This is a genomic window from Candidatus Hydrogenedentota bacterium, from assembly GCA_035450225.1.
Taxonomy (GTDB): domain Bacteria; phylum Hydrogenedentota; class Hydrogenedentia; order Hydrogenedentales; family SLHB01; genus DSVR01.
In genome coordinates this window covers 57,672-115,342 of sequence record DAOTMJ010000011.1, presented here as the reverse complement: position 1 = coordinate 115,342, position 57,671 = coordinate 57,672, and the positions used below count along the sequence as shown (strand labels likewise).

Sequence of the window (57,671 nt, the reverse complement as noted above, 5' to 3'; positions counted from 1 at the left end):
CCCAGCAGGCCGGTCGAAAAAAACCGCGCGATATTGCTGCGATCGGCCAGAAAACCGTTGAAAAGTTTCCCAAACGCATAGGTCAGCAGGAGCGCCGAACCGATCCGGCCCATTTGATCCGCGTTGAGAATCCCGTCCTCGAGCATGGGTTTCTTGGCCACGGAAAAAGCCTGGCGGCACACGTAAAAGAACCCGTAGCCCAAGGTGATGGACAGAAACACGGACCAGCGGCGCCATTCGTACTCGCGGCGGATGGCCGCCTGATCCGCCATAATCGGCTGATCAGGCCGGGTCCGGTAGAAATCCAGCACCCTCCCAATGACACCCATCACGAAATCCTCCAGAACAGATGCAAACTGGACGCCGGAACCATCCGGGCCAACGCGGGGCCAATCGTACCGAAAATGCGTTGCAAACGGAAGCGGATTCGATCCGGCATTTTGGGATGCTCCATCCAGGGAAACAGTCCAAGACCGGTTTCCGGCGGATGGCCCAACCGGCGAAACTGCGTGAAATCCGCCTTGCGAAACGTCTTGCGCACGCGGCGGCTTGTCGTGAAATGTTCGAGTTGCTGCGGCTGCCAGCGCCGGAACGGCGCCCATGTGTCGGGTTCGTATGATCCGAACCGTTCGCACCACCCTTTGACGATTCCCGCCATGTTCGCATAGTTCGGAACGGACAAAAAGACAAAGCCGCCGGGCCGAAGCACGCGGCGGAATTCGCGCGCCGCGGCCACGGGTTCCGGAAAATGTTCGAAGGCGTCAATGCACAGAACCGCGTCGAATGCCTTGTTCCCGAACGGCAGGTAAACGGCATCGGCAAGCGCCAGCGGAAATCCGCCGCGCCCGGCGACCAGATCCGTGCCCGCGTATTCGCCGCCCAAGTCGCGCACGACGTCCGCCAGAAAACCGCGCCCGCAGCCCACGTCCAACACACGCCGCCCGCGCAGATCAATCCCGAGCGCGCCCCAGACCTGCATGATCAATTTCGCGTTGACGCCGTCCACGCCGCCGAACGGCGAACTCACCATGAGCGGGTTTTCCTCGTAATATCGCCGGACGGCGTTGCGCGTGTCCGCTTTTCGCTCCGGGGCATTGTGTGTTGAACCCGTCATAAGCCCCACCTTTCACGGACGACGGTGCAAGCGGGTTCGGACGGTGGACGACGGCCCCGAACTCGGACACGCATCCCGTCTGTCCCCATCAGTACCATATCGGTTTCCGCGTAAACCGGCTGCCCATATACACCGCCAAGGGCCGCGCCACGGGAAAAAGGAAATCCGCGGTCGTATGGAGGCGTCCGTATCGGACCTCGCGCAGCCACTGGACATATTTGCGCGGACTTGCAAGATCCATGAACAGGTCCCATTCGGAATAGGGGCATCCCATCAGTTTGAGGGAGTAGCCTTCGTTCCGGCAGCGGCGCCACAAGGCGCCGATCGAGTAATTGTGATGATGCAGCACCGGGGCATCGCTCGGAAACGCCATACCAAAGCCCGCCCGGACCAATTTTCGCTGAAATTGGAAATCCTCCCCCGTGGGCTGCTCGTCGAACCGGAGTCTTTCCCAAACACGGCGGGGAACCGCCGAGTTCGCGAAACTCAGCCCGCGCCCGTATCGCGATACGAATGCGCGGATTTCGCGCGTGAAATAGAAATACCCGTTGCGTTCCCACGGGAACTGGGGGAACCCGCGATCGGGATCCGGCACGGACGAACCGCAGGAAACGCCCATGCCGGGATCCTCCAGCGGACGGATCAGGTTGTCGAGCCAGTCCGTGCGCATCGGGATGGCGTCCTGCGAAAGATTCACCATAATCGGCGCGGCGGATTGCCGATAGGCAAAGTCCCGCGTCCGACCCCAATTGAACGTCTCGCGCGGTATTTCAACCAGCCGCACTGGATACCTGCGCAGAACGTCCTGGGATCCGTCGGTCGAACCGGAATCAACGGCCAGAACCTCGAAGCGCCGTGTGGTGTGCTGGGCAAACACCGCATCGAGCAGGCGGGGCAGGAGTCCGCCCGCGTCGCGAATTAGGATCGCGACACACACATCGCACGTTTCGGATGGCGCGTTCATGCCGCACACTATAACCGCCCGGACTTTCGGGAGACAAAATCCCAAGAAACAGTCCGAAGGCTTGGCTTTTTTCGCCGGCTGTAGTATACTCTTGACAAATAAGGGAACTTTTTCGCCCGCAAGGGCATTCGATAAGGAAAGAACAGGATTGTCCCGGAACAAGGACAGCCAGCGCGGTATGGCGGAACGCATGCAGAATGCGGCGGTGAAGCAATCCGAGGCGCGTTTTCGCGTAATCGGCTCGGAAACGCCCCCCTTGCGCGAATTGGGCGATGAAGCCCTCATGGCGCTGCATGCCGACGGTTCGGAAGAGGCTTTCGCCGAATTGGTCCGCCGCCATCAAAAAGGCGTTTTGAATTACATGTACCGCATGTTGCAGAACCGCCATGTGGCGGAAGAACTTACGCAGGAAGTTTTTATGGCGCTGGTCAAGAATGCCCCGAGGTACCAGCCGACCGCGAAATTCACGACCTACCTGTATGCGATTGCGTCGAATATCGTGTCCAAAGAGTGGCAACGGACGAAACGGCGACCGAAACTCTTCAGTTTTTCTTCGTTTTTGGGCAACCATTCGCATGACGAAGACGAGTTCGATCCCTTGGAGCATGTGGGCGACAAACGGACGTCGGTCTTGGAGGATTTTCAGCGCGTCGAGATTTCCGAGGCGGTAAACGCGGCGCTTAAGCATCTACCGGAGCATCAGCGCGAGGCGTTTGTCCTGTTGCGCTTTCATAATTTGCCTTACGAGGAAATCGCGCACATTACGGATACACCGGTGGGCACGGTGAAATCGCGTGTGGTGCGCGCGGAACGCGCGTTGCGTCCGCTGCTGGAAAAGTTCAGGGAATACGTGTAAGGGCGTTGCGGGATGAAATGGCATCCGGGCAAGCATGACCTGATGGCCTATGCGGAAGGCCTTGCGGATCGTCGCGGGATCCTGTCTGCCAAGGTGGGCGGGCATGTGTCCGCCTGCCCGACGTGCATGGCGGAGGTCCAGCGGATGCGGGCTTCCTTCGAGTTGCTTCGCCGTTCCGGCGAAATCGAGCCTTCCGAAGACTTTACCACGCGTGTCCTGCTTGCGGCGCGGGAGCAACGCACCGCGATTGAATCACGGCGGCAGCGCCGTTCCCGCATTCGTCCATTGGCCAAGGGTATGGCCTACGCGGCGGGCGTCCTGTTGGTGGCCATGGCCGTATTCAAGGCGGCCCTGAACGCGGCGCCGAACACGCCGTCCCACTACGCCACGGCATCGGAACCCGTGGAAGAGGCCGTACTTTCCCCCGACGCCGTCCTCCGGGCCAGCGCCGAGGTCCAAGCGCTAGCGGCGGCCGTGCAATCCGTTTCCTCCCGGCGATTCAGTCCGGTCGAAATCGAGCGCCGCCGGACCGTGCAGGCGCTGAATACCGATATCGAGGCGGCCCGAGCCGCGCTTCAGCGCAATCCCGGCTGTCTGCGCGCCAGCCGGGTCATGGACGCCAATCTCCAGCGTCAAGCGCAGGCGTTGCGCGCGCTATATCTTCAAAGCAGCCTGTGATGGTTCGAGAAAGCCGGGGGAGGTCCTTCCGAGGGAAAAGAACAGATGGCGGCGTGTTCATGACGTGTCGAAAAACCGATAGACAAACGGCAGGCCTTTCATGGCGCCTCGTCTGCCTGCTTGTGGTCTCCGGCTTGTCCGTCGCCGGCAACGCCGCGGCGCAGGGCAATCTGATGGACCGCGTGGGATCGGTGTTCGACGGCGTTGCCCGCGGCCTCGATTTTGTCGGGCGGAAAACTCAGGATCTGCTGGGGCCGGGGTTGGGCTTCGGCCATGGCGAAGAGGGCGGCTTCGTCGAATCGCGCGAGTTTGAAGAGCGCTACCCGGTTGCAGGCGGCGTCCATGTGTCGGTGTCGAATGCGTTTGGCGGCATCCGCGTGGCCACATGGGATAATCAGGTGGTCCAGATTGTGGCGCGCATCGCCGTTCGCGCGGAAACCACCGCCCTTGCCCGTGAACTGCTCCAAGGCATTTCAATCAATGTAATCGCGGCCACGAACCGTATCGAAGCCGAAACGGCTTTTCCAAATCCGCGATCGGACATGGGCAAACTGACCTATGAGGTCAACTACGAACTCCTTGTTCCCAAAGACGCCCAGGTGACGGCCCGCAACGATTTTGGCGATACCCATATCGCCGGCGTCGGCGGCGCGATCGTCTTGGACGTCCGTTACGGCGCCGTGGAACTGCGCGACATCATGGGCCGCGCCGAAGTACGCGCGCGCGGTGAATTTCCGGTCGAAGTCCGGAATCTGCACCAAGGCGGCATTTTCGATCTACACGGTGCGCGGGCCGTGTTTCGTAACGTGGCCGGCTCGCTCAAGGCCGCCAATTTCCGGGGCGGCATCGAACTATACGAAGTGCCGGAAGGCGCTGAAGCGGATATCGCCTGCGAAAGCGGATCGATTACGTTCTGGATACCGAAGGACAAATCGCCGCCGTTCAGCGCCACGGCCCTGTTTGGCGACGTGCAGTCCGATATTCCCCTTTCACGGGCCGCGGAGCAGGGATTCGTAAGCGCGCGATCGAACGACGCGGAAGAGCCGGTTCGCATTGCCTTGCGAACGTCGTTTGGGGACATCGCCATCAAAAAAACGGATTCGACATCCGGCACGACTTCCGATGCCGTCGCCGCCACAACCTCCGGACAGCCTTTCAAGGAGGTTCTGACGCTGGCGGAAACCATCCCGGACGACGGAAAAGTGATTGTCGAAAGCATGGCGGGCGATGTCCGCATCGTCGGCGCCGATGCATCCGGATTGCGGGCGACGGCCACCAAATATGTCCGGGTCCAATCGCAGCCCAATGTGCGCGCCGCCCTTCAGGCGCTCGACGTTCGCGCCACGCGCGGGGAAGGCGGCGCCATTTCCATCCGCACCGGCGCAACCGACAACATGGCCGCACTCGGATGCACGGTCTATCGCGTTGACCTCACGATCGAATGCCCGCGAGGCGCTTCCCTGCAAGTCCAGGCCCAAGACGGCCACACCAGCGTCGAAGGGCTGGGCGGTACGGTGTCCGTCGTTCAAAATGCCGGCGCCGTTGCCGTCGAACACGTCAAGGGCGCGATCAGCCTGGCCAACCGAAAAGGCGACATCCGGGTGAGCGCGTGCGCAGGTCCCGTGGAGGCTTCCGCATCCTATGGCGAAATCGCCTTGAAAGACGTGTATGGAAAAACAACGGTCGAGGCGTCGCAAGCCCGAACGACCATCGAATCGCCGCATGGGGAAATCGTAGTGCGCGCGAAAGGCGGAGATGTACGGGTGTTGTCGCTCGATACCGTTCCCGGAAACTACGATATCCGCGCCGAACAGGGCAGCATCGGCATTCTTCTCCCGCCGGGAACCGATGCCGCCATCGCCGCCACGGCCGAAAACGGATCCGTTCATTCGGGCATCCCCCTGACGGGCAGCATCCGCAAGGATTTTCAGGAATTTGTCAAGGTGGGATCGGGACCCTTTCGGATAACGCTCCAAACCAAAAACGGCGATATCGCGATCAATTGAAGGGGCGGTTGCAGGCGGCTCTTTCGCTGAGGACGAAGGGGATACGGGGGATGAAATAGACTGCTGTCCGGTTCCATGTCATCCATCAGGCTTGCCGGTGCGGGCCGGCCGGTTCTTCCCCGGTTTCCGGGCCGTACAACAATTCCGGCAATCGTTCCACGAATGCGCGAATCTCGTCGCGAACCCGGCGGTAATGTTCAAGGGCTTCCTCGTCGCTCGCGGCGTATTGCGCCAGCGCGACAGGATCCTCGAAACGCGCATGCAGCCGACGCGGGCCGCCGGGAAACGTTGGACACCGCTCGTCCGCGTTTTCGCACACGGTAATCACGCAATCAAAACGGGCATGACCCAAATCCTGAATCCGCTTTGAACGGTAGGCTGAAATGTCCACGCCCGCCTCAAGCATCACACGCACGGCCACACGGTTGAGCCCGTATGCCGAAATACCCGCCGAATAAGCCTCGATACAGCGATGTTGCAAGTGGCGCGTCCATCCTTCGGCCATTTGGCTCCGGCAAGAATTGCCGCTGCAGATAAACAGAACCCGTTTCGGAGCCGACATCGTCATGGTTTCCTTTTCATCGTTCCACAATAACAAAATTGCGCCGGATGCACAATGGCAAAGGCATCGCGGAGGCGTCGCAATCACAAGTCCACGGAAGCGGTACAGGCCGCCCAAATTTTTACTTGAAAACTGAATATATATTCAGTATACTTGGGTTGTCTTTGGGAGGGCTGAACCATGAAGACGAACGAGTTGATTCGATATGCGGTGCCGGTCGAAATCCTGGATATCTGGCGGCAAACGGAAAGCGAGGACTTGCTGCCGCTGCAGGAGATGGCTATCAAACAGTACGGGCTGTTCGGGGCGGAAAATCTGCTGATCCAGGCGCCGACGAGTTCGGGCAAGACGTTCGTGGGCGAGATGGCGGCGGTGCAGGCGGCGTTGAGCCGGAAACGGGCGGTATACCTCGTGCCGCTGAAGGCGCTGGCGGAGGAGAAATACCGGGAGTTTCGCGCGAAATACGAGCCGTACGGATTCAAGGTCATCGTTTCGACGCGGGATCGCCGGGAATTCGACACGCAACTCGAGCAGGGCGAATTCCAGATCGCGGTGGTCGTATATGAAAAACTCTCGCAATTGCTTGTGCGGCGTCCGGAGCAGTGCGGCGAATTGGGATTGGTCGTCGCGGACGAACTCGAATTGCTGTCCGATCCGGAACGCGGAGCGCTGGTCGAGATCCTGCTGACGCGGCTGCTCCAGGCCGGCACGCGGATAATCGGGTTGTCCGCGGTCATTGGCCGCGCCGGGGAATTGGCCGAATGGCTGCGCGCGCGGCTGCTGTATTACGAGCGGCGACCGGTTGAGTTGCGCTACGGCGTTCTCCACAAGGGCGTCTTTCAATACCGTACGCACAACGACCGCCAGAACGGCGAGGAGGAACTGGTCAACATCGTCGGACAGGCCACATGGGACGTGCTGGCCGAAAACGTGCGGATGCTGGCCGAACGCGGCGAATCGTGCCTGGTGTTCGTGAAGGCGAAACACGAGTCGCGCCGCGCCGCCGAGGTGCTGTCGCGCCGGCTGTCGCTGCCCGCAGCGCGGGACACGATCGAGGCGCTGCGGGATCTCGAATCCACGCGCTCGCGCAACGGACTGCTCGACACCTGCGCGAACGGCGTCGCTTTCCACAACGCCGACTTGTCCCCCGAAGAGCGCCAGGCGGTCGAAGCAGGATTCCGCGCGGGCGAAATCAAGGTCATCGTCTCGACGGGCACGCTGGCCGCCGGCATGAACCTTCCCGCGCAAAATGTGTTCATCTCCGCGGAAAAATGGCAGTACGACGACCGGATCAACATGCCGTGGAAAACGCCGATCCTGCGGGGCGAATACGAGAACATGGGCGGGCGCGCGGGCCGCTACGGCGCGGGGCACGCCTTCGGGCGATCCATCCTGATTGCTCTGACGCCCTTCGACCGCGAGAGCCTGTGGCGACGCTACGTCGAGGGCGAACGCGAACCGATCGAGCCGCGTCTGGCCAAGGACTCGCTCGAAAACCATATCCTGCGCCTGGTGGCCGCGCGTTTTTGCCGCACCGATTCCGAACTGCGGCAGTTTCTCGAAGGCACGCTCACCGCGCACTGGGTATGGCGCAAGACGCTGTCGCCGGACGAAATCGCATGCCGCATCCGCACCGCCAAGAACCGCGCGGCGGATGCCGGCGCCATCCTGAGCGATCCGGATCGCGGCCGCCTCGAACCCACGCCGTTCGGGCTGGCCGTGGCCTCGACCGGCATCCTGATCGAAACCGGGCGCGACCTCGAACATTGGATTCTCGAATCGCAGCGGCGGGTCTGGAGCGACATTGATCTTCTGCTGGCCGCCGCCATGACGCGCGACGGGCGGAGCCTCGCGATGGCGTTGACGGCCCAGGAATACGAACACGCGGATTACATCGGCCAACTCAAGCATATGACCGAAATGGACGATATCGCCGCCGACGTGCCGATGAATCGGCTGCGCCACGGTTCACCGATGCCGTTTTTCGATGAAATGCGGGCGGTCAAAACGGCGTTGGTCCTGGCGGACTGGATCGATCATGCCGCCGTCGCCGATATCGAGGACCGTTACCGGGTCATGGCGGGCCAGATTCTTGCCGCCGCCGATCAAATCGCGTGGCTGATTGACGCAGCGGCCGCCATCGCCACGGCCATGGGCGCTTCCGAAACCTTCATCGAACGCGTTGCGGCGCTGGCGAAACGGGTTCAGCACGGCCTGCGGGACGAGGCGCTTCCCTTGGCGCAACTCGCCTTCCCCGGGCTGAACCGTTCCGCCCTGATTGCCCTGACCTCGCGCGGCCTCGACACGCCGGAGGCGCTGGCCCGCGTCGCGCCGGAAACGCTGCAAGGCTGGCTGCCCGCGCACACGGCGCGATTACTGAAGGAATGGGCGATCGGGGCGTCCGGCGGAAAATCCGGCCAACCGGCGGCGTCCCGCGAACCCGTGCTTGTCATAGATGATCGCCACCCGGCCGAAATCCTGCTCGACGGCATCCATATCCGCTTGCAGGAAAAACAGTACCGGCTGATCCGCGTCCTTGCGACGGCGCCCGGCGAGTGCATCCCGTACGACACCGTGTACAAAAAAGTTTGGGGCGACACCATCGTCAACGAATCGCAAATGAGTTTTCAGAAGCGGAAACTGCTGTCGCGCATCGCCGAACACCTGCCGGATCGTTCCGAACTCGTGATGACCGTGCCCAAGCGCGGATTCGTCCTCGCATTGCCGCCCGAAGACGTCCTGTTGCGCACCCGCGCGGTCCCTTCAATGATATAGATAGGGAACACCACACGCGCAGGGCGAGCGGCTTTTCCGTCGCGCTGTCAGAAAAGCGATTCCTGATCGGCATCGCGGGGCGTAAGGCCGAAATGCCGGTACGCACGCGGCGTGGCGACCCGGCCCTGCTGCGTGCGCTTGAGGAAGCCGATTTGAATGAGGTACGGCTCGTGGACCTCTTCGAGCGTCTGGGGTTCTTCGCCCACGGAGACCGCCAGCGACGACAATCCGACGGGACCACCGGCGAACTTGTCTATGATCGCATGGAGAATATGGCGATCCATATCGTCGAGGCCGAGGTCGTCAATGCGGAGAAGTTCGAGCGCGCGCCGGGCCATGTCCCGCGTGACGGTGCCATCGCCCTTGACCTGCGCATAGTCGCGAACGCGGCGGAACAGCCGGTTGGCGATGCGCGCCGTGCCGCGCGAACGCGCCGCGATTTCAAGCGCGCCCTCGGACTCGATGGCGGTATTGAAGATGCGCGCCGAACGCATCACGATGCATTCGAGCTCTTCGGGACTGTAGAACTCGAGCCGGCACGTGTCGCCGAATCGCGCGCGCAACGGCGGCGTGAGGAGTCCGGCCCGCGTGGTCGCGCCGATCAGCGTGAAGGGTTTCAGGCCGATCTTGAGAGATCGGGCTGTCGGCCCCTTGCCGAGCATGATGTCCACCTCGAAATCCTCCATCGCCGAGTACAGCGTTTCTTCGACGGCATGGTTGAGCCGGTGGATCTCGTCAATGAACAGGATATCGTGTTCTTCGAGGCTGGTCAGAATGGCCGAAAGGTCGGCCTGCCGCTCGATGACAGGGCCGGAAGACGACTTGATGTCCACGCCCATTTCATTGGCGAGGATGCGCGCAAGCGTCGTCTTGCCCAGGCCCGGCGGTCCGCAGAGCAGCAGATGATCGAGCGGTTCGCCGCGTTGCCTGGACGCCTGAATCGAGATGCGCAGTTTTTCCTTGATGGCCTCCTGCCCGGGGAAATCCTCGAGCCGCTTCGGCCGGATCTGATCGTCGAAGACCTGATCGTCGTCGAACGGCTTCGGGTTGATGATTTCATCAATGGGCATGGCGCGACCTGTGGGATTGGATGGGGGCAGGCATGGGACCGATCAGACCGATCGGACGGGTCGGGCAACGCGCACAAACCGCGTCCCTTTTCCGGACGCCGGGATCCGCGTTTCGCCTTGTAGACCCTGTATGTTCCATACGTCCCATGTGTCCTGTCGCGCCTGGTTATACCCGCGCGAGACTGCGCAGCGCGGCCTTGGCCAGTTCCTCGACGGCCGCGTCCGCGCCGAGTTGTTTACGGGCGGTGGCCGCGGCTTTCCGGGCCTCGCCCAGCGTACAGCCCAGCGCGCACAACGCCGCGATCACGTCGTCCGACTCCGGCTGGCCGCCTTCGGCCTGTTCGCCGAGGATCGCGCTGAGTTCGGCATCTTCGCCCATCCGCGTCTTCAATTCAAGCACGACGCGTTGGGCGGTTTTCTTGCCGACGCCGTTTACCCGGGTAAACGCTTTGACATCGCTTTCAAGCACGGCCCGCCGAAATTCCGCAACACTCATCGCCGAGAGAATCGTGAGCGCCATCCTCGGTCCGACGCCCGTAATGCCCAACAGCGTGCGAAACACCCCGCGTTCGTCCTCGCTCAGAAATCCGAAGATCTGAAACGCGTCCTCGCGGATGTGGCAATGCGTCAGCAGCGTCGCTTCCTGCTGGATCGCCAGCTTGCGCGCGACGCCGTCCGGAACGCTGATTTCATACCCGACGCCGTTGACGTCGAGTTCGATGTGCTCCGCCGTCTTGTGCGCGACCGTGCCCCGCAGAAACGCGAACATGATTCCGTTTATTCCTCTTTGTAGGACAACGTGAAGCCTTTGCCCGTGACGACACATTCGTCCACCACCGGAACCTCGCCCGATTCCGGCAAGACGATCCTCATCGTCGTCGCGGATACTATATCACGATGGATATCCACACCCGGCATCACGCGAACGAGTTCCATGCCGCGTTCGGTCAGGCGAAACACGCCGACCGTTGTCACATAGAACACCTTCTTGCCATGTTTCAAGGCCTGCCGGCCGCTGAATGTGATTTCCGACACCTTTTCGATGAACTTACAGGGACCGGGCTGCCTGATCCGGAGTTTGCCGCCGTCAATCGCGATCTCGGATCGCGTCATCCACGCCGTCACGAAAATGATTGTTCTGGCGCCCGTCGTAATGTCAATGAATCCGCCTGGCCCGACGTAGTTCCTCGGATCGTCGCCGCGCCTGGACACGTTGACGTTGCCCTCGCTGTCCGCCTCGACCACGCCCAACATGGTCACGTCGAGCCTGGATGCAATGATTCTAAAGATTTCCGGCGTCGAAACCATCTGACGCGGGCAGGCGGCCGCTCCAAAAAACACGCCGGGCGCCGGCAAGCCGCCGATGACGCCGCTCTCGGTAAACACGGTTACTTCTTTCAACAATCCCGCCTCGTGGAGCATGCGGCATGCCTCCTCGGGCAAACCGACACCGATGTTCACATACGACCCTTTCTTGACGTTCTCCGCGAACACCGTTGCCGCGAGCCGTGCCAGCACATTGTCAATTTCGCTGCGGACCGGCGTGATTTTCAGGAAGGCGTTGATAAAGCGGAGGCGTTCGATGGCCTCGTCAATCGGCATGTCGCTGTGGGTCGTGAGCATCGGCCAGTACTTGCGGTGCTTGATCGAAACCGCCTGCTCGCAGCGGGGATCCACCACGATGGCGTCCACGTCCCGCGAGGGAATGATCAAATCGCCTTCGGGACCGTCCACGACGCGTCCGACATTCACGATGACCCGGCCGCCGTTGCGGCGCGCCGCGCGGACCACATCGAAACTCTCGCCGATGATCGAGGCGTTGCGCAGATACACGTTTCCCTCGCGGTCCGCGGATGGCGCACCGAACATGGCCACCGTGATTTTCGGCGCCCGGTAGCGCAGCATGTCGCCTTCGACCGAGATCAACTGTTCGGCGTTCGGATCGAAGATGTGCGAGCCGGGGCCGACGCGCGGGTCCAGAAACGTGCCCACGCCGGTCGGCGTCACGATCGAATCCTCGCCACGGCCCTGCGCCTCTATCAGAAACGCCACGACCCCCTGCGGCAGGCATTGAATCTCGCATTTCCCCTTTGCCGCGAGGCGAAGAATCGCCTTGAAGGTTTCCTGATGGCCGGCGATGTGCCGCGTGCAAAGCCCTTCGAGCCCGAGTTCCTCCATGCTGCCGGGCACTTTGCCCCGGCCGCCCTGCCCCCCCGAGCAGAGGAGCGTCAATCCGGCCGGGTGGCCCGTCTGCTCGTAGACTTCGCGGATGGCCCAATAGAGTATCGCCGCGCGCTGGTTGCCCGCGATGCCCGACGTCGCGATGACGTCGCCGTCGCGGATTAGGGCGACCGCGTCGCGGGCGCTCATGAATTTGTTGTTGCCATCGGCGGAATAACGGTAGCGCGTGTCGCGCTTGGCCCAGGTGAGCCTCCATCGAATCAGATGCTGGGCCAAATAGGCTTTCGTGACGATATTCATGCCGCGTACTTCCTCAACGGCCCGCGGCCCACCGGCCCCGGGGTTAGACTCCCTCGTTGTGTAGTGCAAAATTCCGCGGCCCACCGGCCGGGAAGGATTACCGCTGCAAGGCCGTCCCGTACTGGCGCTTGTAATACGCGAGGTACTCGCCGGTCTTGATGGGGCGCCACCACCATTCGTTCTCCCGGTACCAGCGCACCGTGAGCGCGACGCCCTCGTCCCAGTCCATTTTTGGACTCCACCCAAGCGCCTTCAGTTTCGCGGCGTCAATCGAATAGCGCTTGTCGTGGCCGGGACGGTCGGGAACCAGCCGGATCAGGTCTTCGCCGCGCCCCGTCAACTCGAGGATCCGGCGCGTCAGTTCAATGTTTTCGCGTTCGTTGCCCCCGGCGATGTTGTAGATTTCCCCCGGTTTGCCGTGCCGGAGCGCGCAGTCTATCCCGCTGCAATGATCCCGCACATACAGCCAGTCGCGCACGTTGTGTTCGCCGCCCTTGTACAACGGAAGCGGCAGCCCGTCAATCGCGTTGGTGGCGAAAAGCGGCAGGACCTTTTCGGGATACTGATGCGATCCGTAGGTGTTCGACCCGCGCGTAATCACGACCGGCGTGCCGAACGTGTGGAAATACGACCGGCCGATCAGTTCCCCGCCGGCCTTGCTCGCCGCATACGGGTTGCGCGGATTGATTGGATCGCTTTCCTTGAAGGAGCCCTCCGAAATGCTCCCGTACACCTCGTCGGTCGAAACGAGCAGCACCCGCGCCATGCCCAGCGATTTCGCGGCCTCGACGATGTTGTACACGCCCCGGACGTCCGTGTCTATGAATTCCGACGCGCCCGCGATGCTGCGATCCACATGGGTCTCGGCGGCGAAATTGACCACCGCGTCGCAGCCTTCCATGGCCTGCCGGACGGCTGCCGCATCGGCGATGTCGCCCTTTACGAACGAATATCGCGACTCGTCAATCCCCTTGAGGTTTTCAGGGTTGCCTGCATAGGTCAGCTTGTCGAAATTCACGATGCGGACATCGGGATAGGTGTCCAGTTGATATTTGACGAAATGCGAACCGATAAATCCGGCTCCACCCGTGACCATTATCCGCTTCATGCCGTTCGGCGCCTCTTTTCACCAAGGTCGATCGCGGGACAGGCTGGACAGCCTGTCCCACGCTTCAAGTATAGCCAAGCGCCCGGAAATTTGTCTAACCCGCCGGCAGGAATCCTGAATCCATCCGCACATGAAAAAACGCATGACCGGGAAACCCGGCCATGCGTCTATTTGATTATCGGAGTTGGGACTGTGAAATCAGCTGCTTATGACCGCGCCGATCACCGTCGCCATACCCGGATTGAGCGGTTGCGCGCCCGGATACTTGATGAACTCGACATGACCGTCGAGATACAGCACGTTGCAGCCGCCCGGAACGTGGTTGAAGTACTTGATGGCCTTGCCCTGGCCGAACGCATCCAGCATCGTGAAGATGATGCTCTGCGCCTGGGCCGTCGCCGCCGGATTGTTGATGTCGGTGATCGTGAAGCGCTCGATGCCTTCGCGCAGGCGATACATCGTATTGCCGCCGCCGTTGCCTTCGCCCATGAACGGCGCCGTCATCGAACTTTCGAGTTTGAAGTGCAGGTCAACATCGGAAATCTCGATGGCCTTCGCGGAAATCTGTTCCGCCGGAGCCCCTGCCACAGGCAAGGCGGCCTCCACCAGCGCATTGAAGAAACCGGCGAACTGCGCCGGAACATCCACGTCGCCCACGTCGGGCGGGAGTTCGCCGAAGCCGCCCAGATTCACCGCGCTGAGCTGCACGATGCCGTTGTCGGTGGCTTGGTCCGAAAGACGGTCGAAGAGCCAGCCAAAATAGGCGTAGCTCATGGCCGTATCATCCTTGCGGCCCCATGCGTCACGGCTGACTTCGTCATCGCCAAATCCGCCCGTGAAGTTGAACCGTTCTCCAACCGCGCCATGATAGCGAAGGTCGTCCACCTTGGCTTCGGAATCCGAAGGACAACGGTAGATGTTCGGATCCGTCAGGTATTCCGGGAAAATGGCGTCGTTGCGGGGCATCAACGCAAATTTGGTCTTCAAAGATCCATCCAAATACCTTGCGTCGAATTGCAGCGTGGGCCACTTCTGCGACGGGGATTCATTCGAGTACATCTTGAGAATGACGCCCCACTGCTTCAGGTTGTTCTGGCAGCTCGACCGGCGGGCCGATTCGCGGGCACGGGCCAGCGCCGGCAGCAAGATCGCCGCCAGAATGCCGATGATGGCGATTACCACCAACAGCTCGATCAGGGTAAAACCTTTCTTACGCATATGAATTCTCCTTGTGTTGCCCGGCCGTTTGCGTTTCCGGCGCCGCACGCGCCGAAACAACGACCGGTTCCTGTTCCTAGTTTACCATATCCCGGCCCGCTTGATCATCTGTTGCGATGCCGCCATGTAAACCGTTGCCTCTTGCTTGCGCCATACCACATGTCCGTCTTTCCGGCACGTCACCGGTGACAATTGAGTCTATCATTCCCCGGGGCATTTGTCAAGAAGTTTTTTTCATGGCTGTCAATTACCATGAAGAAAAATGGAAATAATCCACAGCCATCCCATAGAGATTTGAAAGAGGGCTGACTCGGGGTCAAGATTCTCCATGTCAGGAACACCGCTGCGGCACGGCCGCGGCGAGGGAGAAGATTGCCATGAAATCAGCCCGGTCAAAGTTTAGCACATTGCAGCAGATATGCACCTACATCCCCGGCCACCTGGTGGCGAAGCAGGCGCGCAAGTACGGAGTGGACGAGCAGGCGCGCACCTTCAGTCCGTGGAGCCATATCGTCGCATTGCTCTACGCACAACTTTCTCACGCGATAGGATTGAATAACGTCTGCGACGGCATGCGCATGCACGTGAGCAAGTTGTTCGCCATCCGAGGCGCAACGCCGCCCGCCCGCAACACGCTGTCGCACGCCAATAAGATTCGATCGGCGCAAATGGCCGAGGACTTGTTCTGGGCCGTGCTTGAACACCTCATGGCAACGATGCCGTCGTTCGGCGGCAAGACGTACCGGGGATTTCCCCGGCGTTTCAAACGCATGATTCACGTGGTCGACTCCAGCACTATTCAGTTGATCGCGAACTGCATGGACTGGGCTAAACACCGGCGCAAAAAGGCTGCGGCGAAATTGCACCTGCGTCTGAATCTCCAGAGTTTCCTTCCCAAGTTCGCCATCGTCGACACGGCCGGCCACAACGACAACAAACGCGCGCGCGAACTCTGCGCGGACATCGGCGCCGGCGAAATCGTGTTGTTCGACAAGGCGTACGTGGATTTTGAGCACCTGTACGACTTGGACGCGCGCGGCGTGTCGTGGGTGACGCGCGCGAAGGACAACCTGCAATATCGTTGCGTCAAGCGCCGTATCCGGCGTGCGCAAGGCCGCATCCTGCGCGATGATGAAATCGTATTGCGCACGCCCGCGACGCGCCAACACTATCCCAAGCGCCTGCGTTTGGTGCACGCCATCGTAGAGCGCGATGGCAAGGACGTCGAAATGGTATTCATCACCAACAACTTCGAGTGGGCGCCGGAGACGGTTGCGGACTTGTACAAACACCGTTGGGGTATCGAAGCCTTTTTCAAACAGATCAAGCAGACGCTCCAGTTGTGCGACTTCCAGGGCCACAGCAAGAATGCTATTCAGTGGCAAGTCTGGATGGCGCTGCTGGTCTATGTGTTGCTTCGTTTCGTGGCACATCTCAGCCAGTGGCCGCATAGTTTCACCCGGCTGTTCGGCTTGGTGCGCGCCTGCCTGTGGACGCGCCGCGATCTACTCGTTACCCTGCAGAGCTATGGGACAGCAGGTGGCGACTTCCGCTTGCTTGCCGCACCCCAGCAAGCGTATTTGCCCGGATTTGCATCGGGATAGTTGGGTGCGTCCCGTAGTCTATGGGACAGCACGTGACGGTTTCACGGGCACAAAGCCAAAAACAGTTCATAATTCACAATCGACAATTCCAGGTTGACACGGTGGCGAAGGCTGCCCTATAACGACTTACGAAAAGAGTGCGGGCTTTTCTGAAGCCCTATGGGATGTCTGTGGAAATAATCATTATTTTTAGGCGCTTGACAGAAATGAAATTCGGAATGTATACTGTTATCGTGTATGGTAACCGATTACTTTATTGGGGTTGTATCCCGGAATCAAGGCCCTGTAGCCGATGATCCGCGGGCTGGTAAACGTAATTCGATCGATATAATCTGACCGTGGAGTTAGAATAAATGGGTGCTCGCAAGGACAAACAGGGGGATGCCGCATTGAATCGCGAACCGGATCGCGAGTGGACCATTTACGATATCGCACGCGAGGCCGGGGTATCGGCCAAGACGGTCAGCCGCGTATTGAACCAGAAAGACGGGGTCAGCAAAGAAACGCGCGAGCGGATCCTGTCCATCATGCGCGCCGTGGACTACCACGCCAACATCGGGGCGCGGGGTCTGCGCGGCAAGATGCGGGGCTGCATCGGCCTGACGGTGGCCGCACCCTTGAGCGAGGTGCCCGTGAGCCAGGGATTGTTTCTCTGGCTTTTCGACGAGTTGTACCGGACGTTCGGCGTTCGCGGGGAATACCTCTGCTTCGATTTGAATCCCTATTTCGGCGGAACGACCACGGATTACGCGCGGGGCATCTGGGAAAAATTGTACAAGGCGTGCATCGTCGTCGGCCCGTTGCCGTACAACGACAGGGCCATCCACCGCGTGCATCGCAGCGGCATGCCGTATGTGGCGTTTGGCCGGCTGGACAGTCTTCCGGACTGCAGTTGCGCCACGGTGGATTACGAGGAGGGCGTGCGGGTCAGCACGCGGTTTCTGATTGATCGCGGCCATCGGCGCATCGCCATGCTTCGGGCGCTGACCGGTTTTCAACCGGGCGTGGAGCGGTTCCGGGGCTATGCCAAGGCGCTCGAGGAAGCCGGCATTCCCGTGGATGAACGGTTGGTCCGTTCGGCGACTTTCGGCGCGCGCAGCATCGCCGACGAGGTGTACCGGCTGCTGGCCGACACCGGCGTGACGGCGTTGATTGACTGCAGCGCCACGGAAGACGCCACGGCGCTGCGGGAAGGCGCGCGCCGTGCGGGACGCGTGCCCGGCAAGGATTTCGAGATTGTGGCATGGACCTACGCGGACAACGCCGCCGTGTTGCGCGAGGCGAGCGCCCATGTTTGGCTGCCCGTTCGCGAGGCGGCCGCCGAGGGCATCGAGCGGCTGGCCGCATGGATCCGCGGAGAGGATCCCGGACCTTTCCAAATCGTCCGTCGGCCCGTGTTGCACGAAATCGTCGAGAACGGCGAAGTCCCCAAGCCGAAACGCCTGTTCGAGTTGCTTGCCTGACGCCGCCGGTTGCCTCTCTGCCGGCCGCCATTCCGCCCCGCGAAATGCGGCGGCGGCGGCCATGAAAGGCGTCGCGCTGCGCGAGCGATGCGCAAAGTTGATTCTCCGGCCCAAAATTCGGTATAGTACTTTTTCTTGACAAGCATGCGCGGATTGCGCGCAGGGTGGATTGCGCCCGATGGGCATGCGGAAAATCGTTTTGCACGGATAACGAAAAGGGTTGGTATGAGCAAGTATACAGGACCAAAACACAAGTTGTGCCGCCGGTTGGGTTCGTGTTTGTGGGGCAGCCCGAAATGCCCTTCGATCAAACGTCCGTTTGCCCCCGGGCAGCACGGGCAGTCGGGACGCCGCAAGATGTCGGTTTACGGCCAGCAGTTGCTGGACAAGCAGAAAATCCGGCTGCATTACGGACTGCTCGAACGCCAGATGCGCAAGACGTTCGCGCTTGCGCAACGCATGGGCGGCGTTACGGGCACGAATCTGCTGATGCTGCTCGAGTCCCGGCTGGATTGCGTGTTGTACCGGATGGGTTTCGCGCCGACGATTCCGGCCGCCCGCCAAATCGTCGTGCATGGCCATGTGCTCGTGAACGGCAAAAGGGTGGATCGTCCGTCGTTTCAGGTCAAGCCGGGCATGACCGTCAGCATCCGCGAACGCAGCCGGAAGATGCCCATGATCGCGGAAGGCGCCGAATCCATTCCGGCCGCCTTGCCGGAATATCTCGAACGGTCTCCGAGATCGTTCGAAGGCAAGATGATCGCAACCCCGAATCTCGAAACCATCCCGTTCAAGGCGGAAACCGCCGGCGTGATTGGTTTCTATTCGCGCTGAACCCCGATTGATTCGTCGAGGCGGGCCGTGCATGCGGCTCGCCTTTTTTATTGCAACGAGTATCAGAAGCCGTTAACCGGTTGCCCGGAGTTGTCGTATGTCCGTCGGTTTGCCCCCTCTCGCGGTGACGCAAGCGGTGTGTTCGGCCTTTGCCGAAGGCGCGCGCGTGACCGAAGTTGTCGGCCCGTGGGGATCGGCCAAAACGATCGTGGCCCTGCAAACGGCGCGCGCGCTCGATCGATCGCTCTTGATCGTTTCACGGGGTCGAGCGGAAGCGGAAGGCGTTTTCGAGGACCTTTGCACCTTCGCGGGCGAATCATCGAGCGCCTTGTTTCCCGCGTGGGAAGTCCTGCCGTCGGACGTCATGCCGCCCGCGGACGACATCATGGCCGAACGGATGAACACGCTCGAACGCATGGCTGCGGCGTCGAAGGCCGGAAAGCCCCTTCACGTGGCGTTGCCGCTCGATGCCCTCCTGCAATATGTGCCGCGCGCGGATCGTCTTTTCGAGCCAAGCCTTCGCCTGCGGGTAGGCGAGGAGCACGACCTTGAGGAGTTGATAGGCAAACTCGTGCGGCTCGGATACCGCCGCGAGTTGATGGTCGAGCAGCGCGGCGAAATCAGCGTGCGCGGCGGCATCCTCGATCTCTTCCCCATTTCGAGCGAACTGCCGTATCGCGTTGAATTCTTCGGCGATACCATCGAGTCCATCCGACGCTTCGAGCCGGAAACGCAGCGCAGCGTGGAATCCGTCCAGGAGGCGTTCATTCTGCCACGATCGGAAAAGGACTTGCTCGAAGCCCATGCGGATGGATCCGGTGCGATCGTGCCGATCACGGCCTATCTGCCGGACAACGCGCTGATTGTCCTCGATGAGCCGCTGGCGCTGGCCGAAGAGGCAAACGCGATCAGACGCCAGGTTGCCGGGAATCGTTTTTTCATGTCGTGGGACGATGCCCTCAAGCATCTGGATTCTTTCGCGCGCCTGTCATTGGCACAGCTTGCGCACGATCGCGTGTCTTCGAGCCGCCGGATTACGGCCACGATGCACGCCGTTTCGGGGTGGACAGGCAACATGGCCGGTTTCTGGCGTCAATTGACGGAATGGGACAAGGCCGGTTACCGGGTTGTCCTGATTGGACACACGCCGGGCGAACGCAAGCGGCTGCTTGAACTGCTTGAGGGGCAGGGGTATCGGCCAGGGCATGACCGGTTCGATCTGCGCGTCGAATTGGGCCGGCTGCATGCGGGATTTGCGTCCACCAGCGACCGCCTTGCCGTCCTCAGCGAACGCGAAATATTCGGGCGGCATTACGTCCGGCGCGTGCGGCGGCGTTTCGAGGCCGGCGAATCCATCACGGCGTTCAGCGATTTGCGCACCGGAGATTACGTCGTTCACGAAATACACGGCATCGGACGCTATGAAGGACTCCGTCGTTTCGAGGGCAAGACAGGCGATTTCCTCGCCGTGCGCTACACGGGCGGCGACATGCTGTACGTTCCCGCGACGCGCGTGGACCTCGTGCAGAAGTATATCGGGGACGAAAACATTGCGCCGAAACTCGACCGAATCGGCGGCGCTACGTGGGCGCGCACCAAGAAGCGCATTCGGAAGGCCGTTCACGACATGACGGCGGAATTGGTCAAACTCTATGCCGCCCGCGCTTCCGAGGAAGGCTTCGCTTTTTCGGAGGACACACCGTGGCAGCGGGAGTTTGAAGACTCGTTTGAATACGACGAGACGCCCGATCAGGCCCGCGCCATCGCCGAAGTCAAGGCGGACATGCAATCGCCGAAGATCATGGACCGGTTGGTGTGCGGCGACGTGGGTTTCGGCAAGACGGAAGTGGCCATCCGCGCCGCGTTCAAGGCGGTGATGGACTCACGCCAGGTCGCCGTGCTCGTGCCGACCACCGTGCTGGCGCAACAGCATTTCACCACTTTTACGGAACGCATGGCGGACTATCCCATCCGCATCGAAATGCTGAGCCGTTTCCAGACCGCGAAGAAACAGAAAGCCACGATCGAGCGGCTCAAATCCGGCGAGGTGGACATCGTCATCGGGACGCACCGCCTCGCATCGAAAGATGTCGCGTTCAAAAATCTCGGCCTACTCATCATAGACGAGGAACAGCGATTCGGCGTGGCGCAGAAGGAAAAGTTGAAGCAGCTGCGGCGACATGTGGACGTGCTTACGCTGACCGCCACGCCGATTCCGCGCACCCTTCATCTATCGCTGAGCGGCATCCGCGACATGAGCCTGATCAACACGGCGCCGAACGATCGCCTGCCGATCCACACCTGCATCGAAACCTACGACGAGTCGTTGATCCAGGAAGCCATTCTGCGCGAGATGCGCCGCGAGGGCCAAGTCTTTTTCCTGCACAACCGCGTGCAGACGATTCTGTCCGTGGCGGAACGCATCCGTAAACTCGTTCCTGCGGCGCGGGTGGCCGTCGCGCACGGACAGATGCACGAGCATCGTCTCGAAGAAGTCATGTCGGCCTTTATCCGGCGCGAAATTGACGTGCTCGTGTGCACGACGATTATCGGATCCGGCCTGGACATTCCCAACGCCAACACGATCATCGTGGATCGCGCGGACCGTTTCGGCCTGGCGGAGTTGTACCAGTTGCGCGGGCGCGTTGGACGCTACAAGCACCGCGCGTTCGCTTACCTGCTGATCCCCGGCGACCGCATACCCACCGAAGACGCGCAGAAACGGCTGAAAGCGCTCGAGGAGTTTTCGACGCTGGGGTCGGGTTTCCGCATCGCGATGCGCGACCTCGAAATCCGCGGGTGCGGCAACATACTCGGCGGCCAGCAACACGGCCATATCGTCTCCGTCGGCTATGAAACCTACGCGCAATTGCTGCGCGAGGCTGTGGCCGAGATCAAGGGCGAACCGCTCGCGCACCGGGTCATGCCGCCGTTCGACGTGGCCGTCGAGGCGTACATTCCTGAAGCCTATGTGCCTTCCGAGGCCCAGAAAATCACCCTGTACAAGCGCATCGCCGGCATTGCGACGGTTGAGGATGCGCGCGAGATGGTCCACGAACTCACGGATCGTTTCGGCAAGCCACCCGCGCCGGTGCGCCGGTTGATTGACATCATGCGCGTCCGTGCCCTCGGCGCCGACGCCGCCGTAAAAACGATAACAGCGACACGCGATTCAATCCGAATCGAGTTTGAGTCCCCGCGAATCGTCCACAAGGCCAAGGCGCTGCTCACCGAACAGTTCGGACGCCGCGTGACCTTTTCCGGCGGGGGCAGACCCGCGATCTGTTTTGAACTCGCGCAGCATGACGATCCGATCCGGTGCGCCGGGGAATTGCTCGCTTTCCTCGCGGAATTCTAACCGCGCCCCCGATGACATTCCTTTCTTTTTGGATTTGCGGAAGGACACCCGGACGGTCACGATTTTCCCGGGGGCAAGGGATACAGACACGATACGGCCGCGAAACAAAATCGCGCCGCCGGGGAGTTCCTCCAGCGTGACGAGTTCGGCCCTGGCGACGGGCCATGCCCATTCGAGTACGGCTTGAAGAGCGGCCTTCGCCGGGTTGAAGAGACGGAGGATGTACCCGTCGCCGCTTTCGGCTCGTTTGAGCGCACTGAGTACGGCGTTTGCGGGCGCCACTTGGAGGAATCCGAACTGCCACGGCAAATCGCCCTCGTGCGCGCCGGCTTGGGCGGGTTCGAGCGGCAACAGGAGCCGGTCGGATTCGTGAAACAGGCCGGCATTTTCCCATGTTCCCTTGTGCGGAACGATGCGATAGCGGAACTCGTGCGCGCCGAAACATTGGGATCCGGGCATTTCGGGATGAATGTCCCAGCGTTTACTGACGGTCGTCAGCGACACTTCGAACGCACGCATGAGCGTGATTGCGATGGCTCGATCCTCATCGGGCGTGACTTGGTATTCGCGCAGGCCATCGTTGACGATGGCAAGGCCCGCCTTGCCGTCGGACACGTCCACGAAGCGGTGCATCGGAAAGGTCGGCGATTTCGAGTCCTTCCACGGACTTTTGCGTCCGAACACGACTTCGCGCTCGACGACATCGAAAGCGCTCTCGACATGGCAGTTTTTCGCCTTGAGATACGTCGGAAACATGACGCGGAGGCGGTGATTCCTGCACGTGTTCTCGAACCGCGTGACGACTTCGACGGCGCGCGCGCCGCGTTCGAGCGTGAAGTCCGAAACGATGGTCATCGGGCGTCGTTCGTCCGTTCGCCGCGAATTATTTTCGCCGCCGTCGAGACGCTTCCATGGATCGCCGCCGTTCTCGTCGAGTCCGACAGGAATTTGCAGGGTGTATTCGACACGATACCGCGCGCGGAACGGCGTGTCTTCTTCAAGCGTGACGCGCGCGGGCGTCCCGATGGTCGTGACGACGCTGTCGCGCGCCGGTTCGATGTGCATCCACGCGTGGCCGGCCTCCCCGCTGTCCTCGAAATAGTGCAAACCGTCGAAGTGTTCACCGGTCAACATGTCCTCGATGTGCAGCGTGCCGTCGGGCATGATCCACACATGCAGGAATTCATTCGCCATCGAATTGTTGCCGGTGACGAGCGATCCGCGCAACGTACACGGGCACGCGACGAGTTTGTACGTCGTATACCCGAGGCCCGGCACGGCGTAGACTTCGAACTGGATGCGGACGCGTTCGCAGGTCATCATGGCGGTCGCGTCGCCCGCGTGGTTGACGACGGCATGGTGCGGGTGGCGCGTCAAGACATGGACGGGAACGCGGACAGGAACGGACGAGCGCGTTGAGCATTCGACGAGCGACAACGCGGGAAATGCGTTTGGCGGCACATCGAGCGTAGCCGTAACAATCTCGCTGCGGGGATACGGCGAGGGATTGAAAACGGTTAGCAGGATATCGTTCGGCTTGGCCCCGGAATGATTGATGCGGACCTGGATCGCTTGCAGGGCCCGCCGCTTGACGCCCCGCGAAATGTTGACCACCTGCCGCAGACGGTAATTCATGTCCTGCTCGATGTCGTCCACCCCTGTGCCTGCGATGCTGTCATGCGCGTGGCACTTCAGCAGGGTTTTCCACGCGAGATCGATCGCGGCGGCCGGATATTCAGCGCCGATCGTGGACGCAAACGCCGCGAACGGTTCGGCCCAGCGCTGCAAAACCGTTTCCGCGTGGACATTCAGGCGTTTCATGCGCGTGCGGCACGAAAGCACGTCGCTGTATAGATGAACGCGCGCGCCCATCGGCTTCGGCACGCGGCGTTCACCGCGCAGGACGGGCAGGTTGCGCGCTTCGCGCTTGATCTTTTCCATCAAGTCCGGCAGGTTGCCGTGGACAATTATATCCTTGCCGGCATACGGCCGTGCCGCCTCGATGATGCGCAGCGTGGCGGCGTCGGCCAAACTGCTGTCGTGGCCGTCCATGAACGCGAGGAAACGGGTCGTGGCCGTTTTGATTTCCGCTTCCCGCAACGAGCGGAATGCCTCCTTAAGATATTCGTCGTGGAATCCCGTTACCGGATCGAGCAGCAGGTGATGCTCCATGCAATGTGACTCGCCGCAAAGGTGGAATGGCAGACCGCCCTGCCCCCATTCGTATTCGCGGTCGTCAATGCGCGCGCCGTAGCGTATCCGGCGGTAGATGTTGTGATAGAAGTTGTACCGGGCTCCGGAACTCATCTGCGACGCGAACAGGCGGGTGCCATCGGACCCCTCGAACCAGAACTCGTTGGGTGTGTCGTCGTGCGACACGCCGTGGTAAAAGAGGATGGTGTCTATGCCGAATCCGGCGTAAATCTGCGGCATCTGGGACGGCTGGCCGTAGGAAAACGGCGTATAGCCGACTTTCATCACGTGTCCGAACCCGCGCGCGACTCGGTGGCCGTAAAGCAGGTTGCGGACCAGTGATTCGCCGTTCACACAGAACGCCTCGGGACATGTGTACCACGGCCCGACATACAGCCGTTTTTCCGTGACGTGTTTCGTGAGGATTTCCCGCTTTTCGGGACGCAACTCCAAATAATCCTCGAGGGGCACGGCTTGCGAATCGAGGAGATAGGAGTCGTAACCGGGTTCCTTTTCGAGGACATCGAGCAAGCGGTCGAAGAATTCGACCAGCATGAGCCGGGTCTCCTGAAAATCGTTGAGCCATTCACGATCCCAGTGCGTGTTCGAGATGACGTGGATTTCATGGGGTTTCTTCATGGCAATTCCTCCCGGAGTTCAGACGCCAGACGCCATAGCATAGCGCGAATTGGATCAGCAGCGCACCGGCGGCATTGGCGAGCATGTCGCCCGCTTCGCAAAATCGGTGCGGAACAAATAGTTGGTGAAACTCATCGAAGATTCCATACGCGGTCGCGAAAAGGGCGGGCGCCCAGAACTGCTTGGCAAACGACGCCGGCTTGCCCGAACGCCGGATGCCGGTGGACACCAACGCGGCCAAGCCACCGTAGACCGCGATATGGACGAGTTTGTCCTGTCCAGGGAACAGCGGCGTCGGGTCCACCGGACTCGCGCCCGACGACAGCCAGAAAATCCCCGCACAGTAGACAATAGTCAATACGGTAAAATGCAGTTTCAACGACTTCTTTCCGTTTAGGCAAACCATAGGGCCGACCAGCGGCCAGCCGATCACGAGCAGAATAAACTCCTCAACGTCAATTTACGCATGCCGAAGAATGCCGCGCAACGTCCCTCGGTCGAGTTCCCCCCGATCGGGAACAACAACCCATCATAGCATAGGGATTTGTACGATAGAGGATCTCATGACTCCCGCACCAGGGCAATCGCATTAAAACGGGCTTGCCAGCCCGCGTCTCCCGGTAGCCGCTGAACCTTCCTTCTTCCCGCCGCTCCTTCTTCCGGATCGCTTCGAATACTCCCCTCCTTCTTCTCGCGAGGAAAACGGGTATTTGGCAGTAGTTGTAGTTTGATATTTAAGTATGCCTCTGCCTATATTGCGTCCAGGCCACTTAACAAGGAGAATCTTCACATGGACGCACAAAACACTTCCTTCACCATCTTCTTCAGCCGTCTGGAAGATCCGCGGCTTGACCGGAAGAAACGCCACAGCCTCCACGACATCATTGCCATTACCATTTGCGCCGTCATCGCCGGCGCCGAAGGCTGGACCGATGTCGCCCGGTTTGGAAAGGCCAAGGAGGCTTGGCTGCGTACTTTCCTGAAATTGCCCAATGGCATCCCCTCGCACGACACCTTCGGACGGTTCTTCAGCCTCCTGGATCCCGTGGCTTTCCAGCGATGCTTTATTGAGTGGGTACAATCCATTCACCAGTCGGTACAAGGCGTCGTGGCCATCGATGGAAAGACGGCCCGCCGCTCCCATGACCGAAGCAAGGGCAAACAGGCCATTCATATCGTCGGCGCATGGGCGACGGAAAACGGCATCGCGTTGGGGCAGACCAAGGTGGACGACAAGTCCAACGAAATCACCGCCATCCCCGAGTTGGTCAAAGCATTGGACCTCAAAGGATGTTTGGTGACCATTGATGCCATGGGGTGCCAGAAAGAAATCGCGAAAACCATTGTCGAGGCCGGGGCGGACTACCTGCTGGCCGTCAAAGGCAACCAGGAAACGCTGTGCGAAGACGTGGAACAGGAATTCAAGGCGGCGATGGCCGACAACTTCGCCCACATGGACTGCCAGTATTTCGAATCGCTCGAAAAGGGCCATGGGCGCGTCGAAAAACGGCAGTACTGGTTTACGCACGACATCGGGGGACTGGGAACGCTGGAGCGCTGGCCCAAGCTCGCAGGCATGGCCATGTGCCGGGCCAGCCGCACCGTCAACGGCGAGACTTCCGTCGAAGACCGCTACTACATCACCAGTAGCGAGGACCCGGGCATAGGCAAAATCGCCCACGGTATCCGCGCGCACTGGCGCGTGGAAAACTCCCTGCATTGGGTACTGGATATCGCCTTCAACGAGGACCAATGCCGAATACGAATCGGATATGCCGCCGAAAACCTCGCGACCATCCGTAGACTGGCCATCAATGCAATCAAAGCCAACACTTCCAGAAAGGGCGGCATCAAGGCAAAACGATTGCAGGCGGCTTGGGACATGGATTACCTGATCGAAATCCTCATGGCGATGTGACTTATAATGCGATTGCCCTGACTCCCGCACTGGCGGGCAGCAAAATAAAACCTGCCCGTTGCAGCACGCCGATACATTCCTTGCCGTTTACAACCGGCAAGGAACGCATACCATCACGACTTCCCGTGAATCCCGGTACGGGTTTTCCTTTCTCAATCAAGGTTTCCAGATAGAAGTCAATGGCCTCGCGGCTGCTGGCCATGGCCTCGGCCTTGCCATGCCGATGTATCCCGGCAGACTGGGGCTTTCCACCGCGTAATAATCATCCTCGACCGGATATGTAATCACTTGCCGCCCGGACCGATGCCTCCGCTTCTGCGTTTTTGAGCAAACGCCGGATCCCCTTGACGGTCCCGGGCTGCTTGGTGTACCATTTTTCCAGTTGAGGTAGTCTGAATGCCATTGCGCAACGAGGGCTTATGACGCAATCGCCTGTGGCGGGTTACCATGGAGGCCTTAAAGAGGTTCGCATGCCTGCATTGAGCCGTCATGCAGTAACGCGCACAGCGCTTCTGGCGGTTACTGATACGGGAGCCGTGTTGTTGGCTGTCCTTGCGGCGATCACCCTTACGCAAACCGGCGGCACGCTTCTGGAACGAATTTTCTCCCAATTGCCCTTCGTTGCTATCTTTCTGGCGGCGTGGTTCGCGGCGGCGTTTCACGAAGACTTGTTCGCGTCACAGCGCAAGGAGCACCTGATCTACCCGCTGATTGGGATATCGAAGGCCGTCGTGATGGCGTTCATTTTCGCGGGATTTGCCACGGCGTTCCTGACCCAATACAGGCCAACACCGCCATTCCTCGTCTCTTTCGGCGTGGCCGCGTGGCTGTTCATCGGGGGGGCGCGCATCGGATTGCGTATCGCGATTTGGACATTCCGCAAATGGGGGTTCAACCCGCGCAACGTGCTGATTGTCGGGGCCAATCCACGCACGAAACACCTGCTCGACGAGGTCATGCGCCATGCGCGGTACGGCTACCGCGTCCTTGGCATCGTCGAGGACGATCCGCAGCGCGTCGAAACGCTTCGCGAATACAACCTGCCGCATCTGGGCGAATTTCGCGCGCTCGAAAGGCTGTTGACGGAACAGGTTGTTGATGAAGTCCATGTCTGCCTGCCGGTGCGGTCGAGTTACGAACTCATTCAGAGCATCGCGCATTTGTGCGTCGGCGTGGGTGTTCCGGTGCGCTTGGTCGCGGACCTGTTTCCGCTTCGCCTGGCTACGAGCCGGGCGTTCCGCATGGGTAAAATTCCGATGTTGTCGCTGTCCACAGTGCCGGAGAGCACCGCGCAACTGGCCTTCAAGCGGTTGTTGGACATCGTCGTGTCGTTGTCGCTGCTCATCGGGCTATCGCCGTTCTTTCTGTTGGTGGCCATTCTAATCAAACTCGAATCGCCCGGGCCGGTCTTTTTCCTGCAGGAACGCGTCGGCATGAATCAGCGACGATTCAAAATCTACAAGTTTCGCTCGATGGTGGCCGACGCCGAGGAACAGCGAAAGAATCTTGAAACGCTGAACGAGGCCGACGGACCGGTGTTCAAGATTCGCAACGACCCGCGCATCACGCGGGTAGGCCGCTTCATCCGCAAATACAGCATTGACGAGTTGCCACAACTGATCAATGTTTTGCGGGGCGAAATGAGCCTTGTCGGGCCGCGCCCGCCGATTCCCGCGGAAGTCGAGCAATATACGTGGGATCAGCGCCGCCGGCTCAGCGTGAAACCCGGCATGACCGGCCTGTGGCAGGTCAGCGGGCGCAGCGATCTCAGTTTCAAGGAATGGGTCGAACTCGACCTGCGGTACATTGATTCCTGGAGCATCTGGGAGGACTTCGCGATCCTTCTGAAGACATTCCGGGTTGTCATCGAAGGCCGCGGCGCGGCATGAATTCAGTAGTCAGTAGTCAGGAATCAGAGCCCGTGAACAAATTCAATGCAACGGTTTGTAACGCCGAATTCCGATTCGGCACGGGCATTGGCGACTTGGCCGAATCAGAATTCGGCGTTACGCTTTCGACTGTGCAAATAAATTCACAAGCTCTCAGGAGTCAGGAGACAGGAGTCAGGAGACTGTGACGCAAGACGCAAGACGCAAGACGCAAGACGTCTCCAACGTCCGTCGGCCCAATCCTCAGCCCTCACGCCGCAAACCCCAAACCCCAAACCTCAAATCCCAAACTCCGCCCACGGCGCTCCTTGAACGAATGAGACACATGTCCGGCGGCGCATGGATGCGGGTGGCCGCCATCGTGGGCATAGCCGTATTGGCGGGGATGTTTTTCTATGCCATTCGTTCGATTCTGGCGTCGCTGTTCCTCGCCTTCGTGGTTGCCTACATGCTCGACCCGGTGGTGGATTGGTGTTACCGGCACGGGGTGCGGCGCGAGATAACCATCGCCGCAGTAGGCCTTCTGATGGCCGGTCTGCTCGTTGCCGTGCCTATCCTTCTTGTCCCCAACATCCTTTGGGAAGCGGATCGTTTGGCCGATGCCGCGTCGGCGGGCATGAGGAGCGGCGCCCTGTCACACGTGCTGGACGATGCGCTGGAGCGATTGCCGTTGCGCCGGCTGTTTGAAACGCTCGGATGGATGATGCCCGGTGACAAGGAAAGCGTCCGGACGGTTCTTGCCGAGCGCCTCGGATCGTTTGTCAAGGACAATGCCATCCTCATGCTGAAGCGTTACTCGACGGAAGTGGCGCAGGCGGGATTCTGGGCGGGAACGACCGCGGCGGCGGCGGCGGCCACGATAGGCCGCGGCATGGTCAACGTGCTGCTGTTTACCGGAAACGTGGCCCTGTTCGGTTTTGTGACGGTATACCTGCTTCTTTCTTTTGACGATTCCGTAAACGCGATGCGCGAACTGGCGCCGCCCCGTTTCCGCGCGCGGCTCGAATCCGTCATCGGACGCATCAACCACCAATTGCACGCGTTCCTGCGGGGCCAGATCCTCGTTTGTCTTTGTCTCGCGGCGCTGTACTCGTTCGGACTGTGGTTGTCCGGCGTGCCCTTCGGGATCGTCATCGGCCTGTTGGGCGGCGCGGCGAGTTTCGTGCCCTATCTCGGCCTCGCGCTGGCCATTCTGCCCTCGATCGCGCTGGCGTTGATCCAGCACGGATTGGACTGGCATGTCGCCGGCGTGCTGCTTACCTTCGGGATTGCCCAAACTCTTGAAGGAATGTACATCACGCCGAAAATCGTGGGGAATCAGGTCGGCCTCAACCCCGTCTGGATTATTCTCTCGATTATGGTGTTCGGCAGCCTGATGGGATTTCTCGGCCTGATCCTCGCCGTGCCCATCGCGGCCACGCTCAAGGTGCTGATTGCCGAGGCCGTCGCGTATTACAAGGCTTCTTCCTTGTTTTCGGACGGCGTGAACGGCACGACCGAGGGTTGATCTTCCGCCGCCGGCCCCGCAACGCCCCTCCGCGCGCGCCAGCGCGTGAAGGCGTCGTCCACAATGCCGAACCCGATATAGGTCAGGCACAGGGGAAGCAACACCATCGCCGGCGAATGGAGCAGCATGTAGTTGACCGCGGCAATCGCCAGTACGACGAACACCAGCGCGCGAAAGGCGTTGCGCGGCTCGAACACGAGACCCTTCTTCATGCGATCCTTCGGGTAGCGAATCGGACTGACCATCAATCCCGCGAGCAGCAGCGTGAAGGGACCCAGCACCCAGAAGGCCACGCGCAGATTCCAGTATTCCGTGAACAGGACCAGCGACGCGATCGTCCCGCCCGCCGCCGGAATCGGGAGCCCGGTGAACGAGTCGCGGAATCCGCTCTGGTACACGTTGAACCGCGCCAGGCGCAACGCGCCGCACAACACGAACACGATGGCCATGAACGATCCCGTCTTGCCCACAAGCGTGCCGGCTATTTGTTCCTCGCGCAGATAGGCAAAGTAGATCAACACCGCCGGCGCCACGCCGAAGGCGACAAGGTCGCACAGGCTGTCGAATTCCTTGCCGAACTCGGATGTGCTTTTCGTCAGGCGGGCCACCGTGCCGTCAAGCGCATCGCAGACAATGGCGCCCAGGATCGCGAACGCCGCCAGTTCATACCGCTCACGCGCGCTCAGGAAGATGCTGACCAGTCCCCAGTAGAGGCCGAACGCGGTAATCGCGCTCGCCAACACGTTGATGGGGCGCCGCTTGAGTTCCCGGCGCGCCTTGCCCTTTCGGGTCCTTCGGATTTTCATCATGGAAATCGCGCCACCACGCTGCTGCCCCCGCGGACCTTGTCGCCCGCGCGGACGGTTGCTTCGGCCGCGGTCGGAAGGTACAACTCCGTGCGTGAACCAAACTTGATCATGCCGAATTTCTGGCCTTTTTCCAGCCGGTCGCCGGCCTTTGCCAGACACACGATCCGCCGGGCAATCGCGCCCGAAATCTGCCGGACCGTCATCGGGCCGCGCGGCGTATCCAGCCGGACCGCGTTTGCCTCGTTGCAGTCGGTCGTTTCGGGGCGCATCGCGTTGCGGAATTCGCCCGGCGTGTGCGCGACCGATACGACTGACCCGTCGAACGGCGCGCGATTCACGTGGACGCTCAATACCGACAGGAAAATCGAAATGCGCCGGCACGGGCCGTCGTAATGAGGGGTGGCCTGTAGTTCCTCGACGGCCACCACCGTGCCGTCCGCGGGACTCACCACCTCATTGGCCGCGGCGGTAATCGCGCGGACGGGATCGCGAAAGAAGAACAGCGAAAAGCCGCCGTACACCAGGCACACCGCCACACCCACAAAGGCCCAGCGATGGCCGCGAAGCGCCAGGATCAGGAAGATCAGCGCCAGCAACAGGGCCGGAATATAGTAGGGCGCGCCCACGCGCCACGCACTGAACGCTTTCGTCACAACAGGTTCCTTTCCGCGAGGCTCACATAGCGTCCATCGCCGAATATAACATGATCCAGGAGGCTTACGCCCAGCATGTGCCCCGATTCGACCAGCCGCTTCGTGATCGCAAGATCGTCCCGGCTCGGCTCGGGGTCGCCGCTTGGATGGTTGTGGCAGACAATCACCCGCGCCACGCCGTCGCGCACGGCCTGCCGGAACACATCCCGTGGGACCGCCTCGACGTGGTCGAGACTGCCCGAAGCCACGTCAACGATCTTGACCACGTCGTTTTTCGTGTTCAGCAACAGGCATTTGAACTGCTCCGTCTCGCATTCCTTGAACTGCGCCATCAGCAGGCTCGACACATCCTCGGCGTTTCGTATCCGCCGGCGGTCCTTGTCCGTATGCGCGACCAGTCGCCTGCCCAGTTCCAGCGCGGCCTTGATCTCGATGGCCTTGACGCGCCCAAGCCCCTTGACTTCCATCAACTGCTCGATGGACGCGCGCGCCACCGCGCGCAGATTGCCGAAATGGCGCATCACGGCATCTGCCAGCGCCACCGCGCCCATCTCGCGCGTCCCGGTGCGAAACAAAACCGCGATCAGTTCCGCGTCGCGCAACGCTTCGGGGCCGAGCCGCTCCAGACGCTCACGGGGACGATCCTCCTCCGGCATTTCACGCACGGCCGACGGATACAACAGCTCCACCATCAATTCAGCCCTTTCACAATCCCCGAAAGCCTAGCACAATCCCGGGCGGGAAACGAAACGGACAAGCCCGAAACGATCCGCGCGCTACACGTCGTACCCCGCTTCCCGCAAGTTCGCGCGAAGGGTTTGGACGGCCTTCCGAATATCGTCAAGCAGGGCATCGTTCGATGCCGTCTTGTACTCGAAATGGATCGAGACAGGTCCCGCGAAACCGGCCTCGCGCATGATCGCAAAACAGTCGGCGAACTTCACGATTCCCTCGCCCAATGGCGCCCATTTCGGCCTGTCCTTGTCCCACACGAAATCCTTGACGGCCATCATCCGGACATACGGCGCGATCAGCCGCGCATTGACCTGCCACGCGCCGTACGCGCCCTCGACCACGGCGTGGCCGACGTCGAAGTTCGATCCGAGGCGTTCCGATCCGACATCCGTAATCATCCGGTGCAGATCCCAAATCGCCGCGCCGACCTGGTTGTAACCGGAATGATTGTGATAGCCCGCCGTGAGGCCGTACTCCCCGGCAAGTTGCGCAAGACTCCGCAGGCCGTCCGTGAATTTTCCGAGTTGTTCGAGCGGATTTCCCGACTTGCCGTACGTCAAGCCTCCAATGCGGAAATAGCGGATGCCCGCCTTCGCCGCCGCTTCGAGGATCGGCCGCGCATTCGGATCGCCGCCGTCGTTCAGCCGGGTCGTGATCATCGGCACATCGAGGCCTTCCGCGCGGATTGCCTCGACCGCGCGCGGCAAGTCCGCCGCAACCTTGTCCGGAACGACGTGCCCGCCTTCCCGGACCGTCAAGTCAATGCCGTCGAGGCCGAGCGCCTTGCCCGTCTTGCCCAGCGCCGCCCAATCGAGAAACTGGAGATGTTTGGAAAAAGCGCAGACCGATGGCTTCTTCATGTTCCCTCCCTGCGCGCGCGCGCCCGATGTCGCCAAACCCGCCGCGACCGCCGCGGCGCCGATGAATCCCCTCCGTGAAATCCCATGACCCATTTCAAGTCTCCTTCACAAACCCTCAGTCCATCAGCCGCCGCACGTCTTCCGGAAGCGTGTTTCGCAACGCGGGATACGCCTCGACCAACCGCATGATATCGGCGAGATCCTTTTGACGCTTACTGCGCCGCCGGGTGTCATCCAAATACACCCAGACCTTGCCCTGCAACACATCCTCGACGCACGCCACGCGCATCCGGTAACCCAAAACGTCCTTCTCGACGGCACGAGCCAGAAAAGGTTGGTACCGGCCGTCGGTTTGCAGTTGGATTCGCAAGTCGGAATCCGGACTTTCCAGATTGACGCTCTGTTCGAAGGTCTCGGCCGTCAATCCACTCCGGCGCGATTCGGCCAGAACCGAATCCAGACGATCCAGCGCGACGACGACGTCCAAGTCGAGGCTCACGACCGGTTCAACGTATGCATTCACCGCCAGACCGCCGATGACACAGTATGGAATTTCCGTGCCGGCCAGCACCAAAAGGAACCGGCCCAGGATGTCTTCCTTGTCGCGGGTCACACCATTCAGGAAAGACTTGCCGGTCATTGAAAAAGCCCTCGGCCCTGTGAAATCACTCTAGCACGGGAAGGACTTTGGAGCAACCCGAAACGAGATCCGTGCTCTCCGTGATTCCGTGTGAAGCATTACTCGCCCAATCTTGTTTCCACGCTCACCAAGCCAATTTCCGGTTTGCCTTCGCGGAATTGGATGTCGGCGATTTGGAGCATGCGGCTGATGTCTTCGGAGGTCGCATGGACGGCTTCGAGCGTCTTGCTGTCGCCGGTGACGATGACCTGTTTGACGCCTGCCTTCATGCTGAGATTGGCTTCGGCCTTGGCCTTGCGGACGGCGTCGAGCACGGCGACGGTCGCGGCGTGGGTGTCGGGGTTTCTCGGCGCGGGGATCGCCGCGAACTCGTCGAGGGTGGGCCACGGGCTGCGGTGGACGGATTCGTTCATGTCCGTGTCCGTGTTGTAGCACCAGTGCCAGACTTCCTCCGCGAGGTACGGCAGATACGGCGCGAGCATGCGCACCATCGCGCGGTGCATCAACCGCAGCGCCGACGCACCGGACAGACGCCCCTGGGGCAGTCCCTCGTCGTACGTGCGCGGTTTGACGATCTCGAGGTAATTGTCGCAGAAGGTTCCCCAGAAGAATTCTTCGGTCAGCATGAGCGCCTGTGCATAGTCGAACGCGTCGAAAGCCGCCGTCGCGCGCTCGATAAGCGGGCGCAGTTCGGCGATGAACGCCCGGTCGGTCTCGTTCACGATTTCGTCCACGCCAAGCAGGGATGCGTCTATAGCCGAGAACTGCATGACGGCGAACTTGCTCGCGTTGAACAGTTTCGTGGCAAGCCGCTTGCCGACCTTGAAGACCTGCTCGTCGTAGGCGGTGTCCACGCCGAGCCGCGCGCGCGCCGCCCAGTAGCGGACGCTGTCCGCGCCGAATTCATCGAGCAGCGGTTCGGGCGTGACGACGTTTCCGTGGCTCTTGGACATCTTCTTGCGGTCGGGATCGAGAATCCAGCCGCTGATGACGACGTTTTTCCACGGCACTTCACGCTCGTGGACGTAGGCCTTCACGATGGTGTAGAACGCCCATGTGCGGATGATTTCGTGGCTTTGGGGACGGATGTCCATCGGAAACAGTTTCGCGTGGCGCTCCTTGTCATCCACCCAGTGCGTGGCGACCTGCGGCGACAGCGAACTCGTCGCCCATGTATCGAGCACGTCGGGATCGCCGGTGAACCCGTTCGGCTGGTCGCGTTGCGATTCGTCATACCCGTCGGGCACATCGTCGAGCGGATCGATCGGCAGCCGCGTGGCCTCTGGAAAGATCGGCTTGTCGTATGCGGTGCGGCCATCCGCGTCCACGGGATACCACACGGGAATCGGCACGCCGAAGTACCGCTGGCGGCTCAGGCACCAATCCTGGTTGAGTCCTTCCACCCAATGCTCATAGCGCAGGCCCATGAAATCCGGGTGCCATTGAATCTTGCGGCCCTGTGCGATCAGTTCCGATTTCTTGTCGAGGATGCGCGCATACCATTGCCGCGTCGGAATGAGTTCGAGGGGCCGGTCGCCCTTTTCAAAGAACTTCACGGCGTGCGTGAGCGGTTCGCTCGGACGATCAAGCACGCCGCCCAATTCCTCGGCGATCTCGATGGTCCGTTTCTGCGCCTTCTTCGCAGGCATGCCGGCCAGTTGCGCATAAACCGCGTTCGCCGCTTCGGGGTTCAGGCTTTCCCAGCCGTCCGCGCCGAAGGTCACGGGCATCAACCGTCCGTCGCGTCCCAGGATCTGGCGTAGCGGCAACTTGAACGTCTGCCACCACTCGACGTCCGTTTGATCGCCGAAGGTGCACACCATCACGATTCCCGTGCCCTTGTCCGGTTGTGCCTGCGGATCGGGCATGATCGGAACGGGCACATGAAACAGCGGCGTAATTGCGCGTTTGCCGAACAAAGACCGATACCGATCGTCTTCGGGATGCGCCAGCACCGCCACGCACGCTCCGAGCAGTTCCGGCCGCGTCGTCGCGATGACGACATGGTCTCGGTCGCCGTTCTCGATGCCGAAGCGCAGGTAATGGAAAGCGCTGGGCAGTTCCTTGTCCACAATTTCGGCCTGCGCGATGGCAGTCTGAAAATCCACGTCCCACATGACCGGCGTTTCGGCCTGGTAGATTTCGCCCTGCCGCACCATGTCGAGGAAGCTGTATTGCGACGTGCGCCGGCAATGCCGGTCAATCGTCGCATATTCCTGCTCCCAATCGTACGAGAGGCCGAGGCGCGTCCACAATCGTCGGAAGGCTTCCTCGTCTTCCTTGGTGACCGTTTCGCACAGCGCGATGAAATTCGGGCGGCTGATCGGCTGCGGATCACCCTTGCGACCACGCTCGAATTTCAGGTTCGGATCAAAATGGATATGCGGCTCGCATTTCACATTGTAAAGGTTTTGCACGCGCCGTTCCGTCGGCAGGCCGTTGTCGTCCCAACCGATGGGGAAGAAGATATTTTTTCCGCGCATGCGCTGGTGCCGAACGATAAAGTCCTGGTGGGAGTAACTGAACATGTGGCCGACGTGCAGCGAACCGCTTACCGTCGGCGGCGGCGTGTCCACCACGAACGTCTCGTTGCGTCCGCGCGCGGGATCCCACGCATACGTCCGGTTCGCCTTCCACCAGGCGATCCAGCGATCCTCGATTGCCCTTGGCTCATACTTCTTTGGCAGTTCCATGTATGACAAATTCCTCGCTTATAGGGAGTTAGATGTTGGAAGTTGGAAGATGGAAACCGCAAATGAAAGAAACTGCTGACATCTCTCTATTCTTCAACATCCCAATACCGCCAACACGATTCCTGGAAACCGGCTACCAACCACCGACTACTTGCTACCGACTACCGACTACTCATCCTTCACACTTGTCCCCAAAATGCAAACATCAAAATCGCATTCGACATGGCGTGCATCGGTCCCGGCAGAAGATGGTTCGCCGCGATAATGGCAATGATGATGCCAAACGGGCCGATGGATTCGAGTATCCGTTGCCCGTTGGACGACAAGAACGGCGCGATGATGCCTCCGCCGTCCAGCGGCGGCACCGGAATCAGGTTGAACGCCATCAACGCCATGTTGATCATGGCCATCGAAAACACGAGCAAGAAAACCGGATTTTGCAGCGCCTCGTGCGTCGGCGGAATGTCCATGCCGATTACCACCACGCGCATGATGACCGCAAACACAACCATCATGGTGAAATTGGCCGCCGGTCCCGCCAATGCAATCAGGGCCGGATCCTTCCGCATATTGCGCAGGTTGCGCGGGTTGTACGGCACCGGTTTCGCCCAGCCGAACAAAAACGGCACGCCCGTCACCATCATCAGCAGCGGCATGATGACCGTGCCGATCGGGTCAATATGGGCGAGCGGATTGAGCGTGGCGCGGCCCAGAAACCGCGCGGACGGATCGCCGCGCCGGTCCGCCATGAAGGCATGCGCCGCTTCGTGCACGCTCAACGAAAACAACAGGCAGACATACTGGATGGCCACTTCGCCTAGGTTTACGCCGTGAGAACCCACAATCTTTCCTCAGTCTTTACGGAGGCACGAGTATAATTTATGTGGAATGTTCAGTCAAAGAAGCCTGACGTGGACGTTGCCCCCAACCGAGTTTCTCTTTGTGCTCGTCATCGTAATCGTCATCGCTCTCGCCCCCCCGCGGTTTTCGCACTCGCTAAATCAAGGAACTTCGATTGGTTGCGCAAGCTGCCCCGGAATTTTTTATCGTTTTTTTGTAGAAGCCGGATTGCAAGGCACTGATGCCGACGTCCCTCTTGTCTTTTTGCGTTCTTGATGTCCTTTTCCCATCTGTGCACTTGTCCCGCGCGAATATGGCCGAAAAACTATAACCAGCGCACTTCGGGATCTTTGCGTCGAATCCATTTTGGAAACGCGAGGGCCGGTTGCCCAAGGGCAAGCCCGGCGTAGACCTCGTGATCACGGGGAAGGCCGAGCAAATCCGGAATCGTCCGGTCGCGTTTACATGCGCCCACGACATAACCAAGCAGGAACCCGCCCAATCCAAGGGCATGGGCGGCCAAAGCCGCGTTATGCAGCGCCAGCGCCGCGTTCGTTTCAGGAAAATGCACGCTGCGCCGGGCGTGGGCGAATATAAGGCACGGCGCCCCATGCAATATCGGATCGCGCCCGTTTCGGTGTTCGTTGCAGACATAATCGAAGTCCGGCAGCATGTGAACGGCGCTCGCGACTTCCTCGCGCGACAGCACCAACCGGTACAACGCCCGAACGGCCGGATTGCGGATTTGCCGGGCCATGCGCGCAATGAAGGCCACCGTCGAATCCGCCGTCTTATTCAACAGCGCCCGATCCTGCACCACGACGTATTGCACAGCCTGGATGTTGTGCGCGCTCGGCGCGAACCGGGCGGCATCGAGCACGGCCTCGATAAGGTCCCGCGAAACCGGCGCATCCTTGAAGCGGCGGACGGATCGTCGCGAACGGAGCAATTCCCGGACCTGATCGTGCGAGGGGAGGCGATCCGCGTCCACCGGACAAATCGTCCCCGCCGGAAAGGCTTCGTGGAGCACGGCATCGGCGGGGCACGTCGCGAGGCAATGCCCACACGCGATGCACAAATGGCCCTGGGCGATATCCGGGACAGCGCCCGGCCCTGACCGGGCAAAAACCGATTCCGGACAGGAAACGATGCAGGTTCCACACCGGTTGCACCGGGCCGAATCAATAGCGATCGTTGTCATTTCCATGCTCCTTGTCGTGATTACCGCAACCTTTTGTCATTTCGTGGAACCGGTATGTCCCGCCGGTTTCCATTCATGGCTCCGAACGCGGCCTATCCGGCTGAAAGGCGAATAGATGTACCGGACTTTGCCGGCAATGGTGGACGCCGGCGCCCATCGCCGTTTCCAGGCATGGCTGTCATGGCTATGGTTGCGGTTGTCGCCCAAGACAAACACGCCGCCCCGCGGAATCCGAACCGGCCACATTTCGTATTTCGGCGGCTCCTTGATATACGGCTCGTTCAGATACTCCCCGTTGACGCAAACGATTCCGGCGCTGATCCAAACGATGTCGCCCTCCATGGCGATGATCCGTTTCACGATAAAATCGCCCGGTTGCTCCGGATCGGCCAGAACGACGATGTCGCCCCGCCGATAGGAACGCTCGGCCGTCGTAATCAGGTAATCGTCTTTCAGCAGGGTGGGCTCCATGCTTTCGGACGGCACCAGAAAGAAGCGTATGCCGCTGAAAAAATAGAGGTAAACCAGCGCGCACAACAACGCCACGCTCGCGGCATTGCCGCCGGGTCTTCCAAAAACGGCGCGCAGCATGCGCCGCCAGCGGGACGGCCCTTCCGTCATGATGCGTCACTCGCGCCTTTTCGCCGGTTCTTTGGCGTGCATCTTGCCGGATTTTTCAGGAGGCGGGCCCAAATCCGCCTGGAGTTTTTTTGCAACCGCGCTGTCGGGCCGGATCCGAAGGGCCTCCTCCAAGCATGCCGCCGCGCGCGATCGATCTTCCGCCCGAATCCAGACGCGCGCCTCGTTCAGCCATGCGTAGAAACGCTCCTCGTCCGTTCGGGCGATGGCGCGCGTGTCCTGCCAGGCCTTGGCGGCGTCTTTCCAATTGATCTTGACCCCGAAATCCCCGCCCGCGAAAAAATTCACCGCGTAATCCTGCACGATGTCGAAATCGTCCGGTGCGAGTTCCTTGGCCCGCTTCGACAGTTTCATCGCCTCGCGATACACCTTCGCTTTGTCCCACTTGCGGAGCTTCTGCACCTCCGGGAAATTGACGAGATACATCTGCGCGAGATTGTAGCGGTAATCGGCCATGTCCGGATCCAGCGAAAGGGCCCGATCATAGCAATACAAACCCTGCGCGTAATTCCCGGTGTGGCAGTGGTGAATCGCCAGATTGTTGAATGGCGCGCTGAATTTGGGATCGAGCGATGAGGCCAGTTCCCACGCGCGAACCGCACCGGCTATTTCGCCGAAACGGTCATACAGTAGCTCGCCGTAGTAATTCTGACCGCGCGCGTTGCTTGGATACTGGCGCAGCACGTATTCGTACCCCTGCCGGATGGCCTTGAAGCGATCTATCGCCGACTGCCGCTTCGTTTCCGCTGCTTCCGTGTCGCCCGCCGCCGCTTTTTCTTGCGCCTCCTTGAGTTCCGCATCGGCCAACGCGGCCTCGCGCACGTCGAACGCGCGCATGGCCTGGATCAGCGCCGCCTCATCCATGCGCAACGCGGGCAATTCCTCCAGCCCTTTCGGCAAATCCGCGCCCAGCGCGAACACACACGCAACCATCAGCATCCCGGCCATCATGGGCGGCATTCTCCTCGTTTCGACCGGTCCATCGTACCACGCCGGGCGCCGCTCGGCCAAGCCGCCCGGCCGTCAGCCGGCGTCTTTTCCGCACAACACAAACCAAACCGTGCCCAGCACGCCAAACGAGAAAGCTGCGATCAGATTCGCCTCGGGCGCGATTTTCCACAGATAGAGGCCGCCGAACGCCGCTATCGAAACGACCACGTCGCGTGCGAGATAGTACGCGCCGAAGGTGGCGGCCTTGGCATCGTCCGGCGCGAGGTCCATGATCAGCGCCTTCCGCGTCGGCTCCCCGAATTCCTTGAGTCCCCGCAACACAAACGCACCCGCCAACCACGCGAATGACCGGCAAAACAGCAACAGGAGGGGAAACAACGTGAAAAAGACGAAGGTCATCGCGATGAAAGGTTTCTTGCCGCCGCGATCGGCAAAATAGGCGACCGGAATGTAGCAGAGCACCGCGGTCGTCATTTCGATGGACGTGAGGATGCCGAACTGGAAAGCGCTTACGGGATGCTCGATGGTTTTCATGCACCAGACGACCACGAACGCGTAGGGAATTTGCTCGCAAAACCGGATTAGAATATCGGACACGAGCAGCGACCGCAGCGGCGGACTCATTCGGGCCAGCACGGCCAGCGGATTCTTGTGCGGTCCCGGCGCGTGGGACGGTTTCGGCGCGTCCGGCTCGATAAGCCGCTGCTGCATGACAATGGCCGCGAAGGCCATGGCAAGCGCCGCCGCGAAGGCCAGCCGGACCCCGTCGCGCTCGCCCCACTGTGCGATAAACAACCCGCCCGCGAGCGGGCCCAGCGCCATCGGCACCCGCCGCACAAGCGAATGCATCGAAACGCCCATCGTGCGCCGGTTCTGCGGCAACACGCGGGCGACAAGCCCCATCGTCGCCGGCAGCGAGATGGCCGTCCACGACAGAAAAAGAAACGATCCGCCGATCACCGCAAGCCAGCTCGGAACGAGTATCACGACGAGAAATCCGGCCATCGTCAACAGGTTGAACACCAGCAACGCGCGCTTCGCACCGATGCGATCCGACAAATAGCCGCCGGGAAATGAATAGAGCGCGCCCAACAGGTTCGTCAGCCCGTTCAACAACCCCACCGCGAACTCGCCCCCGCCCAACGCAAGCAAATAGATCGGCAGGAACCGTTCCGCCATCCGCTCCCCCATGCCAATCAGGATGACCATGCCGAGCAGCCCCATCATGCTTCGGCGAAGACCCAGAAAATCAATCGCGCGCGTGACAATGCCCATATCTGATGTGCTCCAGGATGAGGTGATCCCCACCTCTTGGACACGTTTTTGGGTGATCTTAGGTGGTGATGTCCGTCCGTACCACCCAACCACCCACCTATTCGAACAGAAAGGAACGACCAGAACCCGGAGGTGTGGACCGCTCCCTTCCGTTCTCTTTTCGGCAAACCCAGCCTAGCACACTTGGCGGTTCCTGTCAATACGTGGCTGCGGGCGTTCATGACAGGATCCCCGCGTAATGGCAGTGCCAAGGCGTGGCGTTGTTCAGGGCCTGATGGCGGCGTTCCCCGTTGTAAAACGTGAAGTAGGCGCCCAGACTTGCCCGCGCGTGCGGGACGCTCTCATAGTCCCGCAGGTAGACTTCCTCGTACTTGACCGTCCGCCACAACCGCTCGATGAAGATGTTGTCGAAGGCCCGTCCGCGTCCGTCCATGCTGATCCGCACGCTCTGGCGTAAGAGCCGGTCCGTGAACGCCTCGCTGGTGAACTGCGAACCTTGGTCGCTGTTGAAGATCGCCGGCGCGCCGTGCCGTCCCAACGCCTCGTCGAGCGCTTCGACGCAGAAATCGGTCTCCAGCGTGGTGGACAATCGCCACGCCAGCACGTAGCGGCTGAACCAGTCCATGATTGCCATGAGGTATACGAACCCCCGCGCCATGCGGATGTACGTGATGTCCGTACTCCACACCTGGTTGGGCCGCACGACTGCCAGATCGCGCAATAAATACGGGTAGATCCGATGACCCGGCGCCGGCACGCTCAGCCGTGGCTTTGGATAAATCGCCTCCAGCCCCATCAGGCGCAACAGACGGCGGACCCGCTTCAGGCCAACCGGCCAGCCCCGGTCCTGCAGCCAGAGCGTCATGCGCCGCACGCCGTAGAACGGATGGCGCGTGTACTCTTCATCCAGCAGCCGCATCAACGCCAAATCCTCCGCGTCGTTGCGGACCGATGCGTAGTACAGCGACGATCGCGCCAAGCCCAGCAGTTCGCACTGCCGCTCCACCGAGAGCACCGGATGTCCGCATTCCACCATGGCCCGCCTCACCTCAACCGGCACGGCCCAGTTTTTTTTTGAGCCAGTCCAACTCGAACTTCAACCGGCCGATCTCCTCATACAGCCGGCCGCGCAGCTCCGACTCTGCCTGCTCCTGGCGTGCGCGCCCGTTGGAGAAGACCTCCGACAGGCCGGCCACCGCCTGCTTTTTCCACTGTGTCACCTGGTTGGGATGGACGCCGTACTCGCTGGCGATCTCGTTCACCGTCCGCAGACCCCGCAACGCATCCAACGCCGCTTTCGCCTTCGTCTCCGTGCTATGCTGCCTCCGCTCTCGCTTCATACCGATCCTCCTCGCTGGACATCCTTATCCCGTAATAACACACCATGATAACTGTCCAGTTTTTGGGGATCACTTCAGGAAGACTGCCGATAAAAAAACAAAAGAGAAGACGCCGATCCATTATCGCAGACTGTCGCCGTCCGTCTGTGGGTCAGGATAGAGAAATTATACAGGATGCTCGGCGCGCTTTGCGTTTTTCCGGGGTATTTCCCTTGGAGTTGCATAGCCGTGCCGAAAATCGCCAAAATGCCGCCATGCTTCAAACACGAACTATGCAATATGGATGGTTGCGTCCGTTGATGACGCTTGCCTTTGTCATTGTCCTTGCGACGGTCTTTTCGCCGCGCGACGGGGGAATGCCCATTTTTTGGCGGGCGGACAACTGGGCGAACGTGCTGCGCCAGATTTCGGACATCGGCATACTGGCAATGGGAATGACGCTGGTAATCGTGTCGGGCGGGATCGATTTGTCGGTGGGATCGCTGCTGGCTTTGTCGTGCACCGTTTTCGCATATACGTTTACGAGCGTGCCGGCCGCATGGTCGCCCGCGGCCGGGATCCTGCTGGCCGTCGGGAGCGCGTCGCTGTTCGGCCTGCTGGCGGGCGTCGTCGTGGCGCGGTTCCGGATGCAGCCGTTCATCGTGACGCTGGCGGTTATGATAGGCAGTCGCGGCCTCGCGAAATGGCTCGTGGGCAACGCCACCATCGCCGTGGGCTACGACGATCGGACCAAGCTGTTGGTGGATTTCATCGGCCAGAAGGCGTTCGTCGTGTCGGCGTTTGTGGTCGTGACCCTTTTCACGCTCGTCCTGTTGAACTGGACACGGTTCGGGCGCTACCTGATGGCGGTCGGCGGCAGCGAAGACGCCGCGCGGCTGTCGGGCATCAACGTGTCGTGGGTCAAGATTCGCGTCTACTTGCTGTCAGGCCTGATTGCGGGCATTGCCGGGGTGCTCTATTGCTGCGAGACGCACCAAGGCGATCCGAAGGCGGGGATGGCGTATGAACTGGATGCCATCGCGGCGGCGGTGATCGGCGGGACGAGCCTTTCGGGCGGAAAAGGCGGGATTATCGGCACGGTCGTCGGCGCGCTCGCGCTGGGCATTTTGTCCAACGTGCTGGGCCTCAACAGCGTGGACGAGAACGTGCAGTGGATGCTCAAAGCGGGTATCATATTGGTCGCGGTCTGGTTGCAGCAGGTCGGCGCACGGCGATGAGGATGCGGGACAGGCCCGTTCGTCCGTTCCGCCCGTCGCGTCCACGGCCCGAATCGGCGGCTTCAAGGAGAAAGAGATGAAAAACGGCATCGCGGCGGTTGTTGCGACAGTGATGGCGGCAATCTGGGCAGGTTGCGGCGGGCAGGGCGCGCCGGCGCCCGATCAAAAACCGGCGGCCAAGACATACCGCATTGCGTTTTCGCAGTGCAACAGCGCGGAGCCGTACCGCACAGCGCAGAACAACATCATGAAGCGCGATATTGCAAAATACCCCGACTGCACACTGACCATCCAGGATGCGCAGCAGGACAACGCGCGGCAGATCGCCCAAATCGAGAATTTCATCCAGCAAGGGGTGGACGTCCTGATTGTGGCGCCCAACGAAGCGGCCCCTCTGACCGCCGTCGTCAAGAAGGCCAAGGAAAAGGGGATCAAGGTCGTTTGCCTCGAACGCAATCTGCTCGAACCCGTTTACGACATTTTCGTGGGCGCGGACAACGTCAAGATCGGCGAGTTGGCCGGGCAATTCGTCGCTGAATACGTGGCGGGCAAGGGGATTCAGGCCCCGGTCGTGGTCGAGATGAAGGGCCTGCTGGGCACGAAACCCCAGGAGGAGCGCCATAACGGCGCGCGCAAGCACATTGATTCCATTCCCGGGGTGAAAGTCATCGAGGACGTGGCGGGCTGGATTCAAAGCGAATCGCTGAAACGGATGGAGACGATCCTCCAGGCCAATCCAAAAATTGACGTCGTGTATGCGCACAACGATCCGATGGCGGTGGGCGCGTATTGGGCGGCGAAAAACGCCGGTCGCGAAAAGGACATGATTTTCGTCGGCGTGGATGCGCTGGGCGGACCGGACGGCGGCATCAAGCGCGTGCTCGACGGAATGCTGGCGTGCACTTTTTATTATCCGACCTGCGCCGCCGAGGGGCTTGAATACGCGGTCAAACTGGCCCATGGCGAGCAAGTGCCGAAGGAAATGATTCTCGAACCCGCGCGCATCACGAAAGAAAACGCGCAGGAATGGTATGACAAAGTTACCGTGCAATAAATGTTTCCGGGCGGCCTTGCTGGCCGTGGCAGCGGCAACCGTTTTGTGCGGCTGCGGCGAGTCGCTACACGACACGGCGCACCGGCGGGATATCGGTCTCGCACAATCCATTTTGGCCCGGGATCCATCCGCGATACATGCGCGCAACCGGATCGGCAAAACCCCGCTCCATTATGCGGTCACCTACGGCCAGCCGGACTTCATCAACTTGTTCGTGGCTTATGGGGCGGATGTGGCGGCGGCGGACAATACCGGCCTCACACCGCTGCACGTGGCGGCCATGCTGGGACGGAAAGAGGAAGCCGGGCGCTTGCTGATGTTCAACAGTCCTGTGGACGCGCGCGACCGTTACGGCGACACGCCGCTGCATCTCGCCGCGATTTTCAACCGTCCCGTCTTGGCGGAGCAACTCTGGAAAGCCGGCGCGGACGTCTCCGCCCGAAACAACGCGGGGTTGACGCCGCTCGAATGCGCGCGCGCGCACCGGCGCAAGGAGGCGGCCGCCACGATTGAGTCGCTTGAGGCCCGGCCATGACCGAACCGGTGATCGATAGGGCCAATCCCGTAATCGTGTATACCGACGGCGCTTGCGATCCGAATCCGGGTTTCGGCGGATGGGCGGCCATCCTCATGTATAATGGCCACATGAAGGAACTGTCCGGCGGCGAAGCGCACTCGACAAACAACCGGATGGAAATGATGGCGGCCATCAAGGCGTTGGAAGCGCTGAAAAGGCCATGCGCGGTGATTGTGAACACGGATTCGGAATACCTCAAGCGCGGCGTCACGGAATGGATGCCGAAATGGCGCCGTTTCAATTGGCGCCGAAAGGGCGGCGAACTGAAAAACCTCGAATTGTGGCAGCGGATCGATGAATTGACCCGCCGGCACGACATTCAGTGGCAATGGGTGCGGGGCCACGCCGGCAATCCGCTCAACGAACGCTGCGACGAACTCGCCAACGCGGAAGTCCGGTACCAAAAGGCCCGCGGAAGGCGAAGCGCGGGGGACAAATGAAACGGTCGCAGGAAAGCCTTCTCTGGTATCTCGTGCCGATCCTCATCGGCTTGGGCGGCGTGCTTTTCTCGAACGAATTCGAGAGCGCCGTGACCCGTTTTGCCATCGTCCTGCTGTCGGTGTCGGTGCCGTTGTTCGCGAGCGGCAACATGCTCGCGCGACGCGGCGGCGCGGGCACGGGAAAACTCGTGCTGCTGGCCGGGGTGCTGATGCTGATGATCGGCGCCGCCGCCAGCCTTTCCGAATTTCCCGACACGATGGCGGAGCAGGATATCTTTTCGGAACGAATCGTCGGGATTTCCCGGTGGCTGGGCGCGTTCAGCCTTGTGCTGGGTCTGTTCGTCGTGCTGTTGTCGGTATTGCGAACGGGGGCGGCCGTGGCCGAACTGGGCGAACGGTTCCGTCACTTGGCCGATCTCATGAGCGAGGGATTTATCCTGTCAGCACCCGACGGAACCATCGTCCTCGTCAACCAGCAATTCCTCGACATGCTGGATCTGGCCGAGGAACAGGTCGTCGGGCAGAATGCCACCGAACTCGTGTTGCGAATGGATGCGCAGACCATCAAGGAACATCTGGACATGCGCGCCAAGGGCCTTGCGTCGGAATACGAAATCACATGGCATGTCCGTGGTGAGGAACGCCAATTTTGGGTGCATGGCACACCCATCTTCGACCGCCACGGCGCGCATGCCGGCACACTGGCCACGTTCCGCGACATCACCGAGCGCAACCGCATGGCCAAGCGACTTGAACGGTATGCCAAGGGTCTTCAGGAACTCGTCGAGGAAAAGACCCAGAAGTTGATGCAATCGGAAAAGCAGTTTCGCGATTTGCTGTTGTTCATGAACGAGGGGTTCATCACGGTTGATTCGTCCTACCGGATTCAATTCGCCAACAACCGGATTTGTGATCTGCTGCGGATCAGCCCGCAAGCCATCCGCGGCTGCGAGGTTTTCGATTTTGTGGATCCGCCGGGACGCATGCGGTTGATGGAACTGTTGAAGTCCGGTGAATCGGACCACGCGATCGAAGGGCCGAACGAGTTCGATTTCGTCTGCATTGACGGAACGCTGGTGACGGCGGTCGTTTCCGTGGCGCCGGTACAGGGCGATTCCGAAAGCGATGTCCGCTACTCGCTCGTCATCACGGACGTGAGCGAACTCAAGCGGATGCAACATCAACTTGAAATGCGCGCGATCGAACTCGAGGCGGCCAACGAGGAACTGCGCGCCTACGGCCGCGCCAAGGACAGTTTCCTGTCCAACGTCAGCCACGAGCTGAAAACGCCGCTCAGCACCATCAACGGCTATATCGAGATGCTCGAAACGGGCAGCTTGGGACGTCTCGAGGCGCCGCAGATCAGCGCGCTCAAGGTGATGAGCCGGAATGCCAAGCGGTTGGCAAGCCTAATCAACGAGATGCTTGAATTCAGCCGCATGGAAATACGGGGCATCCAGGTTGTGCGCCGGTTGTTTGACCCCGGTAAACTGGTGCGGGAAAGCATCGCTTCCATCCAGCCGCAAGCCCTTGCCAAGGACATCAGCATCGGCATTTTCGTGCCCGACCATTTTCCGCCCGTCTGGGCCGACCGCGACAAAATCGGACAAGTGCTTGGCATTCTATTGTCCAACGCCGTGAAATTCAGCCACGAGGGCGGCATGATCCAGGTTCAGGTTGTCGAGCGCGCGCATTGCACGCTGGCCGTTTCCATCAGCGACACGGGCATCGGCATCGATCCGGCCTTTCACGCGCGCATCTTCGACAAGTTCTTCCAGGTGGACAGTTCGATGACGCGACGTTATGAAGGGACAGGCATCGGCTTGTCCATCGCCAAGAGCATTGTCGAGGCCCACCACGGCGCCATCGAACTGACCAGCGAACCCGGCAAGGGATCCACGTTTACCGTCGTGTTGACCGGCGCCCTGTTCGATTCCAACGTGCCGACTCATTTGCAGAAAGGATTCGACCGCCTGCACGTCCTGGTCGTTTCCGGCAGCCCAACGCTGCTCCGGGCTATCGAGCAAGTCTTGTCCGGCTGCGGTTGCGTCGTCGAGCAGGCCGCCAACGGTTACGAATGCCTGCGAATGGCCGAGGAAACCCAGCCCAATATCATCTTGTTCAACGAAATCCTGTCCGATGTCGCCGGCCTCGCCACCATTACAAGCCTCCGCAACCATCCCGACACCGCCGCCATACCCGTGCTGCTGCTTTCGGGCGAAGATCCCGCGAAGGCGGAGGAAATCTGCAATACCGCCAGCGGGGTCCATTTCCTTGAAAAACCGTTCAATGCGCGCGGACTCGTCGCCGAAATACGAGCCATCTGCTTCGGCGAACCCGTTGTCCGCGAACGAAACGCCACGGAACCGTCCCAATACGCGTTTCGCGCATTGGTTGTGGACGCGGACAGCGATTTGCTTGAATGGATCGAGTTTGCCCTGCGCCATCGGCACATGACGTGCTGGAATGCCTCAAGCGCGGCGCACGCCCTTGAACTGGCCCAGCGACACCATCCCGACGCGATTCTCGTGGACGGCGACGCGCCTCCGCCTGTTCTGCGCAACACGCTGACCGTGTTGCGCGAATCCATCGTTACGGAGGATATCCCCGTCATTTTGATGGGAGGCGCGCTGCCGGCCGCTGTCCCATCCAAAAGCGTGGCCGCCGTTATCAAGAAGCCGTTTTCAGTGGATGAATTGATCCGGCAGATGCAGGCGGCGCTCGATGCGCGGGCCGTCCCGGTTTGATGGGCGTCCGCATAGCCGTCCGGGACGGGTAGGCCGTTTTCAAGGTAAAAAAAGTTTGAAGACATTTTATTGTGGTGATGTCGGCGGTTCAATACACGGAGGTTGCGCGTGAAATTGGCAGGATGTACGCGGTCTGGCAAGAAAAGCAGGTGGTGGCTTGTGGCATGGGCCGTTTCGGTCGTGTTGTGGGCGGCGTGTTACGGCGCCGGGGTCGAAGCACGATCAAAACCCCCGGCACGCAAAGCCTCCGTAACCGGAAAGAAGGCCCCGAAGGCCCCCGCGCCCGACACCGAGCCACGCAACAACGACATCAGTTCAATATGCGTCGAAGCGGAAACGGGGCTTGTGATATCCGAAACGGACGCGGATCGGAAAAGACCGCCGGCCAGCATGGTCAAGATGATCATGATGTTGCTGGTCGCGGAGGGAATTCATACGGGCAAGTGGAGTCTCGATACGCCGATTCAGATTTCCCCGCGCGCACAGGACATGGGCGGCACACAGGTATTTCTGAAGCAGGGCGAAACGTTTCCCTTGGGCCAGTTGGTGGCCGCGATTGCGGTCCATTCGGCCAACGACGCCTCCATGGCGATAGCCGAAGGCCTCTGGGGGAGCGAAGAGGCGTACAAGGAAGCAGCCAATGCACGCGTGGCGGAACTGGGAATGGCCAACACCGTTTTCCGAAGCGTCCACGGCTTGCCGCCGGACAAAGGCCAATTGCCCGACGAAACCACCGCCCGCGACATGGCGCGTCTGGGCCAATATTGCGTGCTTGACCCCCTGATTCTCGAATGGACCAGCCGGAAAGAACTGCAATTCCGTCCCGATTCGGCGGTCGAATTCAACACCAATAAACTGCTGTGGCCGCTGGACGGATCCGAGCAGGCCGGAGGCATTCGGTGCGACGGCATCAAAACCGGTTACACGCGGAGCGCCGGATACTGCCTGACGGCTTCGGCCGTCAAGGACGGCATCCGTCTTGTCGCCGTCGTCATGGGGGCGGACGGTCTGCATGATCGTTTTGCATTGACGCGCAAACTGCTGGAGGAATCCTTCGCAAAAGTAACCCGAAAACAAGTCGTCAAAAAGGGAGAACCCCTGGGGACGCCAGTCCGGGTCGCCAATTGCGAGACGCCCCGCCTCCAACTCGTCGCGGGTGATGATTTTGCCGTCGTTGTCACCAAAGATGACGTTGACAAACTGGTTGTTGCCCCCCAATTGCCCGATTGGATTCAGCCGCCCGTTGAAGCCGGCAGGCCGATAGGCGAGGCCAAAGTGATGCTGGGCGAAAAGGCGCTGGCGCGCATTCCCGCCGTTGCATCCCAATCGCTCGTTGAAGCCGGCTGGCGCTGGAAACTCATCCAGAGTATTGTTCCCCTGGCAAATCCGGAAATCCAGTAAAAAAACTCCAGACGGTCAACTCAGGCTTCCACAAGCCGTTTCACGGCGTCAAGCGCGGCCGCATAATCAGGATGTTGTGTTATCTCCTTGACATATTCCACATATTGAATGAAGTCGTTCCCATCTATGACGAATACAGCTCGGGACTCAAGCCTCAATTCCTTGATATGGGTGCCATAGGCGCTCCCAAACGCCATGTCCCGATGATCGGAAAGGGTCTGCATCCTTTTTATGCCGGCAGTCCCGCACCAACGGGCTTGGGCAAAGGGCAGATCCGCGCTAACCGTATAGCCGGCCACGCGATCCTCCCATTCGTCCATCTGTTCGTTGAATCGGCGGGTTTGGGTGTCACAGACAGGTGTATCCAGGGACGGAACCACCGAGACAAGCCGAATTTTTCCCGCCGAATCGGACAGAGTGACCACACTTAAATCATTTGCCAACAGTTGAAAATCCGGCGCCTTACTACCAGGCTTCAACCGGGGCCCTATTGCCGTCAATGGGTTGCCCTGAAACGTAACATCCCCTGGCCGCTCCATCATGGTTTACCCTCCTTCTTTGTTTCCAACGTGAGAATCCGGCTTTTTTCATCCATGCGCCGGAGGATCCTATTGGGTATCAGGCGATGCTACTGAATAGGGCGCGATCGCGGCAAAAAAATCCCTTGCCTTTTCCGGCGTCAATGAAAACGGGTTGAATCGCCGAGATCCCCCGAAATGTTTATACAGGGACGCGCCCACATCTCCGGCCCGTATGAAGGCCATGGACCACTTCCCGAACATCCGTTCTGTAATCACTTCATATTCCAACAATGTGACATGGGTATGACGGCGATCGCGGGCAATTTCGCCATACAGATCATTCACCGCTTCTTTCGGACCCTCAAGACATTGCATGAAAAATTTGGGATCATAGCACAACATGCCTGTAATGTCCTTCTCCTTGTTTTTCTTTCTGGACACCTTCAATATTTTTTCCAGGGCGTCCATGTCGCATTCTTCGGTCATCCGGCTCACATAAATCAATCGCACCAACGATTTCATCTGCTTTCGTTTCCCCGTTCAACAATCTCTTGGTGTTTTCTATCGTTCCGTTTCGTTATTTTCAAGTTTGTAAACACAACTTGACAGTACCGGGTTTCCGGAGTCGTGAAGACCTCGGAAGGTAACGCCGATTTCCAAATCGGCTTGCTGAAACACGATATGCCGATTTGGAAATCGGCGCTACAGAGCGGCCATTTTCAATTTCACCACAAGAACACGATACCTGCTCCAACATGAAACTGCCCGTAAAAGCCAATTTTCGTGGAAATTCTCATCCTTTTGTCTCAAGAACGCGGTACTCTCAAGAACACAAGATACCCCCCAAGTATTCCAAAGACACGAAAAAAAAGAGGAATTACGGCAACCGGGGCCGGCTGATCCCGTTTAAAAACGCCTCCCTTTTTCAAGACCTTTCCCTTCCAAATCATTGCTGTCCAAAGGAATTGCAAAAAACCACAATACCGCAAGGAGTCACGTTTTACCTCTGTATCCCGTTCATCGGTTCGATATCTGCGACTATCGGCGTCATCTGCGGAAAATCACATGATCCACAGATGACGCAGATATACGCAGATGGAAAACAGGGCACGGATATTCGGGCCAGGCGATTCCAAACTCAAATCCGCATGTCAGAGCGGCCCTAAATACGATTGATCGGGAACACTTCTTCTTCATCGCGAAGAAAAGGTGTCCCAAGAACGCTTTCCCGGAAAAAACGTTGTCTATTTACTCAAAATGGCTTTCTGCAAGCCGCCATTTGGACAGAGATGCTTCCAAATATAAACTGCCCACAAATGGCTTCCCCAACGATTAAAAACGATTGGCCTGGGCGGCCAACGTTTCATGTTCGCTGCTGGCGGCCGTGCCGCGTTCATCATAAATATTGATGTAGTAAACTGTCGTTGCTTCAGGAAGCATGGCGGACGCTTTGTGCGCGGTCGCATCAAGGTCCGCGGGGATGCTTTCCCAGGGGCGATCCTTCCAGATACCCGTTGCTTTCGTGTAGGCGAGTTCGGCCTTTACGACGGGCGTTTCGGATTGATATTCGACCCATGCGCGGTTCCCGTCGCGGCCTTGTTGGACAATCCGCGGCAACGAAATGCCTTTTTTCAGGATACTGTCCGCGAAGATGCGGATCTCTTCGGGATTTTCACCCGCGCCGCCGTGGCCGTGCGGCATGCGGATCCGGATGCAGAGTTGCCGGGGTCCGCGCGGCAGACGGTATGATTGTTGGAGCGAATCCATCGGATATGCGAAGTCGTTCGTGCCGGTCACCCACAGCATCGGCATGCGGACATTGGGCAGATAGACCGATGGATCCCACAACGAAATCCAACGCTTCGTTTTTTCCTCGCCCAGTTTCGCAAAGGTATCGAGCCACGTCGAGTTCTTGTCAAGGAATCCGCAGCCATACACGGGAACGGCCAGCCTGAACCGGGAATCAACACCCGCAACGATACACGTCAAGTAACCACCCCAACTGATCCCTGTCACGCCGGTGCAATCGGGATTGATTTCCGGAAAAGAACGTATGAGAGAATGCGCCAGAACGGCATCGGCCACGGCATGATAGGTCCATTGATCTTCAATCGGATCGCCCGTTTGGTCAAAGCCGCCCCAGCCGGGCGGTCCTCCGAACTCATGCCGCTCCCATTTTCCATATTCGCCCCTGGGCACGCAGCCGCACGTGTCCATCGCGATGGCGGCGTATCCGCGCGTGTTCCAAAGTCGCACCCATTCATGAAACGCCGTGCCGCCGCCGCCGTGAATCAGAACCATCGCCGGAACCTTTTCGCCGTCCCTTGCGTCCGGCGCGCCGTACCATGCGAAGACGCGCGAGGGCTTGCCGTGATACGGCATGCCCTCGAAGAAGATCGCGCGCATGCCGACGGCTTCGAATCCCTCCGCTGGATAGGTCCGAGGCGCTTGCGACAACTCGTCGAGCCGCCACGGCATATCGGCCCAAACCGGAACCGCAACCAACAGCAACCACAACACAAACCCCAAATATCGCCTCATCCCAACTCCTTCCAACTTCCAACTGCTAATTCCTTACTCCTCAAATACACGGCATCACATTTCCGCCGCATACCGGGATATACGCGCCGGAAATGAAACCGGCGAGATCGGACGCGAGGAATACGACGACATGGGCGATTTCGCGGGCCGTGCCACGGCGTCGTAGTGGAATGCGCTTTCGATAATTCTCTTCATTGGCGTCGCAACCCTCCGGGCGGTTCTCGCTGATCGTCCATCCCGGCGCGACTTGGTTAACCGTGATTCCATGCGCGCCGACTTCCCGGGCAAGCACGCGCAACACGCCGTCCATGCCGCGCTTGCCCGCGCTATAGGCCGACTGGTTTTCCCCGCATTGCATAGCGCATTCGGTGCTGATGCCGATGACACGACCCCAATGGCGTTCAATCATGGCGGGCACAAACGCTTTCGCCATGAACACGTTGTGCAGCACACACGACCGAAACTGGCTCTCGTAATCCTCCGGTTGCTGGTCGAGCACCGACACCCATTCATATTGAATCACCGCATTATTGACGATGATGTCCGCAGACCCCAGCGTTGCGGCGACCTTGTCACGCATGGCCAGGATCGAATCGAGATCCGTCACGTCGGCCTGGATGGCGATTCCGCGTACACCGCGTCTTTCAATTTCCCCGACAAGTTCGCGGGCCTTGGTTTCATTGCGATGATGACAGACGGCCACATCCGCGCCCGCATCGGCCAACGCCCGGACCATTTCGCGGCCCAACTGGCCCGTCGCGCCCGTGACGACGGCTACCTTGTCCGCAAGATTGATTGAAATCACCTTGAATCCTTTCTCTTTCCATAGCACACGCTCAAATTACCGTTTGGAAAGGGTAATTTCAACCATTGCCGGGATTGCCGGATGCGCGGATTTTTTGACTCGCTTCACGTTTCCATGATACACTTCAAACACCCAAGCGCGTACCCGTAGCTCAATTGGATAGAGTACTTGGCTACGGACCAAGGGGTTGGGGGTTCGAGTCCCTCCGGGTACGCCATTTCCCTTTCCAGGTATCTTCTGTGTTCGGCTTGCCGGGGCATTTTGTGCTTGCGCCGGGTGCTTTCGCCTTCGATTTGCATTCCCAGATTGAGGCTGCAATGGCAACGGCCGCGCCACGAATTTCACCATTGCGGTGTCGTAAACGGCCAAGGGCCATTCATGAACGAACCACGGTCAAGGTCCCGAATCGGCAATAAAAAGCCGCCCAGTGTTTCAGGATTTCCGCGCCGGCTTTTCGGCCTTCTCGCAATGCCGGGAACGTTTCTTGTTTTCCCCGGTGTTTTCAAAATGCTTGTTGAAACTTGTGTGGCGTGATCTCTACCATTGCGGACGAGATGCGAACGGCCGTGCGGCGTTTGTATCGCGCGAATGGGGATGGTAGCATGGCTGCCGCATTCGTGCGCGCAGCGTGCGCGTAGTTGTTCTCATCCGGCGCGGGACCAGGCCTCCGCGGCCGGACTATACAATGAACTGGGAGATGCAGGCGCAATGGTGAATCTCGCGAAAGTCGGCAGTCTGGCTCAATGGCGGGCCCTTCGCGGCGAGATCGAAGCGGCGGTATTGTCGTTGCTCGGTCCGCTTCCGAAGGAACGCGTGGAAATCCAGACCAAGACGGTGGATGAAATGCAGTTTTCCGGATATGTCCGCCGGCGGGTGAATTATTTTGTGGACGAGTGGGAGCGGGTGTCGGCGTGGCTTTTTGTTCCGGATCGCAAGGACGAGATGCCGGGTATCTTGTGCTGCCATCGGGCGGTGACCCAAGGTAAGGACGAACCGGCCGGCCTCGAAGGCGATTCGGCGATGTTCATGGCGCAGCGGTACGCCGAATTGGGCTATGTGACAATCGCGCCGGACTGCATCACGGCAGGCGACCGCATCTCTCCAGGCCTTGCCGCGTACGACACGAAGGCGTTTTACAAGGACAACCCGAAAGCGTCGGCCATGGGCCGCATGCTTTCGGATCATCTATACGCGCTCGATGTGCTGTGTGAAGTCAAGCGGGTGGACAGCGCGCGGCTGGGGGTCATCGGCCACGGACTCGGCGCGCAGAACGCGCTGTTCCTCGCGGCCTTTGATGAACGGGTGCAGACGTGTGTGGCAAGCGGCGGGTTTACGCGGTTTGCAACCGACAAGGATCCGGGGCGCTGGATGCGTGAGGGCGGCCTTGTCTATTTCCCGCAGTTGCGCGAAGCCATCAAAACCAAAAAGTTCCCCTTCGACTGGGAACACATCTTGGCCTTGTGCGCGCCAAGCCCGACGCTCGTCGTCGCGGCGGAAAACGATCCCGAATTCGGCAGTCCGAAGAGTTGCGAAAAGGCCGTCGAACTCGCGTCGAATGTGTATCGTCTGCTCGGCGCTTCCGAGGCGCTCGAATTGCTGGTCCACGACGGAATACAACCCATGCCGCCGGAGGTTTACGAGGCGGCGGACGATTGGTTCGAACGATGGCTGTAATTGAGCGCGACACCACCGAAATCATCGCGCGGCTTGCCAACAATATCGAAAAGGTGATATTCGGCAAGCCGGACGTGATCCGGCTTTGTCTTACGGGCCTCCTTGCACGTGGACATATCTTGATAGAGGACATACCGGGCATCGGCAAGACAACCCTGGCCCAAGCGCTCGCCCGTTCGATTGATTGCACATTCACGCGCATCCAGTTCACAAGCGACATGCTTCCCTCGGACATCATCGGCGTTTCGGTCCTGAATCCGAAGACGTCCGAGTTTGAGTTTCGCCAGGGTCCGATTTTTGCCAATGTGGTCTTGGCCGACGAGATCAACCGGACGCCGCCGAAAACGCAGAGCGCCCTACTCGAAGCCATGAGCGAAAACCAGGTGTCGGTGGACGGCGTATCGCGCCCGGTGCCGCAGCCGTTCATCGTGCTGGCGACACAGAATCCCGTCGAATTCGAGGGCGCATACCCCCTGCCCGAATCGCAGGTGGACCGTTTCCTGCTGCGCGTCGAAATCGGCTATCCGCCGGAAGACGACGAACTGCGGATCATGCGCCGGCGCGATCCGCATCAGGCGATCGAAGACCTCGAACCCGTTCTGGGCGCATCCGACGTGGTCCGGTTGCAGGAGCAGGCCGGCGAAGTGGCGGTTGACGATGACGTCGCGCGCTACATGCTCGCGATCGTCCAGGGCACCCGCGCCGACGAACATATCCAATTGGGGGTCAGTCCGCGTGCGTCGCTCGGCCTGTACGAGGCATGCCAGGCGCGTGCGCTCATCGAGGGACGGGACTACGTCACGCCGGACGACGTCAAGCAGATGGCGGTTCCCATACTGGCCCATCGCCTGCTGGTCAAGTCGCGCGGCGGCGACATGGTCGCGGCCGCCCGCGAACGCGCGCGCACCTTGGCCGACGTGGTTCAGCGCATTCCCGTTCCAATCTAACGAGGTTTCATGCGAATTCGCGCCTCCGGATGGGCTTTCCTCATCAGTTTCATGCTCGGCCTGCTGGCGGCGTGGAACACAGGGGCCAATCTTCTGTATTTGGTCGTGGGCGGCATCGGTAGTTTCATCGTGGTATCCCTGATAATCCCGGTGTGGAACCTGCGCGGTCTTTCCGTAATCCGCAGCGCGCCGGACGCCGCCCATCGCGGTGAACCGTTCGGCGTCACGCTGCGCATCAACAATGCCAAACGGACACCCGCCGGAGCCGTTCGCATCGAACGCGCCGGTCCTTCCCCGGCAACCGCCGCGATAGCCCTGTATGTGCCCGCGCGATCCAGTATCGTGTTGCGCACTTCATGGACGTTTCCGAACCGGGGCGTACACCGCCTGCCTGCCATGAACTTGCGCAGTGGATTCCCCTTCGGCTTCTTCGAACGCAGCCGGCCGATACGCGACGAAGTCGAGGTGGTCGTTTATCCCCGTGTAAAATCCGTACGGACGGCATGGATCGAGCGCCTGCCCGGCCCGCGTGCGGCGCCCCGAATTGTCCGCGGCGAGGGCGACGAATTCTTCAGCCTTCGCGACTATGTTCCAGGAGACGATGTCCGGCATATCGCTTGGCGCGCCAGCGCAAAAAGAGGCTCGCTGCTGGTTCGCGAAATGGCGCGCGAGACCTCGCGTTACGTCGTCTTTGCCTTGGACACGCACCGCCCGCCCGACACCCCGGATTTCGACGACCTGTTCGAGGAAGCCGTCGAAATGGTCGCGTCGCTCGCGGTGGCTCTCCTGAACCGGCAATACATCGTGTCTGTTGTTTCGCCCGGACGCCGCCTGCCCGGTTCGGAAGGCAAAAGCCAAATCCGGCGCGTGCTCG

47 protein-coding genes, 1 tRNA gene and 1 pseudogene (2 of these 49 cut by a window edge) are annotated in these 57,671 nt (G+C 60.2%); 21 read left to right on the top strand and 28 right to left on the bottom strand.

The window, feature by feature from the left end:
* The 3 genes from P5540_08780 to P5540_08770 all read right to left on the bottom strand — a co-directional run.
* Positions 1–329: the start of an MFS transporter gene (locus P5540_08780; protein ID HRT64911.1), read on the bottom strand. The gene continues 1,255 nt to the left of window position 1, outside the view; only the first 329 of its 1,584 coding nucleotides appear in the window; it begins with the start codon at positions 327–329; its stop codon lies off the left edge, out of view.
* On the bottom strand, positions 329–1,114 hold the full coding sequence (locus tag P5540_08775; protein HRT64910.1) for a class I SAM-dependent methyltransferase: 786 nt from the start codon (positions 1,112–1,114) through the stop codon (positions 329–331). The genes P5540_08780 and P5540_08775 overlap by 1 nt, the downstream gene beginning before the upstream one ends.
* 88 nt (positions 1,115–1,202) lie before the next feature.
* Positions 1,203–2,078 carry a glycosyltransferase family 2 protein gene (locus tag P5540_08770; GenBank protein ID HRT64909.1) on the bottom strand — a complete coding sequence of 292 codons (876 nt, stop codon included), beginning with the start codon at positions 2,076–2,078 and terminating at the stop codon, positions 1,203–1,205.
* 148 nt (positions 2,079–2,226) lie between these two features.
* Here P5540_08770 and P5540_08765 point away from each other — a divergent pair, with 148 nt between their 5' ends.
* Genes P5540_08765 through P5540_08755 form a run of 3 tightly spaced genes read left to right on the top strand, consistent with a single transcriptional unit; the run spans position 2,227 to position 5,618 of the window.
* Positions 2,227–2,934 carry a sigma-70 family RNA polymerase sigma factor gene (locus tag P5540_08765; protein ID HRT64908.1) on the top strand — a complete coding sequence of 236 codons (708 nt, stop codon included), beginning with the start codon at positions 2,227–2,229 and terminating at the stop codon, positions 2,932–2,934.
* A gap of 12 nt (positions 2,935–2,946) precedes the next feature.
* Positions 2,947–3,612, top strand: coding sequence for a hypothetical protein (locus P5540_08760; protein ID HRT64907.1), 666 nt, complete (start codon positions 2,947–2,949; stop codon positions 3,610–3,612).
* Positions 3,613–3,671: 59 nt separating this feature from the next.
* Complete coding sequence (locus tag P5540_08755) at positions 3,672–5,618, top strand: hypothetical protein (protein HRT64906.1); 1,947 nt, start codon at positions 3,672–3,674, stop codon at positions 5,616–5,618.
* An 85-nt stretch (positions 5,619–5,703) separates the two neighbouring features.
* Here the strand turns inward: P5540_08755 and P5540_08750 are convergent, their stop codons facing one another.
* Positions 5,704–6,180 (bottom strand): arsenate reductase ArsC, encoded by a 477-nt coding sequence (locus tag P5540_08750; GenBank protein ID HRT64905.1) that lies wholly within the window; start codon positions 6,178–6,180, stop codon positions 5,704–5,706.
* Positions 6,181–6,360: 180 nt separating this feature from the next.
* Between P5540_08750 and P5540_08745 the strand changes: the two genes are divergently transcribed.
* Positions 6,361–8,955, top strand: coding sequence for a DEAD/DEAH box helicase (locus P5540_08745; protein HRT64904.1), 2,595 nt, complete (start codon positions 6,361–6,363; stop codon positions 8,953–8,955).
* Positions 8,956–9,002: 47 nt separating this feature from the next.
* On the opposite strand, the gene ruvB is transcribed toward P5540_08745, so the two are convergent.
* The 5 genes from ruvB to P5540_08720 form a co-directional block, all read right to left on the bottom strand.
* The gene (ruvB, locus tag P5540_08740) at positions 9,003–10,025 is read right to left on the bottom strand and encodes a Holliday junction branch migration DNA helicase RuvB (protein ID HRT64903.1); all 1,023 of its coding nucleotides are present in this window, start codon (positions 10,023–10,025) and stop codon (positions 9,003–9,005) included.
* 166 nt (positions 10,026–10,191) lie between these two features.
* Positions 10,192–10,794 carry a Holliday junction branch migration protein RuvA gene (gene ruvA / locus P5540_08735; GenBank protein HRT64902.1) on the bottom strand — a complete coding sequence of 201 codons (603 nt, stop codon included), beginning with the start codon at positions 10,792–10,794 and terminating at the stop codon, positions 10,192–10,194.
* Positions 10,795–10,802: 8 nt separating this feature from the next.
* Positions 10,803–12,506 (bottom strand): CoA-transferase, encoded by a 1,704-nt coding sequence (locus P5540_08730; protein HRT64901.1) that lies wholly within the window; start codon positions 12,504–12,506, stop codon positions 10,803–10,805.
* Between the two features lie 97 nt (positions 12,507–12,603).
* Positions 12,604–13,614: a dTDP-glucose 4,6-dehydratase gene (gene rfbB, locus P5540_08725; protein ID HRT64900.1), complete on the bottom strand. Its 1,011-nt coding sequence runs from the start codon at positions 13,612–13,614 to the stop codon at positions 12,604–12,606.
* Positions 13,615–13,812: 198 nt separating this feature from the next.
* A complete protein-coding gene (locus P5540_08720) occupies positions 13,813–14,832 on the bottom strand; it encodes a DUF1559 domain-containing protein (GenBank protein HRT64899.1) in 1,020 nt (339 codons plus the stop codon).
* A gap of 377 nt (positions 14,833–15,209) precedes the next feature.
* Here P5540_08720 and P5540_08715 point away from each other — a divergent pair, with 377 nt between their 5' ends.
* The 4 genes from P5540_08715 to mfd all read left to right on the top strand — a co-directional run bounded on the left by P5540_08715 (position 15,210) and on the right by mfd (position 22,091).
* On the top strand, positions 15,210–16,436 hold the full coding sequence (locus P5540_08715) for an IS4 family transposase (GenBank protein HRT64898.1): 1,227 nt from the start codon (positions 15,210–15,212) through the stop codon (positions 16,434–16,436).
* A 353-nt stretch (positions 16,437–16,789) separates the two neighbouring features.
* Positions 16,790–17,899 (top strand): LacI family DNA-binding transcriptional regulator, encoded by a 1,110-nt coding sequence (locus P5540_08710; protein ID HRT64897.1) that lies wholly within the window; start codon positions 16,790–16,792, stop codon positions 17,897–17,899.
* A gap of 225 nt (positions 17,900–18,124) precedes the next feature.
* Entirely contained in the window at positions 18,125–18,733 is a 609-nt protein-coding gene (gene rpsD / locus P5540_08705) for a 30S ribosomal protein S4 (protein ID HRT64896.1), read from the top strand.
* A gap of 97 nt (positions 18,734–18,830) precedes the next feature.
* Positions 18,831–22,091 (top strand): transcription-repair coupling factor, encoded by a 3,261-nt coding sequence (gene mfd, locus P5540_08700; protein HRT64895.1) that lies wholly within the window; start codon positions 18,831–18,833, stop codon positions 22,089–22,091.
* A 60-nt stretch (positions 22,092–22,151) separates the two neighbouring features.
* Here the strand turns inward: mfd and P5540_08695 are convergent.
* Both P5540_08695 and P5540_08690 read right to left on the bottom strand, forming a co-directional pair.
* Positions 22,152–24,923, bottom strand: a pseudogene (locus P5540_08695) (glycoside hydrolase family 38 C-terminal domain-containing protein).
* On the bottom strand, positions 24,907–25,356 hold the full coding sequence (locus tag P5540_08690; protein HRT64894.1) for a VanZ family protein: 450 nt from the start codon (positions 25,354–25,356) through the stop codon (positions 24,907–24,909). Before P5540_08690 ends, P5540_08695 begins: the two are co-directional and overlap by 17 nt.
* A 357-nt stretch (positions 25,357–25,713) precedes the next feature.
* Between P5540_08690 and P5540_08685 the strand changes: the two genes are divergently transcribed.
* On the top strand, positions 25,714–26,841 hold the full coding sequence (locus P5540_08685) for an ISAs1 family transposase (GenBank protein HRT64893.1): 1,128 nt from the start codon (positions 25,714–25,716) through the stop codon (positions 26,839–26,841).
* A gap of 1 nt (position 26,842) precedes the next feature.
* On the opposite strand, the gene P5540_08680 is transcribed toward P5540_08685, so the two are convergent.
* A complete protein-coding gene (locus P5540_08680; protein HRT64892.1) occupies positions 26,843–27,043 on the bottom strand; it encodes a hypothetical protein in 201 nt (66 codons plus the stop codon).
* Positions 27,044–27,311: 268 nt separating this feature from the next.
* On the opposite strand from P5540_08680, the gene P5540_08675 reads away from it, so the two are divergent.
* Together P5540_08675 and P5540_08670 are read left to right on the top strand one after the other, a co-directional pair.
* Positions 27,312–28,730: a sugar transferase gene (locus P5540_08675; GenBank protein ID HRT64891.1), complete on the top strand. Its 1,419-nt coding sequence runs from the start codon at positions 27,312–27,314 to the stop codon at positions 28,728–28,730.
* 316 nt (positions 28,731–29,046) lie between these two features.
* Complete coding sequence (locus P5540_08670; GenBank protein HRT64890.1) at positions 29,047–30,237, top strand: AI-2E family transporter; 1,191 nt, start codon at positions 29,047–29,049, stop codon at positions 30,235–30,237.
* Here P5540_08670 and pssA read toward each other — a convergent pair.
* The 12 genes from pssA to P5540_08610 form a co-directional block, all read right to left on the bottom strand.
* Positions 30,183–31,046, bottom strand: coding sequence for a CDP-diacylglycerol--serine O-phosphatidyltransferase (gene pssA, locus P5540_08665; protein HRT64889.1), 864 nt, complete (start codon positions 31,044–31,046; stop codon positions 30,183–30,185). The two genes, P5540_08670 and pssA, sit on opposite strands and share 55 nt — an antisense overlap.
* On the bottom strand, positions 31,043–31,699 hold the full coding sequence (locus P5540_08660) for a phosphatidylserine decarboxylase family protein (protein HRT64888.1): 657 nt from the start codon (positions 31,697–31,699) through the stop codon (positions 31,043–31,045). Before P5540_08660 ends, pssA begins: the two co-directional genes overlap by 4 nt.
* A complete protein-coding gene (gene radC / locus P5540_08655; GenBank protein ID HRT64887.1) occupies positions 31,696–32,391 on the bottom strand; it encodes a DNA repair protein RadC in 696 nt (231 codons plus the stop codon). Before radC ends, P5540_08660 begins: the two co-directional genes overlap by 4 nt.
* An 84-nt stretch (positions 32,392–32,475) precedes the next feature.
* Positions 32,476–33,387: a sugar phosphate isomerase/epimerase family protein gene (locus P5540_08650; protein HRT64886.1), complete on the bottom strand. Its 912-nt coding sequence runs from the start codon at positions 33,385–33,387 to the stop codon at positions 32,476–32,478.
* Positions 33,388–33,409: 22 nt separating this feature from the next.
* Entirely contained in the window at positions 33,410–33,934 is a 525-nt protein-coding gene (locus P5540_08645) for a hypothetical protein (protein HRT64885.1), read from the bottom strand.
* A gap of 98 nt (positions 33,935–34,032) precedes the next feature.
* Positions 34,033–36,627, bottom strand: a complete 2,595-nt coding sequence (gene valS, locus P5540_08640) for a valine--tRNA ligase (protein HRT64884.1) — start codon at positions 36,625–36,627, stop codon at positions 34,033–34,035.
* A 179-nt stretch (positions 36,628–36,806) separates the two neighbouring features.
* Positions 36,807–37,469: a site-2 protease family protein gene (locus P5540_08635; GenBank protein HRT64883.1), complete on the bottom strand. Its 663-nt coding sequence runs from the start codon at positions 37,467–37,469 to the stop codon at positions 36,807–36,809.
* 323 nt (positions 37,470–37,792) lie between these two features.
* Positions 37,793–38,668: a nitroreductase family protein gene (locus tag P5540_08630; protein HRT64882.1), complete on the bottom strand. Its 876-nt coding sequence runs from the start codon at positions 38,666–38,668 to the stop codon at positions 37,793–37,795.
* Positions 38,669–38,704: 36 nt separating this feature from the next.
* Complete coding sequence (gene lepB, locus P5540_08625) at positions 38,705–39,289, bottom strand: signal peptidase I (GenBank protein ID HRT64881.1); 585 nt, start codon at positions 39,287–39,289, stop codon at positions 38,705–38,707.
* A gap of 6 nt (positions 39,290–39,295) precedes the next feature.
* The gene (locus P5540_08620; protein ID HRT64880.1) at positions 39,296–40,258 is read right to left on the bottom strand and encodes a tetratricopeptide repeat protein; all 963 of its coding nucleotides are present in this window, start codon (positions 40,256–40,258) and stop codon (positions 39,296–39,298) included.
* A gap of 72 nt (positions 40,259–40,330) precedes the next feature.
* A complete protein-coding gene (locus P5540_08615; GenBank protein HRT64879.1) occupies positions 40,331–41,533 on the bottom strand; it encodes an MFS transporter in 1,203 nt (400 codons plus the stop codon).
* Between the two features lie 217 nt (positions 41,534–41,750).
* A protein-coding gene (locus P5540_08610; protein HRT64878.1) for an IS3 family transposase occupies positions 41,751–42,873 on the bottom strand; the annotation gives its coding sequence in 2 pieces (ribosomal slippage) (positions 41,751–42,608 and positions 42,610–42,873; 1,122 coding nt in all).
* Between the two features lie 299 nt (positions 42,874–43,172).
* Here P5540_08610 and P5540_08605 point away from each other — a divergent pair.
* From P5540_08605 to P5540_08580, 6 genes are all read left to right on the top strand, one after another.
* Complete coding sequence (locus P5540_08605) at positions 43,173–44,090, top strand: ABC transporter permease (GenBank protein ID HRT64877.1); 918 nt, start codon at positions 43,173–43,175, stop codon at positions 44,088–44,090.
* Positions 44,091–44,166: 76 nt separating this feature from the next.
* Positions 44,167–45,144, top strand: coding sequence for a substrate-binding domain-containing protein (locus P5540_08600; GenBank protein HRT64876.1), 978 nt, complete (start codon positions 44,167–44,169; stop codon positions 45,142–45,144).
* Positions 45,122–45,679, top strand: a complete 558-nt coding sequence (locus P5540_08595; protein ID HRT64875.1) for an ankyrin repeat domain-containing protein — start codon at positions 45,122–45,124, stop codon at positions 45,677–45,679. Before P5540_08600 ends, P5540_08595 begins: the two co-directional genes overlap by 23 nt.
* Positions 45,676–46,161: a ribonuclease HI gene (rnhA, locus tag P5540_08590; GenBank protein ID HRT64874.1), complete on the top strand. Its 486-nt coding sequence runs from the start codon at positions 45,676–45,678 to the stop codon at positions 46,159–46,161. Before P5540_08595 ends, rnhA begins: the two co-directional genes overlap by 4 nt.
* Positions 46,158–48,908, top strand: coding sequence for a PAS domain S-box protein (locus tag P5540_08585; GenBank protein HRT64873.1), 2,751 nt, complete (start codon positions 46,158–46,160; stop codon positions 48,906–48,908). Before rnhA ends, P5540_08585 begins: the two co-directional genes overlap by 4 nt.
* Positions 48,909–49,016: 108 nt before the next feature.
* Positions 49,017–50,309: a D-alanyl-D-alanine carboxypeptidase family protein gene (locus P5540_08580; protein HRT64872.1), complete on the top strand. Its 1,293-nt coding sequence runs from the start codon at positions 49,017–49,019 to the stop codon at positions 50,307–50,309.
* Positions 50,310–50,329: 20 nt separating this feature from the next.
* Here the strand turns inward: P5540_08580 and tpx are convergent, their stop codons facing one another.
* The 4 genes from tpx to P5540_08560 all read right to left on the bottom strand — a co-directional run bounded on the left by tpx (position 50,330) and on the right by P5540_08560 (position 54,173).
* Positions 50,330–50,851 carry a thiol peroxidase gene (gene tpx / locus P5540_08575; GenBank protein ID HRT64871.1) on the bottom strand — a complete coding sequence of 174 codons (522 nt, stop codon included), beginning with the start codon at positions 50,849–50,851 and terminating at the stop codon, positions 50,330–50,332.
* A gap of 66 nt (positions 50,852–50,917) precedes the next feature.
* Complete coding sequence (locus P5540_08570) at positions 50,918–51,352, bottom strand: BLUF domain-containing protein (GenBank protein ID HRT64870.1); 435 nt, start codon at positions 51,350–51,352, stop codon at positions 50,918–50,920.
* Positions 51,353–52,162: 810 nt separating this feature from the next.
* The gene (locus tag P5540_08565) at positions 52,163–53,371 is read right to left on the bottom strand and encodes an acetylxylan esterase (protein HRT64869.1); all 1,209 of its coding nucleotides are present in this window, start codon (positions 53,369–53,371) and stop codon (positions 52,163–52,165) included.
* A gap of 40 nt (positions 53,372–53,411) precedes the next feature.
* Positions 53,412–54,173, bottom strand: coding sequence for an SDR family oxidoreductase (locus P5540_08560; protein HRT64868.1), 762 nt, complete (start codon positions 54,171–54,173; stop codon positions 53,412–53,414).
* A gap of 143 nt (positions 54,174–54,316) precedes the next feature.
* On the opposite strand from P5540_08560, the gene P5540_08555 reads away from it, so the two are divergent.
* The 4 genes from P5540_08555 to P5540_08540 form a co-directional block, all read left to right on the top strand.
* A tRNA-Arg gene (locus P5540_08555) sits at positions 54,317–54,393 on the top strand.
* 491 nt (positions 54,394–54,884) lie between these two features.
* Positions 54,885–55,850, top strand: coding sequence for a dienelactone hydrolase family protein (locus P5540_08550; protein HRT64867.1), 966 nt, complete (start codon positions 54,885–54,887; stop codon positions 55,848–55,850).
* Positions 55,841–56,797, top strand: a complete 957-nt coding sequence (locus tag P5540_08545) for a MoxR family ATPase (GenBank protein HRT64866.1) — start codon at positions 55,841–55,843, stop codon at positions 56,795–56,797. The genes P5540_08550 and P5540_08545 overlap by 10 nt, the downstream gene beginning before the upstream one ends.
* Positions 56,798–56,806: 9 nt before the next feature.
* A protein-coding gene (locus tag P5540_08540; GenBank protein HRT64865.1) for a DUF58 domain-containing protein crosses the window boundary here: on the top strand, positions 56,807–57,671 show its 5' portion. It continues 185 nt past the right edge of the window; 865 of the gene's 1,050 nt are visible here — the first part of the coding sequence; it begins with the start codon at positions 56,807–56,809; its stop codon lies beyond the right edge, outside the window.

Coding starts and splice junctions, on each gene's coding strand:
- P5540_08675 (HRT64891.1), top strand. CDS start 27,312: ATGCCTGCATTGAGCCGTCATGCAGTAACGCGCACAGCGCTTCTGGCG.
- ruvA (HRT64902.1), bottom strand. CDS start 10,794: ATGTTCGCGTTTCTGCGGGGCACGGTCGCGCACAAGACGGCGGAGCAC.
- P5540_08715 (HRT64898.1), top strand. CDS start 15,210: ATGAAATCAGCCCGGTCAAAGTTTAGCACATTGCAGCAGATATGCACC.
- ruvB (HRT64903.1), bottom strand. CDS start 10,025: ATGCCCATTGATGAAATCATCAACCCGAAGCCGTTCGACGACGATCAG.
- P5540_08595 (HRT64875.1), top strand. CDS start 45,122: ATGACAAAGTTACCGTGCAATAAATGTTTCCGGGCGGCCTTGCTGGCC.
- P5540_08630 (HRT64882.1), bottom strand. CDS start 38,668: ATGACAACGATCGCTATTGATTCGGCCCGGTGCAACCGGTGTGGAACC.
- P5540_08615 (HRT64879.1), bottom strand. CDS start 41,533: ATGGGCATTGTCACGCGCGCGATTGATTTTCTGGGTCTTCGCCGAAGC.
- P5540_08670 (HRT64890.1), top strand. CDS start 29,047: ATGAGACACATGTCCGGCGGCGCATGGATGCGGGTGGCCGCCATCGTG.
- P5540_08760 (HRT64907.1), top strand. CDS start 2,947: ATGAAATGGCATCCGGGCAAGCATGACCTGATGGCCTATGCGGAAGGC.
- valS (HRT64884.1), bottom strand. CDS start 36,627: ATGGAACTGCCAAAGAAGTATGAGCCAAGGGCAATCGAGGATCGCTGG.
- lepB (HRT64881.1), bottom strand. CDS start 39,289: ATGACGGAAGGGCCGTCCCGCTGGCGGCGCATGCTGCGCGCCGTTTTT.
- P5540_08545 (HRT64866.1), top strand. CDS start 55,841: ATGGCTGTAATTGAGCGCGACACCACCGAAATCATCGCGCGGCTTGCC.
- P5540_08605 (HRT64877.1), top strand. CDS start 43,173: ATGACGCTTGCCTTTGTCATTGTCCTTGCGACGGTCTTTTCGCCGCGC.
- P5540_08710 (HRT64897.1), top strand. CDS start 16,790: ATGGGTGCTCGCAAGGACAAACAGGGGGATGCCGCATTGAATCGCGAA.
- P5540_08600 (HRT64876.1), top strand. CDS start 44,167: ATGAAAAACGGCATCGCGGCGGTTGTTGCGACAGTGATGGCGGCAATC.
- P5540_08680 (HRT64892.1), bottom strand. CDS start 27,043: ATGGCCAGCAGCCGCGAGGCCATTGACTTCTATCTGGAAACCTTGATT.
- P5540_08745 (HRT64904.1), top strand. CDS start 6,361: ATGAAGACGAACGAGTTGATTCGATATGCGGTGCCGGTCGAAATCCTG.
- mfd (HRT64895.1), top strand. CDS start 18,831: ATGTCCGTCGGTTTGCCCCCTCTCGCGGTGACGCAAGCGGTGTGTTCG.
- P5540_08585 (HRT64873.1), top strand. CDS start 46,158: ATGAAACGGTCGCAGGAAAGCCTTCTCTGGTATCTCGTGCCGATCCTC.
- tpx (HRT64871.1), bottom strand. CDS start 50,851: ATGATGGAGCGGCCAGGGGATGTTACGTTTCAGGGCAACCCATTGACG.
- P5540_08550 (HRT64867.1), top strand. CDS start 54,885: ATGGTGAATCTCGCGAAAGTCGGCAGTCTGGCTCAATGGCGGGCCCTT.
- rnhA (HRT64874.1), top strand. CDS start 45,676: ATGACCGAACCGGTGATCGATAGGGCCAATCCCGTAATCGTGTATACC.
- P5540_08570 (HRT64870.1), bottom strand. CDS start 51,352: ATGAAATCGTTGGTGCGATTGATTTATGTGAGCCGGATGACCGAAGAA.
- P5540_08775 (HRT64910.1), bottom strand. CDS start 1,114: ATGACGGGTTCAACACACAATGCCCCGGAGCGAAAAGCGGACACGCGC.
- P5540_08755 (HRT64906.1), top strand. CDS start 3,672: ATGACGTGTCGAAAAACCGATAGACAAACGGCAGGCCTTTCATGGCGC.
- P5540_08565 (HRT64869.1), bottom strand. CDS start 53,371: ATGAGGCGATATTTGGGGTTTGTGTTGTGGTTGCTGTTGGTTGCGGTT.
- P5540_08750 (HRT64905.1), bottom strand. CDS start 6,180: ATGTCGGCTCCGAAACGGGTTCTGTTTATCTGCAGCGGCAATTCTTGC.
- P5540_08730 (HRT64901.1), bottom strand. CDS start 12,506: ATGAATATCGTCACGAAAGCCTATTTGGCCCAGCATCTGATTCGATGG.
- pssA (HRT64889.1), bottom strand. CDS start 31,046: ATGATGAAAATCCGAAGGACCCGAAAGGGCAAGGCGCGCCGGGAACTC.
- radC (HRT64887.1), bottom strand. CDS start 32,391: ATGGTGGAGCTGTTGTATCCGTCGGCCGTGCGTGAAATGCCGGAGGAG.
- P5540_08650 (HRT64886.1), bottom strand. CDS start 33,387: ATGGGTCATGGGATTTCACGGAGGGGATTCATCGGCGCCGCGGCGGTC.
- rfbB (HRT64900.1), bottom strand. CDS start 13,614: ATGAAGCGGATAATGGTCACGGGTGGAGCCGGATTTATCGGTTCGCAT.
- P5540_08645 (HRT64885.1), bottom strand. CDS start 33,934: ATGACCGGCAAGTCTTTCCTGAATGGTGTGACCCGCGACAAGGAAGAC.
- P5540_08685 (HRT64893.1), top strand. CDS start 25,714: ATGGACGCACAAAACACTTCCTTCACCATCTTCTTCAGCCGTCTGGAA.
- P5540_08720 (HRT64899.1), bottom strand. CDS start 14,832: ATGCGTAAGAAAGGTTTTACCCTGATCGAGCTGTTGGTGGTAATCGCC.
- P5540_08770 (HRT64909.1), bottom strand. CDS start 2,078: ATGAACGCGCCATCCGAAACGTGCGATGTGTGTGTCGCGATCCTAATT.
- P5540_08620 (HRT64880.1), bottom strand. CDS start 40,258: ATGATGGCCGGGATGCTGATGGTTGCGTGTGTGTTCGCGCTGGGCGCG.
- rpsD (HRT64896.1), top strand. CDS start 18,125: ATGAGCAAGTATACAGGACCAAAACACAAGTTGTGCCGCCGGTTGGGT.